Here is a 55,084-nt window from a genome sequence, read left to right as displayed (position 1 = left end):
GGGACCGGTCGCAGCAGCGTCCCTGCGAGCGTGCTATCGGACGCTGGCCGGGTCAGTCGAGCTCGTCCTCGATGGTCGCGCGGAGTGCGGTGATCTCCTCGACGTCGTAGGAGAGGTCCGTCCAGGAGACCGAGAGGTCGAGGCGCGGGTCGCGTTGGCCCTCGCCGACGCGAACGACCGGTGCGACGCCGCTGAACGCCTCGCGGACGCGCTCCGGGTCGGTCGTCTGCACGAGCGCGCGCCCGGTGGCCTCGTTGAACAGCCACCCGACCTGCTCGCCGACCTCCGAGAGCCCGCCCTGTTCGGGGACATGCGCGGAGATACCGGCGTCCTCCGTCACCATCTCGGCGAGCGCGACCGCGATCCCGCCGTCGCTCACGTCGTGGGTCGCCTGCACGTGGTCCTCGCGCGCGACCGCCGCGAGGAGTTGAACGAACGCGCTCGCGTCCGCCGGCACGCTCGGGAAGCGGTCGCTCCCGCCCTGCTGGCGGCAGTACTCGCTCCCGCCGAGTCGCGCCTCGACGTCCGGGTCAGCGAGGACGCGGTCGCCGACGAGCAGGAGGTCGCCGTCGGCGCTCGCGCCCATCGACGGCGCGTCGTAGGACGGCGTCGACCCGATCATCGCGAGCGTCGGGGTCGGCGGGATGGGACCCGTCGGCGAGTCGTTGTACAGCGAGACGTTCCCGCCGACGACCGGCACGTCCAGGTCCGCGCACATGTCCGCGAGCCCGTCGACGATACCCTTGAAGCCGCCGTAGACCTCGGGCTTCTCGGGGTTCCCGCCGTTCAGGCAGTCGACCGCGGCGAGCGGCGTCGCGCCCTTCGCCGCGAGGTTCGTCGCGTTCTCCAACGCGACCGCCCTCGCGCCCTCGTACGGCGCCGCGCTCGTCCAGTTCGGTGCCGCGCCCGACGAGATGGCGACGCCGACGCCGGCCTCGCGGACCGCGACGACGCCCGCGTCGTCACCGGGGCGGACGCTCGTCCGCACGCCGACCTCGTGGTCGTACTGGCGGTACACCCACCGCTTGCTCGCGGTGTTCGGCGACGAAATCACGGCTTCCATCGCCGCCGGCAGGTCGACCGTCGGCAGGTCCCGCTCCGGCTCCGCGGGCTCCTCCCAGTCGAGGTCGTTCATCGGCGCGCCCTCGCCGAGGAAGTGCGCGTCCACGTCCACGACCGTCTCGCGGGACGCCTCGTCGCCGTCGGGAGCGAACGTCGCGACGTAGTTCCCCTCGGTCACCTCGCCGATGACCGAACAGCCGACGTCGAAGCGCTCGCAGACCTCGCGCACGCGGTCGACGTTCCCCGGCGCGACCTCGTAGCACATCCGCTCCTGGCTCTCCGCGAGCAGTATCTCGAGCGCGTTCATGTTCGGCTCGCGCTGATGGACGTCCTCCAGGCGGATGTCCGCGCCCAGGCCGCCCTTCGCGACGAGTTCGCTCGACGCCCCGCCGAGGCCGGCCGCGCCCAGGTCGCGCGCGGACTCGACGAGCCCCTCCTCGACGAGCACCTCGTTCGTCTCGATGAGGAGCTTCTCCGAGTACGGGTCGCCGACCTGGACCGCGGGCCGGTCCTCGGTCTCCGCGTCCTCGCTCAGGTCCTCGCTCGCGAACGACGCCCCGCCGAGACCGTCGCGGCCGGTGGCGTTCCCGACGAGCACGAGCTTGTTCCCCGGTTCCTGCGCGACCGCCGTGATCAGGCGGTCCTCGTCCGTGAGGCCGACGCACGCGACGTTCACGAGCGGGTTCCCCTCGTAGTCAGCGTGGAAGTCCACGCTCCCCGCGACCGTCGGGACGCCGATGCAGTTCCCGTAGTGACTGATGCCCTCGACGACGCCCTCGAACAGGTACTTCGAGTGCTCGCGCTCGAAGTCCCCGAAGTACAGGGAGTCAGCGAGCGCGATCGGGTACGCGCCCATCGACATCGTGTCGCGGACGATGCCGCCGACGCCCGTCGCCGCGCCGTCGAACGGGTCGACGTAGCTCGGGTGGTTGTGGCTCTCGATACCGAGCGTGACGTACGTGTCCCCGTACCCGTCGGTGTCGGGGTCCGGGAGCGCGACGACGGCGGCGTCGTCGCCGGGGCCGACGACGACCTGTTCGCCCTCGCTGTCGAACGCCGACAGCAGGGGTCGCGAGGAACGGTACGCGCAGTGCTCGCTCCAGAGGTTCTCGAACAGCGCCGCCTCCGCGGGCGTCGCCTCCCGACCGAGCTCCTCCTCGACGAGTTCGCGGTCCGAATCGGCGAGACTCATTCACTTCGCTGTACATCGACCCCCAGTAAAGGCGTTTCCATGTCCACGAACGTGCGTATCGGGGCCGGGGTCGCCGGAGCGCACGACGTCGACGACCCGGGCGTCCGGCGGTCGCGGCCGTGGCCGGTAACCGAGTCGTTTTTTACCGGGCCCGAGAGATGAGCAGGCGTGCTCTCGGTCGAGCTCCACTGTCATTCGGAACTGAGTTACGACGGGCGAGACCCCGTCGAACTCCTCTTAGAGCAAGCCGCCGCCGTGGGGCTCGACGCGATCGCCGTCACGGACCACGACGAGATAGACGCGAGTCTCGACGCCGCCGCGAAGGCCGGCGAGTACGGCCTCCTGGGTATCCCGGGGATGGAGGTGACGTCGGCCGCCGGGCACGTGCTCGCGCTCGGCGTCGACGAGAAGGTCCCGAAGGGGATGGGGTTCGCGGAGACGCTGACGTACATCCGCGAGCTCGGCGGTATCGCGGTCGTCCCGCATCCGTTCCAAGAGTCGCGGTCGGGCGTGATGGCGAACATCGACCGCGAGACGCTCGCGACCGCGGACGCCATCGAGGTGTACAACTCGCGGCTCCTCACCGGGCGTGCGAACCGGCAGGCCGAGCGGTTCGCGACCGACTACAACCTGCCGCGGACCGCTGGCAGCGACGCGCACATCTCGGAGATGGTCGGGCAGGCGGTGACGAAGGTCGAGACCGGCGGCGAGGAGACCGTGGACGCGATACTCGACGCCGTCCGTCGCGGCGACACGACTGTCGAGGGGAAGCGAACGCCGTGGCACATCAGCTTCCGGCAGGCGGCCGGTGGCGCGAAGCGCCGCGTCAAGAACCGGTTCGCGGAGTTCCTGTGACGACCGACGGCGACGGGGACGCGGTCGAGGACGGGAGGAGTGCAGTGGTCGATGCGGACGTCCGGAGCGACGCGGAGGATGGCGACGGGGTCCTGCCGGCGGTGGCGGCCGTCGAGCGTGCACTCGCTCGACCCGTCCCGGCGACCGCGTCGAGCCGCGAGACCGCCGTCGACGGCGTCCGCGAGGCGATTCGTGCCGCCGGCGACGTGGACGCGGACGCGTCGGCCGACGACGTGGCGGTCGCGTTCTCGGGGGGTGTCGACAGCGCGCTCGTCGCCGCGCTCGTCGACGCACCGTGCTACGTCGTCGGGTTCCCGGAGAGTCACGACGTCGCCGCCGCGCGGTCGGCGGCGCGCGCGATGGACGTCGACCTGAACGTCGTCGAACTCGACCTCGACGCGCTCGCCGCGGCCGTCCCGCGGGTCGCTCGCGCGATCGGCCGGACCGACGCGATGAGCGTCCAGATCGCGCTCCCGCTCTTCCTCGTCGCCGAGCGCGTCGCCACGGACGGCTACGGGCACCTCGCGGTCGGTCAGGGCGCCGACGAGCTGTTCGGCGGGTACGCGAAGGTCGCGAAGGCCCCGACCGACCCGCGGGTGGACGCGGACACCGTCGTCGGCGCGCGCGACGAGATGTTGCGGACGCTCCCCGACCAGCTCGACCGGGACGTCCGCGCGCTCGCCGCCGCCGGCGTCGACCCGGTCGCGCCGCTGCTCGACGGGCACGTCGTGGACGCCGCCCGCGCACTGCCCGCGCACTGCCTCGTGAGCGACCGCGGGGAACGCAAGTTCGCGCTCCGGCTCGCGGCCCGCGAGTGGGTGCCGGACTCGGTCGCGTTCCGCGAGAAGAAGGCGGTCCAGTACGGGAGTCTCGTGGGCCGTGAACTCGACCGGCTCGCGCGCCGGGCCGGCTTCAAGCGCCGCCAGGACGACCACGTCACGCGGTACGTCGAGTCGCGCCTCGCCGAGTAGGCGGCGCACGCGGCGGCGTTCAGCCAGCTAGCGACTGCTCTTGGCGGCTCTTCGCCAGCCAGCGTCCGCTCGCGACGTCCCTTCGCCAGCTAGCGTCCGCTCGCGGCGGTCCGGGCCGCTGACGAAACGCAAATGTGGCTCCCGCCCCCGGTTCCGGTCGTGAATCGACTCTCCGCCGCCGCCGGCGTCCTCCTCGTCGGCGTCCTCCTGCTCGGTGCCGGCCTCGCCCCGTCGTTCGGTTGCGACCGCACGTCCGCCCTCGAGACGACGGCCGCGCCGGACGGCGACGCGCCGGTCGCGAACGCGAGCGTCCTCCCCGACGACGTCCGCGAGACGTTCGTCGACGCGGTCGAGAGCGACGGACAGGTGAACGTCACGCGGGCGGTGTACCAGACGCATCTCGAGGACCGTCGCGTCCGCTACGACGGGTCGACGTACGCGACGAGCCTCCGTACGGTCGAGACCTGCGGCGGCGTCCTCGAGGACGCGTTCGTCGTCCTCGGCAGTGCGCTCTCCGCACTCGGCGGCGTCGCCCTCGTCCTGTTCGCGCTCTACCGCGACGACCTCGGCCCGCCACTCGGCGTCCTGCACGTGAGCGCCGCGGCCGCGCTCGTCCTCGGCGTCGCGCTCTTCGCGGGCGGGGTCGCCGCCCCCGCCGGCTGCGTCGACAACTACGCGCTCGACACCACCGAGATCCCGGGCGGCGAGAACGCGACCGACGAGCGCGTCGTCGACGCGAGCACGCTCCCGCTCGACCTCGTGAACGCCACCGAGCGGTCCGTCACGTCGAACCAGACCGCGTTCGTCGACCGCGGGGCGTTCCGCGAGCACCTGGAGAACCGGAGCGTGCGCTTCGGCGGGGCGGTCTACGACGCCGACGTCGTGCTCGTCCAGGACTGCGGCGGCGGCCTCGACGACGCGCTGCTCGTCGTCGGCCTCGCGTTCGCGACGCTGGGCGCGGTCGCGCTGTCGCTCCTGGTGACGTTCGACCACGGCGAGAAGGTGCTCTGAACGGTCGACGCCCGCCCCCGGATGCCGACCAGCGCGCGCTCAGACGGGCTGAGCGGCTTCGAGGAGTTCGTGGTAGCGGTTGCGGATGGTGACCTCGCTGATGTTCGCGACGGAACTGACCTCCTTCTGCGTGACCTTCTCGTTCGCGAGGAGGCTCGCGGCGTAGACGGCGGCGGCGGCGAGCCCGACGGGGGACTTCCCGGAGTGGATGCCCTTCTCCTTCGCGGCGTCCAGCAGCTCGCGGGCGCGGCGCTCCCCTTCGTCGCTCATCTCCAGTTCGCTCGCGAACCGCGGGACGTACTGGACGGGGTCGGCGGGCTCGATTTCGAGGTTTAGCTCGCGGACGACGTACCGGTACGTGCGAGCGATCTCGTCCTTCTCGACGCGCGAGACGTTCGTCACCTCGTCGAGACTGCGGGGGGTGTTCGCCTGCCGTGCGGCGGCGTACAGCGAGGACGTCGCGACGCCCTCGATGCTGCGGCCGGGGAGGAGGTCCTCGGCGAGCGCGCGGCGATAGATGACGCTCGCGGTCTCGCGGACGTTCTTCGGCAGCCCGAGGGCGCTGGCCATGCGGTCGATCTCGCCGAGGGCCTGCTTGAGGTTGCGCTCCTTCGAGTCGCGGGTGCGGAAGCGCTCGTTCCAGGTCCGCAGGCGCTGCATCTTCTGGCGCTGGTTCGAGGACAGGCTGTTGCCGTAGGCGTCCTTGTTCTGCCAGCCGATATTCGTCGACAGCCCCTGGTCGTGCATCATGTTCGTCGTCGGGGCGCCGACGCGGGACTTCTGGTCCTTCTCCTTGGAGTTGAACGCGCGCCACTCGGGGCCGCGGTCGACCTCGTCCTCGTCGACGACGAGTCCGCAGTCGGTGCAGACGGTCTCGCCCTGCGACTCGTCGCTGACGACCTGGCCGTCGCACTCCGGACAGGACAGCGTCTCCGCGCCCGCGTCGGTCTTCGTCTCCGTTCTCGCTGTGTCCGTCTCTCGTCGCCGGATGCTGGTGTCTGTCATCGTGATGGGGGGAGGGTGAGCCGCGTGGAAAAAGTCGGGCTCTCCCTATCTCGTTGCATCCACGCCGACTTAAACGCATTGGCAAGATACGTCGGTTCCTTCATTAATCTTCGATAAGAACTCGGGTTCGCCAAGGAATCGTCAGACGACCGGCTATCCAGGTGACGGGACGACGACGGCCGACCCCTTCGCTCGCGGCCGTTCTCCCCCGACGGCCGCCGCCCCGACCGCGCCGTCCAAGCGGCGGGGACGGGCCCCGTATCGAAACCCTTACTCATGCCAGTGGAGTGCTTTCGACCATGAGCGACGACGCCGCCACCGCCGAGGACGTCCGGCACGTCGCGGACCTGGCTCGCGTCGACCTCGACGACGACGAGGTCGACGACTTCGCCGAGCAGTTCGCGGACATCCTCGAGTACTTCGACGCGCTCGACGACGTTCCGACCGTCGACACCGACGCCGACCTCGTGAACGTCATGCGTCCGGACGAGGAACACGACTGTCTCGACCGCGAGGACGCCCTCGCGAACGCCGACGGCACGGAGGACGGCTACTTCAAGGGGCCGAACGTCTCATGAGCGAGAACATCTTCATCACGCGCGAGACCGTCGAGGGCGCCGACGACGGCCCGCTCGCTGACACGACGGTCGCGGTGAAGGACAACATCTCCACCGAGGGCGTGCGGACGACCTGTGGCTCGGCGATGCTCGACGACTACGTCCCGCCGTACGACGCCACCGTCGTCTCCCGGTTGAAAGAGGCAGGGGCGACCATCGTCGGGAAGACGAACATGGACGAGTTCGGGATGGGGACGACGACCGAGACGAGCGCGTTCGGCGCGACCGAGAACCCGGCCGCGCCCGGGCACGTCCCCGGCGGGTCATCCGGTGGGTCCGCGGCCGCGGTTGCCGCAGGCGAGGCGGACGTGGCACTCGGCAGCGACACCGGCGGGTCCATCCGCTGTCCCGCGGCGTTCTGTGGCGTCGCCGGCATCAAGCCGACGTACGGCGTCGTCTCCCGGTACGGCCTCGTCGCGTACGCGAACTCGCTCGAACAGATCGGGCCGCTCGCGCCGACGGTCGAGGAGGCCGCGGCGCTCCTGGACGTCGTCGCGGGCCCGGACGAGAAGGACGCGACGACGCGCGACCCCGAACGCGACGCGCCGTACGCGGCCGCGGCCGACGGCGACGTGGACGGGATGACCGTCGGCGTCCCGACGGAACTCGTCGACGGCGCCGACGAGGGCGTCCTAGAGACGTTCGAGGCGGCGCTCGACGACCTCCGCGCGCAGGGCGTCGAGGTCGTCGACGTGAGCCTGGAGTCCGTCGAGTACGCGGTCCAGGCGTACTACGTCATCGCGATGAGCGAGGCGTCCTCGAACCTGGCGCGGTTCGACGGCGTCCGGTACGGGAACTCCGGCGGGTACGACGGGAACTGGAACGAGGTCTTCGGCGAGGCGCGCGATGAGGGGTTCGGTGCGGAGGTCAAGCGCCGCGTGCTCTTGGGGACGTACGCACTCTCGGCGGGCTACCACGACAAGTACTACAAGCAGGCCCAGAACGCTCGGGCGTGGGTGAAGCGGGACTTCGACGAGGCGTTCGCGGACGTCGACGTGCTCGCCAGTCCGACGATGCCGGTGCCGCCGATGGAGCTCGGAGAGAGCCTCTCGGACCCGCTCACGATGTACCTCGCGGACGCGAACACGGTCCCGGTGAACCTCGCGGACCTCCCCGCGGTGTCGGTGCCGGCGGGTGAGACCGAGGGGCTCCCCGTCGGGATGCAGTTCGTCGCGCCCGCGTTCGACGAGGCGACGGCGATCCGCGCGGCGAGCGCACTCGAGTAACCGTCCACGAGGTCCACCCCGAATCATCGAGGCCACCGACGGCGACGTCTCGTCCGACAACCGCGACCGCGACCCGTTCGTGCTCGTCGAACGCACCACGCCCGCCGGCTGACACCCCACACCACCACGCCGTGTCCGGCTTGCGAACCCGCCGTCGAGTGCGGCCACGGTCCCGGAGCGAGACGCGCCCGCCGGTTCTCGAACAGTTAACACGCCACCAGCCCTGGGTCCTCCCATGGCAGCCGCTGGCGTCCTCGACAGGGTCCGTCCGACGAAACCCGAACTCGCGGTGTTCGTCTCCGGCGTCGCGAGCATGGGCCTCGAGATCCTCGCCGGCCGGATGATCGCGCCCCAGTTCGGGAGCAGTATCTACACGTGGGGGAGCATCATCGGCGTGTTCCTCGCCGCGCTCAGCTACGGCTACTGGCGTGGCGGGAGGCAGGCCGCGCGCCGCGCGACGAACGGCCGGATGGCGCGCGTGTTCCTCCTCACCGCCGCGTACGTCGTGGTCCTCATCGTCCTCGGCGACCTCCTCGTTCGCGGACTCGCGACCGTCCCGCTCCCGAGCCGGTTCGCGTCCCTGCCGGCGATAACGCTCCTGTTCGGGCCGCCGACGTACCTGCTCGGGTACGTCAGCCCGTACGCCGCCGAACTCTCCGGGAAGGAGGGCCTGGGTGAGGCGTCCGGGCACGTGTACGCGCTCGGGACCATCGGGAGCATCGTCGGCGCGTTCGCGACGACGTTCGTCCTCATCCCGTCGCTGGGCGTCGAGGAGATCGCGTTCGCCTTCGGCGTCCTCTCGGTCGGGACCGCCGTCGTGCTCCTGCGACCGGGGTGGACGCGAGAGAACGCCGCCGTCACCGCGTTCCTCCTCGTCGTCCTCGTCGCCGCGCTCGCCGGACCCGCGCTCGGGCTCTCCGTGGAAGGCCAGGTGGTCTACGAGACCCAGACGCCGTACCAGGAGCTCCAGGTCGTCGACCGCGGCGACACGCGCGTCCTCTTCCTCGACGGCCAGAAGCACAGCGCGATGGACCTCGACGACCCGAACCGGCACGTGTTCGACTACACGCGGTACTTCCACCTCCCCTTGCTCCTGACGGACGACGAGGACGTCGACAGCGTCCTGTTCGTCGGCGGTGGCGGCTTCACCGGCCCGAAGCGGTTCGCGAACGAGTACGACGCGCGAGTGGACGCCGTCGAGATAGACCCCGACGTCATCCGCGTCGCGAAGGAGTACTTCCGGCTGGAGGAGTCCGACCAGTTGAACGTGTACAACGCCGACGGCCGCGAGTTCCTCAGGGAGACGAACCGGACGTACGACGTCATCGTCCTCGACGCGTACAAGAAGGACAAGGTCCCCTTCCAGTTGACGACCCAGGAGTTCATGGAACTCGCGAAGGAGCGACTGGACGACGACGGCGTCCTCCTCACGAACCTCATCAGCGCGCCGAGCGGGCCGGCGTCGCAGTTCTACCGCGCCGAGTACAGGACCATCGACAGCACGTTCGGCGCGGTGTACACGTTCCCGACCGTCGGCGGTGCGGTCGTCCAGAACGTCGAGGTCGTCGCGACCAAGAATGACACGCGCGTCAGCGAGGCGACGCTGCTCGCGCGCAACGACCGCCGCGACATCGGTATCGACCTCGACCGCGAGATACGGAACTACCGCGAGCCGCCGGAGACGACCGACGTTCCCGTCCTCACCGACGATTACGCGCCCGTCGACAGCCTGCTCGACCCGATGGTCGGCCAGCAGTACGTCGTCCAGGAGACGAACGAGACCGACGACGGGAACGCGTCGACGGAGAACGCGACGACCGAGAACGCGACGACCGAGAACGCGACGACCGAGAACGCGACGACTGGCAACGAGTCGGTCGCGACGGTTGCGAGCGACTACTCCTCGTACGCGAGGTTCATGATCCACTGCGAGAAGGCGTCGGAGTTCCCGTTGACCTCCTCCTCGCCGATGAACGGCGAGAGCATGTCGCCGGCCATCAGCAGCGAGAACTCGAGGTCGCGGGCGGTCGGCGAGATGTAGTACGTGTTGTGTCCGTTGTAGATGGTGTCGTCGCGGTCGACGAGTCCCTTCTCGACGAGGCTCTCGACGATACGCGAGCCTTTCCGCGAGGAGACGCCGAGTTCCTTCCAGAAGTCGCTCTGGTGGATGCCGCCGGTCTCGCGGACGAGTTCGAGCCCCGCGTGCTCGTCTTCTGTGAGTTCCTCCTCTGCGGCGACGCTCACGCGGACCACCTCGGCGACGATTGTCCGGACATGGGTTCGTTGGAACGAAATACCGGCGACGGCTTAAATGTCACCTTCGACGCGTCCCGTGACGGATGGCTTCAAGCGCTCGTGGTCAGGCGTCGAAGGTCGCGTCGACGCGTTCGTACTCGGTCTCGCAGGGGGCGCCGTCGGCGTGCCAGTACCCGAACTCGCGGCCGGTCTGGATGAGCGACGACGAGCGCGTGCCGTAGCCGTCGCCGTGGATGCAGACGCCGTAGTCGTGGTCGCCGAGGACCGCGGCGGCGCGCTCGCGCCACGTTCCGGGCGTGTCGTCGTCGCGGAGCTGGAGGGCGTCGCGGACGGCGCGCGCGTTCTCTGCCTGTTGCTCGCCGTACTCGCGCCTGCTCTCCGGTATCTCGAAGTCGTCGACGGCGCCGACGTTCACGACGACGTGCACGCCGGGGTCGAGCGCGTCGACGGCGAGGTCGCCGTCCCATTCGAGGTAGTTGCAGTCCTCGGCGTCAGCGACGACGAGGTTGAAGCCGTCGTACTCGTGCGCGGCGACGGCCGTCTCGACGGTGGCGGTGGCGGCCGCCGCGGACCGCTCGGCGAGTGCGTCCCGGACGAGCAGGCCCCTGGAGCGTTCGCTCGCCAGGTCCGCGTCCGTCCAGCGGTTCGTGATGCCGACGAACACGCCGTGCTCGTTCGTCCCGATCCACGTCCCGCCCGCTCGTTCGTCGCGCGGCGCAATCACGACCGGGTCGTCCCCGCTCCCGTCGATGCGGGCGGGGCCGACCGCCGATCTGTCGAGCGCCTCGTCGCGGTTCGCCGCGACCACGACCGGTGCGTCCTCGAACGCGCGCCACGCGAACGTCAACGTGCACACGCCGACGAGTAGGCCCGGTGGTAACTTAAGTAGTGGTTCGACGGTATCGCGCTCTGGCGTGTGCTCGCAGGCGGCGACTCGGCCGTCAGCGAGTCGGTCGTCGGCGACTCAGCGGTCTGCGAGTCGGTCGCGAACGCCTGGTCGGTCGACGGTCCCCGACGCGGTGCGTGGGACCGCGTCCGCGAACTCGACCGTCTTCGGGACCTCGTGCGCGGCGAGTCGGTCGCGGATGGCCTCGCGGACCGCATCCGCGTCGTTCGCTCCGGGGGCGTGGTCGTCGGCGGGCACGACGAGCGCGGCGACGCGCTCGCCCCACTCGGGGTCGGGGAGGCCGACGACGGCGGCGTCCTCGACGGCATCTAGGGTTCTGAGGGCGTCCTCGACGACGACCGGTTGGACGTTCTCGCCGCCCGTGACGATCATGTCGTCGACGCGCCCGGTCACGTACAGCAGTCCGTCGTCGTCGCGGTACCCGCGGTCGCCGGTGCGGAACCCGCGCTCCGAGAACGCTCCGTCCCGAACCGGTTCGGGGTCACCGGCGTCGAGGTATCCCGGCGTGACGGTCGGGCCGGAGACGACGAGTTCGCCTTCCTCGCCGGGCGGGCACGTCGACCCGTCGGGCGCGACGACGGCGACGGTCGTGTTCACGAGCGGCTGCCCGACGGTGTCGGGGTCCGCGAACGCCTGCTCGGGGGTCGCGGTCGCGATCTGGGACGCGGTCTCGGTCATCCCGTACGTCGGGTAGACGGGGACGTCGTTGCTCTCGCAGCGCGCGAGGAGGTCGCGGTCGGCGGCGGCGCCGCCGAGGAGCACGAACCGCAGCGACCCCGGGGGCGTCCAGTCGGCGTCCACGAGTCGACGGAGGGCGGTCGGGACGAGCGACACGCCGGTCGCGTCGGACTCGGCGAGCGCGCTCGCGGTCGCGTCGACGTCGAACTCGCGCTGGAGGACGACCGTCGACCCGTACAGCGCACAGCGGACGATCGGCGCGAGCCCACCCATGTGGTACGTCGGGAGCGGCGACAGCCAGCGGTCGCCGCGCGCGACGCCGAGCCGGAACGCGCTCGCGGTCGCCGACGAGAGCAGGTTCCCGACCGTCAACCGGACCGCCTTCGGGTCGCCCGTCGACCCGGACGTGAACAGCGTCACCGGGACGTCCTCGCGCGAGACCGCGTGGTCGACCGGCTGGGGCGACTCGGCCCCGGCCGGCTCGCGAGCGACCGTCTCGAGCGCGCGCACCGCCGGTGGCTCCGGGACGTCCAGGGCGTTCGTGGCGTCGGCGGCGAGGTCGGTCGCGGCGTCGTCCGCGAGGACGACGTCGACGTCGGCGCGGTCGAGCTGCGCGGCGAGCGCTCGGGGTGCGAGGCGCGTGGAGAGCGGGACGAGTTCGCGCCCGGTCCGCCACGCCGCGTGCAGGAGCGCGACCACCTCGGGGCGCGGCCTCGACAGGACGCCGATCCGCGCCGGCGGCGAGTCGGCCTCGGGGAGCCGGTCCGCCGTCGCCGCGACCCACGTGTCGAGGTCGCGGTACGTCCACTCGTCGCCGGACGGCGCGTCGACGACGGCCTCGCGGTCCGGCGTCGACGCGGCGCGCGCCGCGACGAGGTCCGTCGACGGCCAGTCGCCAGTGCCGTGCTCCGCGATATTGGTCGAGTGGTCGCCGTCGCCGGCCGCGCGGTCAGGCATCGTCGGCCTCCCAGACGCCGTGGACGCCCAGTCCGGGGTCCTGCGGGACCCGTACCGCGCCGTCGTCGACGAAGCACGGGTCCGGGCCGAGGTCGGTCGACAGCCAGTCGCCGGTCGCGAGCCCGCACGACAGGACGCCCGGGAGGGACGCGGCGACGTGCACGGCGCCGGCGCGCGCGACGACCGCGTCGATGGTCGTCGTCACCACGCTCGCCACCCCCTCCCCTTGGGCTTGCACGGCCGCGCGGCGCGCGCGCTCGACGCCACCGAGCGCCATCGGTTTCAGGACGAGGACGTCCGCGGCGTCGGCGTCCAGCACGCCCTCAACGGAGTGCGTCGCGAGCGTCTCGTCGACCGCGACGCCGACGCGGCCGCCGCGGAGGTCGGCGAGCCCCGCGAGGTCGTCCGCGGGCAGCGGTTGCTCGACGTACCGGACGCGGGCGTCCGCGAACCCGTCGAACGCCGTCGCCGCCTGCTCGCGGGACCACGCGCCGTTCGCGTCCGCGCGGAGCGCGACGTCCTCGCCGACCGCGTCGCGGACCGCGCGCATGCGCTCGACGTCCCGTTCGACGTCGCCCGCGCCGACCTTCACCTTCACCGTCTCGTAGCCCTCCGCGACCGCGCGTTCGGCCGCCGCGGCGGTCTCGTCGGGCGCGGCGTCGCCGACGGTCGCGTTCACCGGCACCCGCCGCCGCTCGCTCCGTCGACCCAGCAGCCGGTAGAGCGGCCGGTCGTGCTGTTTCGCGCGGAGGTCGGCGAGCGCGAGCGCGACGCCGTGGCGTGCCGCCGGGTTGCGGTCCAGGTCCGCGCGCAGCGCCGCCTCGTCGTCGCGGAGCCGCGACACCGCGTCCGCGAGCGCCCCCCGGCACTCGGCGGTCGACTCCGTCCACGGCGCGAGCGGCGTCGCCTCCCCGAACCCCTCGTGCTCGCCGTCGCTCACGCGGACGAGGAACCCCTCGCGGTCGGTGACCTCGCCCTTCGCGGTGGCGAGCGGCCGCGAGAGCGACACCGTGAACTCGCGGCTGTCGGCGTCCATCTACGCCACCCCCGCGGCGGCGAGCGCTCCGACACTCAGGACGCCCTGGCTCGCCGCGCCGAGCCCGACAGCGAACAGGACGGCGTACAGCGCGAGCAGCTGCCCGACCCGTTCGAGCGCCGGGTTCAGCGCCGCACCGTCGGTCTCCGTCAGGACGGTGCGTGCGACCGAGACCGCGAGCGGGAGCGACAGCAGCGGCGCGAGCACGACCGGCGACAGTCCGTCCACGAGCCAGAGGTACAGCGGCGTGGCGTACGCGAGCGCGAGCAGGGCGACGAACTCGGCGCGCGCGAACCCGTACCCGAACGCGACCGCGAGCGTCGTCTTCCCCGTCTGGGCGTCCTCCTCGCGGTCGCGGACGTTGTTCACGACGAGGATGTTCGTCGATATCGCCGCGATCGGGAGGCTCGCGAGGACCGCGAGCCCGAGCGCGTCCATCGGCGCGAGCCCGACCGCGAGCGGCCCGTACCCGACGGCGTCGGCCGCCGCGGCCGCGGCCTGCACGTAGTACGTCCCCGTCACCGCGACGAGCCCGAAGAACACGAACACGAACACGTCACCGAGCCCGTGGTAGCCGAGCGGGTACGGACCACCGGTGTACGCGACGCCGCAGACGACGCTCACGAGTCCGACGACGAGGATGGGGACGCCGCCGACGTACACGAGGTACGTCCCGGAGAGTATCGCGAGCGCGAACGTCGCGACCATCGCGCGTTTGACCTCCGCGGGCTCGATGAGGCCGCCGGCGGTGACGCGCGTGAACCCCTCGCGGTCGGCGGTGTCCGCGCCCTGCACGGCGTCGTAGTAGTCGTTCGCGAAGTTCGTCCCCACCTGGATGAGCGCCGCGCCGACGAACGCCGCGACCGCGGGGAGCGCCTGGAACACGCCCGCCCAGAGCGCGACCGCCGACCCCACCAGGACGGGCGCGGCGGCCGCCGGGAGCGTCTGCGGTCGCGCCGCCATCACCCACGCCTTCCGTCGCGAGACCGCTTCCGTACTCATTACCCCGACGTCCGGCCCGCTCGTACCAAAACGTTCGGCTTCGAGCCCGGACGACGGGCGCTCCCGCGCGCAGGGACCGCGAGAACCGGGTCGTCAGTCGTCTTCGTCCCAGTCCACCCACAGCCAGCCGGTCCACTGGATGCCGGCGTCGGCGTTCTCGCTCGCGCACGGCCGGTCCGTTCCGGGGTCGTACTCGCCGTTCCCGTTCACGTCGAGCATCATGACGACCGCGTACCGCCCGGTACCGTCGTCGTCGACGGGGACGCCCGCGCCGTCTGCGGTCACCGACTGCTCGTACTCGACGTGGTCGTAGCCGACCGCGGTCGCGTTCTCGAACCCGACGAACAGCGTCGACTGGTTCCCCGGCACCGTCCAGCCGACTCGGAGGTCGCCGTCGTCGCGCCAGAGCATCCCCGCGTTCCCGGTCCCCCAGTAGCTCACCCAGCCGCCGTCGCACGCGACCGGTTCGGCGAGCGACTCCGCGAGGTTCGGCGCGTCACCGGGGTCGGCGTCCCAGACGCGGATGTCGTTCGCCTCGGTCGTTCCAGCCGTCGACCCGGTGTGGCTCGACTCGCTGGACTCGGCGGCTTGGCCGTCGGTCGTCGTGCGTTCGGTGTCGACGGTCGTCGCGCCGGTCGCGCTCGTCTCGTCGGCGTCGCCGATGGGGTCGGCGAGGCAGCCGGCGGTCGCGACGAGCGCGACCACGGCGAGCGCCACGAGGAGCCGCTTGGAGGACCTCATACCACGACGTTCCGTCGATTCCGATAAGTGCCTTCGGCAAGCTGAAACGACGATATCAGCGACGACTGAGTTTACGCGAGACGTAAACCTCAAGATGTGGGCCGCCGTCGAAGGGGTATGCCCACGGTCACGCTCGACGCCCCGATTCCCGCAGCGACCGTCGAAGCCGTCGCCCGTCGAGGCGACGCGGACGAGCGAGCGCTCGCGAGGGCGGTCGACGAACTCCACGCGTCGCTCGTCGACGGGAGCGACGCCATCGTCGACCACGCCGAGACGAGGGACGCCCCCGCGCCGGTCGTGGTCGCCGACGGCCTCGCGACCGTCGTCCTCGTCGACGACGCGACGTGGACGCAGACGCTCCGCACGCACGGCGTCCCCGACGACCTCGGCCCCACCGTGCGCGCCGTCCACGCCGCGTTCGCCGCCGACGCGGCCGCGAGTGCCCCCGACGCGTCGCGCCGCGAACCGCTCGTGCTCCCCTCGCGCACCGTGTCCGAACTCGTCCGCGTCGGCCTCTCCACCCGTCAAGCCGAGGTCCAGGTCCTCCACGACACCGGCCTCGACTACGCCACCATCGCCGACCGCCTCCGCATCGCCGAGAGCACCGTCAAGGTCCACCGCCACCGCATCCAGGAAAAGGTCGAACAGGCCAACCGACTACTCGACGCCGTCGAGGACTGACGCCAGCGACGCGGTTGTGGTTGCGGACGCTGTTGCGGTTGCTGTGTCGTCCAGCGCACTCACCGCGAGCGCCGACGGCGCTCGCGGCCTTTTTTCATCAACGTTTTTTCGAGGAGTGGTCGCCGAAGGCGACCCGACGACGAAAAAAGGTTGTTAGTAGTGGTAGTCGTAGTCGTCGAAGTCGGGGTCGCGGTTCTCGTTGAAGGCGTCGCGGCCTTCTTGAGCTTCGTCGGTCTGGTAGGCGAGGCGGGTGGCTTCGCCGGCGAACACTTGTTGGCCGACCATGCCGTCGTCGGTGGCGTTGAACGCGTACTTGAGCATCCGCATCGCGGTGGGTGATTTGCCGAGCATCTCCTCGGCCCAGTCGAGCGCGACGTCTTCGAGGTCGTCGTGCGGGACGGCTTCGTTCACCATCCCCATGTCCGCGGCTTCTTCGGCGTCGTAGGTCTTCCCGAGGAAGAATATCTCGCGGGCCTTCTTCTGGCCGACTTGCTTCGCGAGGTACGCGCTCCCGAAGCCGCCGTCGAAGCTCGCGACGTCCGGGTCGGTCTGCTTGAACTTCGCGTGCTCCTTGGAGGCGAGGGTCATGTCGCAGACGACGTGGAGGCTGTGCCCGCCGCCGACCGCCCAGCCGGGTGCGACGCAGACGACGGGCTTCGGGATGTGTCGGATGAGGCGCTGTACTTCGAGGATGTGGAGGCGGCCGGCGTCGCTCGCGTCGTCGCGGTCGGCGTCGTCACCCTGGTACTCGTAGCCGTCGCCGCCGCGGACGCGCTGGTCGCCGCCCGAGCAGAACGCCCACCCGCCGTCCTTCGGGCTGGGCCCGTTCCCGGTGAGGAGCACGCACCCGATGTCCGTCTGTCGTTTCGCGTGGTCGAGCGCGCGGTAGAGTTCGTCCACCGTCCCGGGCCGGAACGCGTTCCGGACCTCGGGACGGTCGAACGCGATCCGGACCGCGCCGACGTCCGTGCCGCGATGGTACGTGACGTCGCGGAAGTCGTCGTTCAACTCGGTCGCCTCCCATCGGTCTGGGTCGAAGAGCTCGCTGACCATACCGGGACTCGCCGCGGCGCGCACTTGGAGGTTCGCGTCTCGGCGCCCCGGCCACGAATCGGGTTCCAGGCCGGGAGCGAGTCCGGGTCTGCGGCGACCGGGTCCGGACCGGTTCGGTGCCGGGAACGTTTTCTCCACGCGGTCACAATCACCGACGAGGCATGGGTGAGACGTTCTACGACGTCCTCGGGGTGGACGCGGACGCGAGCCAGGACGACATCGAGGCCGCGTACCGCCAACGCGTCAAGGAGACCCATCCCGACCTGAACGACGCGCCCGACGCGAGCGACGCGTTCCAGCGCGTGCAGACCGCCGAGGACGTGCTCGGCGACCCCGACGAGCGCGCTCGCTACGACCGCCTCGGGCACGCGTCGTACACGAGTCACTTCGGTGCGGGAACCGGGGACGCCGGCGGTCGCTGGGACGTCGGCGCGGACCCGACCGGGGACGCCGACCGCGACGACGGCGAGCGCCGTGGGAGCGCCGGTGGAACGGCGAGCGACGGCGGCGTCGGCGCGGATAGCGGGTTCGGGTTCGACCCGGGCGCGTACGACCGGACGCGACGGTCGGGCGAGTCGAACCCGAGCGAACGAAGCTACGACGTCGGCGGCGGGAACGACGACGCGACCGACGGACGCGACGCCGCCGAGTCGGCGTCCGCGAGCGCGACCGGCGCGACCGCGAACGCCACCGGCACCGGCGCAGGCGGGAGTGGTGGCGCGAACACGGCCACCGGCGGCGGTGGTGCGACCGCCGGCGACCCGACCGACCGCCGGCACTGGCGCGACCGCGAACGCTCGAAGCACGCGCAACGCGAGGGCCGCGGCACCGCGAACGACGACACCGGCGGCGGGTACTCGGTGCACGACTGGAACGACGACGACCTCGACACCGCGCGGACGCCGTACCGCCTCCAGGGGAGCGAGGCCGTCGCCGTCGGCATCATGTTCGTCCTCTACCCGTTCATTGCGTACTCGGCGATAACGCCCCAGTTCTCCCTCGTCGTGAACGTCGTCGTCGCCGCGTGCGCGCTCCTCCTCACCGGCTACCTCCTGACGATGCCCCGCATCGCCGTCTACGTCTTCGGTTCGTGGAGCGTAATCGCCCCGCTCGCATTCCTCGCTTTCCCCGCGCTCGACCCGGTCTCGCTGCTCGGCGTCGTCGTCCTCGGCAGCACGTGGATTCCCTTCGGGTACAGCGTGCTGTTCATGCGGGTACTCCGGTGACGCACGCGGCGACGACCGCCTACCGTAATCGCCTTCTCTCCGCCACGTCCTTCCTGCCGTCTACTCGTCGGTGTCCGCCGAGCGAGCGCGGTCGCGAGCGCGCGCCGTGACCGCGTCGCGAGCGTCGTGGCTCGCGGCCGGGTCGAACCCGACCTCGATGACGTGCGAGCCGGCTGCGGCAACGGCGTCGCGGTACGCGTCCGCGAAGTCATCGACGACGACGCGCTCGAACGCGACGTCGTAGAGGTCGCCCGTCGCCTCGAAGTCCAGGCCGTGCGGCGTCCGGAACTGCTCGGTGAACGGCGGGTCGAACTCGGCGATGGGGAGCTCCTGGAAGATACCGCCGCCGTCGTTGTTCACGACGACGACCGTCGCCTCGACGTCGCAGCGCGAGAGCGACAGGAGGCCGTTCATGTCGTGGTAGAACCCGAGGTCGCCAGTGACGTACACGAGGTCGTCGTCCGTGGCGCTCCCGGCACCGAGCGCGGTCGACGTGACGCCGTCGATACCGCTCGCCCCGCGGTTCGCGAGCACCGTGACGTCGCGCTCCGCGACGCCGGCGAACCGGTCGGCGTCCCGGACCGGCATCGAGTTCCCGACGACGACCGTCGACGGCGCCGGCGCGTGCGCCACCGCGTCCGCGAGCACCGCGCCCTCGAACGCGCCGACGGAATCGTCGTCGCGAGCGGCCGCGACGCCAGCCCGGAACGCGTCGTCCATCACGAGCGCTCGCGAGACGACGTCGCCCCGAGCCTCCCGCGTCGTGCCCTCGCGGTCGTCGAGGCGCGCCGCGACGCCGCGCGCGACGAGCGTCGGGTCCGCGGCGAGGAGCGCGTCGGCGACGAACTCCGCGTCGCGCCACTCGCCGGCCGGGTCGACGAGCACCTGCCTGACCTCCCGCGCCGCGAGCGCCTTCCGGAGCGGTTTCGACGTCGGCGACGCACCGAACCGCAGGACGACCTCCGGCTCGACCGCGTCGAGGAGAGCGTCGACGTACCCGTCGTACGACCCGATGACCGGTGCCTCGGCGACGTGCTCGCCGTACCGCACCGTCGAGAGCGCGTCCGCGAGCACCGGGAACCCCGCCGCGGCGCCGAGGTCCGCGAGCACCGGCGCGTACCCCTCGCGGGCGACGTCCACGGGGTCGGCAGGCCCGGCGACGACGAGCCCCGACGCCGCCGTCGCGACCGACTCCGCGAGCGCGTCGAGACGCGCGTCGTCGAGCGTCGCCCGCCCCCGCGTCGTCTCCACGTACGCCCGGCCCGAACGGCCGTCGCTCGCTCGCGCGTCCCCCTCGTCCCACTCTTCGGGCACGTCCCCCTCGACGTCGAGGGGCTCCAGCGGCTTCCGGAACGGACAGTTCACGTGCACCGGACCCGCGGGCGTCCCAGTCGTCTCGGCGAGCGCGCGCGCCGCGTCCGTCCGCAACCGGCGGAGCTTCCGCGGCGTCGCCTCCGGCTCCGGCAGGTCCCGATACCAGCGGACCGCCGACCCGTACAGCTTCTCCTGGTCGACAGTCTGGTTCGCGCCCGAATCCCGCAGCTCGGGAGGCCGGTCCGCCGTCAACGTCAGCAGCGGCACGCGCGCCTGACTCGCCTCGACGATGGCGGGATGGTAGTTCGCGGCGGCAGTCCCCGACGTACAGACGAGCGCCGTCGGCTCGCCGGTGCGGCGAGCACGACCGAGCGCGAAGTACGCCGCCGACCGCTCGTCCAGGATCGAGAACACGGTGACGTCCTCGTGGCCCGCGAACGCCATCGTGAGCGGCGTCGACCGACTCCCCGGCGACACGCAGACCGCGTCCAGACCGCCCGCCGCCAGCTCGTCCACGAGCGTCTCCGCCCACAGGACGTTCCGGTTCGGATACCCGTCGTCGCCCGCGGCGGCGTCGCGAGCACGGTCGTCGTCGTCGCCCGTCATCTGAACTCTTCGAGCAGCGGCCGGTACTTCAGCTGTATCTCGTCCCACTCCTCCTGGGGGTCCGAGTCCCGGACGATGCCGTTCCCCGCGAACAGCGTCGCGCCGTCCCCGCCCGCGACCCCCGACCGGATCGCGACGAGGAACTCCCCGTCACCGGTCGCGTCGAACCACCCGATAGGGGCCGCGTACCACCCGCGCTCGAACGTCTCCACGTCGCGGATCGTCTCCGCGGCCACCGCCGGCGGCAGCCCGCCGACCGCGGGCGTCGGATGCAGCGCCTCGACGATGTCGAGCACGTGCACGTCCGACGCGAGCTCGGTCGTGATGGGCGTCTGGAGGTGCTGGATGTTGTCGAGCTTCCGCACGCGCTGCTCGCCCTCCGTCACCTCGCCGAACCCCGCGAGCTGCTCGCAGATGGTGTCGACGACGAGCCGCTGCTCGTGCTGTATCTTCTCCGAATCGACGAGCGACTCCGCGAGCTCCGCGTCCGCCTCCGGCGTCCCGCCGCGCCCGACCGACCCGGCGAGCGCCTCCGTCTCCACGCGCCGGCCGTCGCGCTTCGCGAGCCGCTCCGGCGGCGCACCCAGGAACCCGGCGTCCGCCGTCGGCTGCACGAGGAACCGGTAACAGTTCGGGTACGTCCGCCGCAACCGCTCCAGGACGTCCGGCAGGTCCGCGGGCCCGTCGAGGTCCACCTCCAGCGCGCACGCCAGCACGACCTTCTCCAGGTCGCCGGCGCGGATGCGCTCTGTCGCGTCCGCGACCTGCGTCGTCCACTCGTCCTTCGGCGTCGTCCGCCGCGTCGCCCGCACGCCCGGTGGCGTCCCCACCGGCCGCATCTTCGGCAGGTCCTGCACGGCGTCGACCGCGTCGTCGAGCGCACGCTCGACGCCCTCCGGGCCCGCGTCCGGCCCGTACGCGTTCACCGTCACCCACGTCCCGTCGTCCGTCCGCGTCAACTGCACCTCCGGGAGGACGAACGACGCCGCCGGGAACCCGCTCCACGACCCCGCGGGGTCGTGGTCGTCGCGGAACGCGAACCCGCCGACGAACCGCGGCCGCGGCGCCTTCCCGCTCGCACCGTTCGCGTCCACGTCCGCGAACGCCGCCGCCGCGGCCGACCGCACCGCCTCGAACCGGTCGGGGCCGTCCGCGGTCACCTCGGCGGCGACCCCGGCGCCCGCCAGTTCCAGGCCGCCGGGGCTCGCCCACTGGAGCCGCGGCGGTTCTCGCGACGCCAGGAACGCCTGGAAGGACACGTCGCCGACCTCGCGGCTACGACTCACCAGGCGTCCCGCGTCGAGCACGACGTCTCCCGACGCCCCGCCGCTCTCCGCTCGTTCCATCGCACGGAACTCAGGGACGGGCCGTATAAAGGGTGTTCATATCCGAGAACATAAGGAGAAAGCACTTCGCGAACCCATCTATCACGCCACGTATGCGATGCCGTCGGACCTTCCGCTCCCTCGCCGCACTCGCCCCCCCGCGTCGCTCGCCGGCTGCCTCGCGAGCGACGTCACCGACGGATCGACGACGGACGCGGCGGCGCGGACCACTGGCGCGACGATGACGCCACCCGTCTATCTTCATCTATACTACCTCGAACACGACGGCGTGACCCACCAGGTCGAACTCGTCGTCGACGGCGAAGTTGCGCTCCGGTGACCGCGGCCTATCGAACCGCGTCTCAGGCGTAGCGCTCTTCGTCCCAGGGGTTCGCGGTGTTCGAGTACCCGCGTTTCTCCCAGTAGCCGCGCTCGGGTTCGGTGAGGAACTCGACGCCGTCCACCCACTTCGCGCCCTTGTACGCGTACCGGTGCGGCGTGACGACGCGGAGCGGGCCGCCGTGCTCGCGCGGCAGGGCGTCGCCGTCGAACGCCCACGCGAGCATGACCTCCTCGCGCATGCACTCCTCCAGCGGGAGGTTCGTCGTGTAGCCGTCGAGCGCGTGGAACATGACGTGGACGGCGTCGTCGTGGACGCCCACGAGGTCGGCGAGCGTCGGGAAGGTGACGCCGGTGAACTCGCAGTCGAGCTTCGACCAGCCCGTCACGCAGTGGAAGTCCTGCCGCTGGGTCTCGCTCTCGACCTCGGTCTCGAACTCGTCGAGCGAGAACGAGCGTTCGTCGTCGACGGCGCCCCAGACGTCGAGCGAGAACGACTCGGGGTCGTAGTCTGGCGTGCCGCTCTTCGAGAGCACGGGGAACTTCGACGTCTCGCGCTGGCCGGGTGGTACGCGCTCGCCGTCGAACTCCTCGTGGAGGTCCGTGACGTCCCTGACTGTCATCGCAGGAAGGTAGCGCGCCGAGGACCGTAGGCGTGACGGACCCGCGGCCGCTGCGTCGTCGCCGCGCCGCCCTCGCCCAGTGGGCCTCGTCCGTCCGGGGTCGCGCGGAGTGAACGAACCCGTTCATCGTCGGACACGAACGACGTCGAAAACGCGCCGAGTGGCCCTGAGGCGGCCTCCCACGGCGGATTCCCGTCCCCAACAGGCTTAAATACCCCCTTACCGATAGCCCCAATTACTGATGCCCAAGGTCGAGATAAACATCCCCGAGCATCTCGAGATGCAGATCACGCAGATGGTGGAGCAGGGCGAGTTCGTCAACCGCGACGAAGCCATCGAGGACCTCCTGGCGGCCGGACTGAAGGCGTACAAGACCAGCGGCCCGATGGACGACGAGGACGAGCGCCTCGAATCCGGCTTCGAGGACGACGGCATGATGGGTCACGACGACGAGTACGTCTTCTAACGCGCTTCTCACCGTCTCTCCGCACCGGCCTCGCCGACACCGGAGTACGGTGGCGGCAGCAACACCGCCGTCGGATGACGCGCGAGCAACGGACTCCAGTAGCTCCCGCACTCCGCGTCGACCACCCGCTCGCGAGGGACCCGTCGGGTTTTAGGCCCGCGCAACCGGACTCGTGCTCGATGCTCGACGACCACCCGCTCGCGACCGTGGAGACGTACGCGCTCGTCGCGCTCGGCGGGTTCGGCGGCGCGAACGCCCGATACGTCGTCGACGGTGCGTTCGGCGCGCTCTCCGCGACGCTCGCCGTGAACGTCCTCGGGAGCGCGCTCCTGGGGTTCCTGCTCTACGAGGAGGCGTACCTCGGCGTGTTCTCCGGGCCGATGCGGACCGCGGTCGGCACCGGGTTCCTCTCCTCGCTCACGACGTACTCGACGTTCGCCGTCCAGACCTATCGGGCCGCGCCGCTCGTCGCCGCGGGGAACGTCGCCGGGAACTACGCGCTCGGAGTCGCCGGCGTCCTCGTCGGCCGCCACGCCGCGCTCGTACTGGCACGGAGGACCGAGTCGTGAACGCAACACGGTCCGAGCCGGCTCGGAGGGCCGACGCGTGAACCCCGCGTCCCTCGTCGGACTCGGCGGCGCGCTCGGTGCGGTCGCGCGCCACGCCGTCTACGAGCGCGTCGACAACACCGCCGCGATTCCGCACGCGACGCTCACCGTGAACGTCCTCGGCAGCCTCGTCCTCGGATTCGTGACGGGCCTCGGCGCCGCGGGCGTCCTCGGCGGCGACGCGCTCCTGTTCGTCGGCACCGGCGCCTGCGGCGCGTTCACCACGTTCTCGACGTTCGCGTTCGAGACCGTCGACCGCCGGCAGCGCGGGACCCACGTCGCCGCCGCGAACGCCCTCGGGACCCTCGCGCTCGCGCTCGCCGCCGCCGCCCTCGGCCACTGGCTCGCGACCCTCGCGTGACACGGCCGCCGCTATCGGGCGTCGAGACCGCGAGAAGCCGACCGTGAACGGGTCCTGCCGGAACCCGGTTCGACCGGTTCAGAGGAGGAAGCCGACGCCGAACGTGAGCAGGAGTCCGACCGCGAGCACGACGGCACCGCGTGCGACCTGTCCGGTCGTGTACTCCTGCATCGGCGAGGTGACGCGCCCCTCGCTCGCCGCGTGATCGTGGTCGTCCTCGTGGTGAGAGTCGTCGCTCATACGTCGTGCTCCACACTGCCGGCACTTGACGATTGCCATCCGGCGCGACCGAGCGCGGGCATCGGTGCGTCGAGGTCTCCCCGGCGAGTCAGGCACTCGTCGGGACCGGGATGGGAGAGACGTCGAAGATGCCGAGGACGAGCCACGCGACGAACACCGCGTACGCTCCCAGGAGGAAGTACGCCTCCCTGTTCGACAGGTGGAGGTCGGTGCGGAGGAGCGTGAACAGGAACACCGTCGCGACGGTGAGCGCGGTCATCATCGGGACCGCGACGGCGAAGTCGATGACCACGGCGTCCCCGACCACCGCCGCAACGAGGATACCTGCCGGGACGGCGACGAGGAGGTCGAAGACGTTGCTCCCGAGGACGTTCGCGAGACTCGTCGCGGATTCCCCGGCCTTCGCCGCGCGGATTGACACGAGCGCGTCCGGGAGGCTCGTCCCCGCCGCGATGACCGTCATCCCCCACACCCAGAGGAGGTCCGGCGAGAACCGCGCCGCCGTGTACGTGATCCCGGAGACGAGCGCCTCCACCGAGAGCCCGATCGCCAGCAAGCTCACCGCGAGGAACGCCCACTGCTTCGCGACGTTCAGCTCCGCGGGCGGTGCCTCGGCGTCGTAGTCGCTCGTGTCCTGGTACTGGATGAAGAGGTAGAGCCCGTAGAGCGCGATGGGGAGGGCCGCGAGCGTCGGCGTCACCACCCCGCGGAACTCGCCGGGCGCGCCGTTGTAGATGACCGCGAGCGAGAACGTGATGAGGACGACCGCGACCGCCAGCATGTAGAACTGCGCCTCCTTGAAGACGATGTCGCGGTTCGCCTCCACGCGGTGGTCGACCGCGAGCGAGGAGAGCGCCGGGATGACGAGGATGTTGAAGATCGCGGAGCCGACGATGGCGCCGACACCGAGGCCGAACTCGCCGTGCAGCCACGTCGCGACGACGGCCGACGACAGCTCGGGGAACGACGACCCGACCGCGACGACGATGGCGCCGTGGACGACGGGCGGGAGCCCGTAGTACAGCGACAGGTTCGCCGCGGAGTGCTCCAGCCACTCGCTGGCCTTCCAGATGACCGCGAGCGACGCGATTACGAACACCGCGGCGACGGGAAGCGAGTTCACGAACGGACTCAGCAGCGACATCGTCGAACCCGAGGGGCGACCGTCGCAAGAACCTTGCCGTTCGACTCGGAGCGACCGCGGCGTCGCCAGCGGATTCATCGTCGTCGACGCGTCTCGCTCGGTGCCGGCTACGTCTCTCGGAGCAGTTCGCTCGCGCGTTCCGCGACCGCGTCCCGGAACGAGCCGAGGGCGAACCCACGGCCCGTGGCGGTCCCACCGCCCGACGGCTCGTCCAGCAGCCAGTCGTGCTCCTCGCGGTAGATTGCGGCGAGCAAGCGGTCGTAGACGGTGTCGAAGGACAGCGGGCGGTCGCGCTCGCGGACGGTGCGGGCGACGCGCTCGAACCGCTCCGCGGTCACGGTTCGGGCCGCGGCCTCGGATGCGTCCGCGACCTCGCGGTCGCGTTCGCGAGCCGACTCGGGCGCGTCGCCGCGGATGGCGAGCCGTTCGCCCGTCTTCTTCCGGACGACGACGCCCGCGGCCGCACCGTCGTACCACTCTGAGGGCGGCAGCGACTCGTCCGCGAACCCGTAGTCGCGGACGTGGACCTCCTTCCGGAGGACGTTCACCGGGTCGAGGCCGAACGCGTCGAACGCGCGCTCGGCCGCCTCGACGCGCAGGAGCGCCTCGCGGTCCGCGTCCCAGACGTCGACGCCGAGCACCGACGGCGTCCGCCCCCACTCGTAGGGATAGCCCGCGTGGTGGGTGGCGACGCCGAAGAACGTCACCGACTCGACGTCCTCGACCGCGGCCCGGAGCGCGCTCGCGTCCAGCGACTCGCGGACGTACTTGACTGCGTGCCGGAACCGAAGCGGCGCCTCGTCGGGCGCGAACTCGCGTCGGCGCGTCCCCACGCGGAGCGCGCCCGACGCCCGTAACTGGAAGCGGAAGAGCTCTCCCGCGACCAACTCCTGCACCCAGAGGTGCCCGCCGTCGTCAGCGAACCCTGGCAGGACCTCGGTCGCCGCCGGAACCCCGGGATAGCGCTCCATCGAACTGCGCGGACCGACGCACCCCGGGTACTTGTATAGTAGCGTTTGCAGCCCTTTTCGGGCATGACTCTCGGTATTAGACGTGGCAGCCCAACGGGTCCATCTGTACGAAACGAGCGGGAAGAGGATCGCAAACGCAACTATAGGTTCCACGCTCCCCGGGACAGGACCTGCCGCGGTCCGCCCCGGGCCGTCGCGATGGGCTGTCGCGAGCGGACGCCTTTTGTCCGACGCCCTCCGACGTGGAGGTAGTAACCGTGACTCTCACGAAGCGCGTCATCCCCTGCATCGACGTCGACCTCGACGAGAACGGCGACCCCGCGGTGTACACGGGCGTGAACTTCGAGGACCTCGAGTACACCGGCGACCCCGTCGAGATGGCCAAGCGGTACAACGAAGCCGGCGCGGACGAGTTCGTGTTCCTCGACATCACCGCGAGCGCCGACGGCCGCGAGACGATGCTCGACACCGTCTCCGCGGTCGCCGACGAGGTGTTCATCCCGCTCACCGTCGGCGGCGGCATCCGCACCAAGGACGACATCAAAGAGACGCTGCGCGCCGGCGCGGACAAGGTCTCCATCAACTCCGGCGCCATCGCGAACCCCGACCTCATCGACGCGGGCGCCAGAGCGTTCGGCAACCAGTGCATCGTCATCAGCGTCGACGCACGCCGCCGGTTCGACGACGAGGGCGAGCACTACGTCGACGTCGACGGCGAATCCTGCTGGTTCGAGTGCACTGTCAAAGGCGGGCGCGAAGGCACCGGGCTCGACGTCGTCGAATGGGCGCGCGAAGCCGAATCCCGCGGCGCCGGCGAGCTGTTCGTGAACTCCATCGACGCCGACGGCACCAAGGACGGCTACGACATCCCGCTCACGAAAGCCGTCTGCGACAACGTCACCACGCCCGTCATCGCGTCCTCGGGCTGCGGGAGTCCCGACGACATGTACGACGTGTTCACCGACGCCGACGCCGACGCCGCGCTCGCCGCGAGCATCTTCCACTTCGACGAGTACAGCGTCGAGGAGTGCAAGGCGCGCCTCGACGAACGCGGTATCCCGATGCGTCGCTGACGACCGAGGGACCGTAGAAGCCGTCTCCGAGGTATCGACCTCGCGCGTCGCGACGAGAACGCCGCCGGCTCAGGCTGCCGCGTCGTCGAACGCGGCCGTCAGCGCCGCCGTCTTCCCCTGGATGTCCGCCGCGGCCGCCTCCAGTTCCTCGAGCGGGTCCGCGCCGTTCTCGGTCTTGATGGTCAGGATCGGCTCGGTCTGGCCACCGGACTGCTCGGGGTTCATGTCGTACGTCGCCGCGCCGACGTTCTCCGCCTCCAGGAGCGCCCCCTTCAGGACGTTCATGAACGTGTGGTCCTCGCCCGCGATCTCGATGGAGAGTTCGTCCTCCGTGTTCTCGATGACCCGCAGTTCCATACTCCCCAGTACCCGGGACGTGCGTTTACAGGTTTCGGAACGGGCCGCCGCCCTCGACGTCGATATCGCTCTCGTCGCGAGTTCGTTCCGTCGTCGAGGCAGTGACGTACGGCGTCTTTCGCAAGCCGACGATATTCTGTCGGCGTCGACCGAACGCTTTTCTTCCGCGGCGTCGGTACCTTTGACGATGACCAACGACGCGCTCACCTTTCTCGCGGACTCACCGGTCCGCTCGCGCGTGCTGGGGGCACTGCAGTCGCTCGGTCCGTCCCGTCCGAGTGAACTACGCGACGAACTCGACGTCTCCCGGGCGACCGTCCACCGGAACCTCTCCGCACTCACCGACCGCGGCTGGGTGCGACAGGACGACGACGGCTACCACGTCACGACCGCCGGCGTCCTCGTCCACGGTCACTTCGAGCACTTCCAGGCCGGTATCGAGACCGTCGACAGATTCCAGGCGCTACTCGAAGCGGTCCCTCCCGAAGGCGTCCCGCCGCTCGACGTTCTGGCGAACGCCGAACTCGTCACGACCACCCAGGACAAACCACACGCGCCGGTCATGCGCTACGTCGAGGAGCTCACCGCCAGCGACACCGGCCACGTCCACGGCCTCACGCCGGTCCGCAGCGACATGTTCGACCTCGGGCACGACCAGCTCCTCCAGGCGGGCGTCGAGACCGAACTCGTCCTCCCCAGGGACGTGCTCGAAGCGGAGCGACGAGACGCTGGTGACGAGTTCGGGGAGACGCTCACCACAGACGGGTTCTCGCTGTTCGTCCTCGAAGACGACCCCGGGTTCGGACTGACGGTACTGGACGATAGCGCGTTCGTCGGCGGGTACGGACCGGACAATCAGTTGGTAGCACTCGCGTACGCCACTGACGACTCGTTCGTGTCGTGGGCAGCCGACACGTTCGAGTCGACGCGGTCGAGGGCTGCTCGCGTCCCGGGCGAGCAGGCCGAGGTGGACGAATCCACTCGGCCCGATTGAGACGACAATCAGGGCAGATTCCAGCGTGGGGACCCCGGCCACGGGGCGGGGGCAATGCACCGCGGCCGGAGGCGTCTACACATACGGGGTACTACTGGAAGTATGTACGCCACGAAACGTGTCGCAACCCCTGAAACACCGTCGTCGGGGCGGACGGTTCCACCGCAACCACCAGGAGATATATTTCGGTGGTTGGTCGCGGTTACCAGGTGCCGTGGAACGTGTCGAAGGAGAGGTCCTCGAGCGGCTTGTTCCCGACCGCGATCTCGTACTCGCCGGGGGTCAGCATCGGCTTGTGGAACTGCGGGCCGTCGTCGGTCGTGATACGCGGACAGCCCGTGTTCACGAACGCGTCCATGTCGAAGTTCCGGAGTCGGTCCGGCGTCACCTCGTCCATCGTGATGAGGTACGCGTCGTCGTTGTCCTCCAGGATGGCCTCGGCCTGGTCGAAGCGACCCTGCCCGATCTTCGTGCAGAAGATGACGCCCCACTTCTCCGCGTCCATCGCGCGATGGACGGCGCCGTAGCGCTGCTTCATGAACTTCTCCGTGTCCGCGATCGTCACCACGTTGTTCACGGGGTCCGCGATGACGACCTTCTTGTCGGGGTGCTCCATCGCGAGCCCGAGCGGGTGGAACTTCCCACCGCCGACGTAGAGGATGGTGTCGGCGTCGACGTCAGCGCTCGCGTAGTTGCACCCGAGCACCTGCCCTTCGTGGGTCAGGCGGTCGTCGCCGCGGCGCGTATGGACCTCGTACCCGCGGTCCTCGAGCCACTCGCTCATGTCGCCGAACAGGTTCATGTGCTGGGCGGTCGTCACGAGCCCGACCTCGTCGTCGACGTCGGGGTCCGGGAGTTCTTCGAGGGACTCCTCCATGATGGGTTCGACGTCCACGTTCGAGAACAGCGGCACGTAGATGATCTTGTCCGATTCCTTCATCGGCGAGTGCCCGAAGTGCACGAACACGTCGGTCCGCCGCATCAGGAACGTGTCCAGGTCGCACGCGCCGTAGCACGGCTGGCCGGACAGCATGATGGTGACGTCGTCGGGAACGAGCTCGCGGAGGTCGTCGGCGACGGCCGGGCCTCGTCGCTTCAGGCCCTCGGGGAACTGGAGGCCGACCTTCTTCGCGTCCCGGTCGTGGACCGCGTCGACGATGCGGTCCAGCTCGTAGTCCCACTCGCGGTCGTGCTTCAGGGACATCCCGGTATTCCGGAGGTCGCCTTCGGAGTACGACTCTTGACTCATTGACCCGTCGTAGCCGGCACGGACGGTTAACTCGTACGGTTCCCGGACTTCGAGGCGGGACGCGGAGCGTCCGGTCGGGTGACGGAGCGGAACGCGGCGGTCCAGTCCGTGGGGGAGAAGTCGGTCTGGACGGCGCGCGCGTCACGGGCGAGCCCGGCGACCCGCCGAGCGAGTGCGTGCGAGGAATCGCCGTTCGTCGCGGCTTCGGCGGCGGCCTCGGAGAACGCGGCGACGCGACGCGTGTAGTCGGCTCGGCTCACGGCACCCTCGACCGCGTCGGCAACCGCGGGCGCGGTCGCGGAGGTCGACAGTCGCTCGTCCGGGACGGCTTCGAGCGCGTCCGTGTCGTCCGCGAGCAGGACGTTTGGTCGGACGACACCGGGTGGCGTGGTCGCGGCCAGGACGACGTCGACGACCCGCGTCGGGTAGTCACCGACGAGCACGACGTCGGCGTGTCGGATGCGGTCGACGGCCCGGACGCCGTCGTCGGCCGTCCGAACGTCGTGACCGTGTGCCGATACGGCCTCCACGATCAGCTGGCGACGCTCTGACGGCGGCATCGCCACCAGAACCGTCGCGTCTTTCTCGCCCATCTCGACTGGTACTCGCCCCCCGACGGTATTGAAGGGGGTTCTCCGTTCAGTCGGTTCATTCACCGTTCAAACCGTTCAAACCTTCGTTCAACCGGGTCGAACCGCCGAAACTGGGTCCCGTCCCGGCAATCGACGTCGTTCGCCGCATGTGAACTTGTGGCGGGGGTTCGGCGCGAGAGCGGCTCGCGGCTTCCGGCAAGTTGAAACGCGTCCGGTCCAAGTCTCGACCATGAGCGTTGAGACCGACCGCGATTCGACGACGACGGAGAGCGTGGAGGCGCTCGGGCGGGAACTCGGTGCCGCCATCACGGAACTGAACGAGTACCAGCGGTTCGAGGACGCGAAGGCGGCGGTCGAGGCCAGCGAGGACGCGCAGTCGAAGATCGACGAGTTCGAACAGATCCGCCAGGAGTTCATGCTCGCGCGCCAGACGGGCGAGGCGACGCAGGCGGACCTCCAGAAGGTTCAGGACGCGCAGGCGGAGCTCCACGAGATGCCGGTGATGGCGGAGTATCTGAACGCGCAGAACGAACTGGACGCGCGTCTGGAGGCCGTGAACGAGGCGATCAGCGACCAGCTCATCGTCGACTTCGGCGAGGAAGCGGGCGGCTGCTGTCAGGACTGACCGCGAACGCCACCCGACGCCAGGGGGACGACTCTCGGCGTCGAGCAGGTGAATCTCGGCAACGGGCAGGTGATTCTCGGCGTCGAGTAGGCGACCCTCGACGTGCGGCGATGGCTGGGATGGTGGGTTCGCGCGAGCGTTCGCCGGACTCCAAAGGTACTTTTCGCTCGCCACCGCCGGTTCTCGTATGTTCGTTCTCGTGAACCTGAAGGCGTACCCGTGCGATCACCTCGAAGTAGCGCGTGCTGCGGCGGACGTCGCGGACGATACGGGCGTCCGCGTCGGCGTCGCGCCGCAGGCCGCGCACCTGTCCGCGGTCGCGGAGACGGGCGTCGAGACGTGGGCGCAGCACGTGTCGCCGAACGACTACGGGAGTCACACCGGGAGTACGCTCGCGGAAGCGGCGGCTGACGCCGGGGCGACCGGGACGCTCCTGAATCACTCGGAGAACCGCCTGAAGCTCGCGGACGTCGACGGGTCGCTTCGCGCGGCCGACCGCGCCGGGCTGGAGACGTGCGTCTGCGCGAACAATCCCGCGCAGATCGGTGCGGCGGCGGCGCTCGGCCCGGACGCGGTCGCGGTCGAACCACCCGAACTCATCGGGACCGGGACGCCGGTCAGTCAGGCGGACCCGGACGTCGTGACGGGTGCGGTGGACGCGGCGGCCGCGGTCGACGAGTCCGTGGACGTGTTCTGCGGCGCCGGTATCTCGACAGGTGACGACGTGACGTCGGCGGCCGACCTCGGCGCGACGGGCGTCCTCCTGGCGAGCGGTGTCGCGAAGGCCGACGACCCGGAGGCGGCGCTGAGAGACCTCGTCTCGGGCGCACACTGACTTAATTTCATAACTTAGATAAAGCAATAATTAAGGTGGTCGGGGTCGTTCGTCCGGCCGATGCAGACTCAGGACGTCCTCGCTCGACTGAAGCGAGCGACCACCGACCGCGTCTCCAGGACCCGCGACGACCGGAGCGTCGGTGCCGCCCCCGAGTTCGTCCTCGGCGACACCTGCCAGAACTGCGCGCGCGACAACCTCGCCGCCGCCGTCGAGGACCGCGCACTCGTCCCCGACGAACCGGTCGACGAACGGAATCAGGTGACGCTCTGCGACGACTGTCACGCGGACGCCCCGAGCGAAGCCGCCGCGACCGCCGACGCCACCACCGGCTCCGGGCGGTCGTTCGAACCCTGCGCGAACCGCGCTCACGCCGTGGATACTGACGCCATCCGTGCCCGCGACGACCATCGGTGTCGCGGCTGCGGCGTCCGCGAGCACATCGTCGTCGGCGACGACCTCCACGTCCACCCCGTCGTCCCCATCGACGCCGCCGGCTACCGGCACGCGTACAACTACGTCAGCCTCTGCCCGACGTGCCACAGTCGACTGCACGACTGACCACCGGCCAGCGGGACCGGCGTCCCCACGACTGACCATCAGCCAGTGCCAGCACGCGAGAACAGACATATTAGGGACCGCCACGATTCGGACAGCATGATAGACGAGACGGTCTACGTGACCCACGGGCCTGCGGACCTCTCGCTCGCTCAGGACCTCTTCTCGACCATCCGGAACTTCCCGTTCACCGTCCACGTCGCGATGGAGGAACTCGAATCCGGGCGCTCCCGGAGCGAACTCGGCGGCCGCATCGCGAACGCGGACGTCGTCGTCGCGCTGTTCACCGAGGACGGCGCCACCGACGCGTGGCTCAACCAGGAGGTCGGGTACGCGGTCGCGAAGGGCGTCCCGGTCCTGCCCGTCTACGAGTCGCCGGCGGCCCGCGGCGGGTACGTCGCGGACACCGAGGGCGTCGAACTGGAGCGCGACGCCCTCCCCGTCACCGTCTTCAACCTCGTCTGTCGTCTCCGCGCGGCACTCGCCCCGCTCGGCGCGCTCTCGGTCCCGAACTGGTTCCTCCGGTTCCCCTGCAGCCTCGACGGCTGCGACGGCACCGTCACCATCGAGGTCGAACGCAGCCAGAAGGAGCTCTGGCGGATGCACGAACACAACCAGCCCGTCCGCCAGGACTGCACGACGTGTAACTCCTCGTACTTCTTCGACGCCGGCACGTTCGGGTTCCTGCACCGCGAAGACGGTGCACTCCCCGCCGACGAGTGACCGCACGACCATCGAGCGTCAGTCAGTGAGGACCGCACGACCGTCGGGCGTCAGTCCGTGAGTCGTTCGTACGCGCGTTGGACGCGCCGGAACGCCTCCCGACTCCCGTCCTCGCGGTCCGGATGCACGTCCTTGATGCGCGAGAGGTACGCGTCCCGGACCACGGCCTCGGCGCGACCCGGGTCGACGTCCAGAATCGCGTACGCCTCCGCCCGCCGCATCCGTACCTCGCGGACGACGCCGTTCCGGCGAGCACGGTCCTTGCACGGCGGACAGAACTCCTCGACGCGGTCGGTGGCCGTCACCACCTCGAACAGTTCGACGTCTACCCAGTCACCGCACTGGTCGCATATCGACGGCGTCTCCGCGAGCGCCGTCTCCTCGACGTCGGCCGCGTCGACCGCCTCGACTGCCTCTTCATCGCTGTCCGCGTCGGGCACGCCCGCTTCGCCCGCGCCGTCCGCGTCGGAGTCCGCGCGCTCGGTGTCGGCGTCTGCGCGCTCGGCGTCGCGCGCGTTGTCGTCCGCGTTCTCTCCGAACGCGTCGGCGTCACTCGTCGTGCGAGCGGCGGCACGGGCGTACGACGCGCACTCCTCGCAGCACGCGACGGTCGTCCCGTCGTCCAACTCCACCGCCGTCATGTCGTTCACGTCGAAGCGCTCCCCACACCCCGAGCAGTCCCCGCGGTGGCCGTCGACGCTCGTCCGCCGCGACATCGACTCAGCGTGCTCGCGGCAGTCCTCGCAGACCGCGACCGTCCCGTCGTCCGGGAGCGCCACCGTCTCGAACTCGTCGACCGGACGCGTCGTCCCGCATCCCTCGCACTCGCCGCGCTGGCGCGCGACCGCTGTCGGGTCGTCGTCGGCGACCGACTCCGCGTGCTCGCGGCACTCCGGACAGCACACGGCGTGCTCGTCGCCGGGGAGCGATACCGCGACGAGCTCCTCGACGGGGAGTGAACGCCCACAGCCGTCACAGCCGCGTCGGTCGACGACAGCCATCACCTACACGTTACGGTTCGACCCATATTAGTTTTCAGTATCCCCCCGCGAGGATTAAGTCGCGAGAAGCGGCCAGGGGCACTCGCGCCCGACGGTGACGGCGCACGGTCCCTATAGCCAGCCTTCGCGCCGGAAGTACGCGACGAGCACGACCGACACGCCCGCCATCCCGAGGAGGACCGCGGGATAGCCGTACGTCCACGCGAGCTCCGGCATGTTGTACGGCGACTCCGAGAAGTTCATGCCGTACACGCCGACGACGAACGTCAGCGGGAGGATGATGGTCGCGACGACCGTGAGCCGCTTCATGACCTCGTTCGTCGACATCGACAGCGAGTTCAGGTAGATGTCGCGCGCACCGGTGACGAGGTCGCGGTACGTCTCCACGAGCTCGACGAGCTGGACGACGTGGTCCTGGACGTCGCGGTAGTACTTCTCGGTGTCGTCGGCGACGACGTCGACGTCGCCGCGCGCGAACGTCGACAGCGCGTCTCGCGTCGGCCACAGCAAGCGGCGGGTGGCGAGCAACTCGCGGCGGAGGCTGTTGATGCGTTCGAGCGTGTCGATACCGGTCGCTCCGACGACGGCGTCCTCGACGGCCTCGATGTCGCTCTCTATCTCGTCGAGGACGTCGAAGTACTCGTCGACGAGCGCGTCCAGGACACGGTACGCGAGGAAGTCCGCGCCGCGCGAGAGGAGGCGCTTCTCCTCGCGCGTCGCCGCCTCCCAGACGCGGCCGACCGCCGGGAGCGTCCCGGTCGAGAGCGTCACGAGCCAGTCGTCGCCGAGGAACACGCCGACGGGCTGGTCCGATAGCTCCTCCTCGAACGTGGTGTCGCCGCCGCGGAGGCGCGCGCTCTTGACGAGCACGAACACGTGCTCGTCGAACTCCTCGACCTTCGGTCGGACGCCTCGCTGGACGTCCTCCAGTTCCAGCTCGTGGATGCCGAACGCCTCGCAGACGCCGCGCATCTCGTCGGCGGTGCCCTCGGAGACGCGAACCCACGTCGTGCCGGTCGCGTCCTTCGCCTCGCCGACGTCCTCGTGCGGTTCGACGCCGTCGGGCGACAGGACGTGCGTCTGGATCACGACCCGTCACCCGCGGAGACGGCCGCGACCGTGATACCGATCATGAGTCCGGTGAGCGCGAACGCGCGCCCCGGATATGACGCGAGCACGCCGGCGGCGTACCCGAGGACGCTGGCGACGGTGAGTCCGACCCCGGTGGCGAACGTGCGATTCATGCACTCGCCGTCGACTCCCTGCGGGAAAAGCGTTCGCGCGCCCAGCCGGGGCGGGTGGTCGCGCCGTCCGCGTCAGTCGTCGCGGCCGGCGGCGTAGTCCGGGAGGGCGTCGTCCTGCATGACGGCGCCGCGGCCGCCGTCGACGAGGAGGCTCGCACCGGTGACGAAGCCGGCGTCGTCGCTCGCGAGGAAGGCGACGGCCGCGGCGACGTCCGCCGGCGAACCGAGTCGCCCGACGGGGTGGGTCCCTTCGACGTCGCGTCGCCGGTCGTCGGGGAGTTCGGCCGCGGTTCGCTCGACGAGCACCCACCCGGGGTTGACGGTGTTCACGCGGACGTCCGGCCCGAGGTCGAGCGCCATCGCGCGCGTCATCCCGTCGATACCGGCCTTGACGGCGTTGTACGGGAAGTGCTCGGGCATCGTCGACGTCGCGTGGTTCGAGGAGACGTTCACGACCGCGCCCGAGTCCATGTGCGGGAGCGCGTGCTTGACGGCGAGCCAGTACGCGCGGAAGTCCGTCTCGACGACGTACTCCCAGTCCTCCATCGTCGCCTCGGCGGTGCTCGTCTCGGTCTGCACGCCGGCGTTGTTCACGAGGACGTCGATGCCGCCGAAGTGTTCCGCGGTCGCGTCCATCAGCGCCGCTATCGCGTCCGGGTCGCGGACGTCGGCTTCGACGAACGCCGCGTCCCCGACGCCGTCGTCGTCGATGGCGTCGACGGCGTCGACGACCGACTCGCCCTCGTCGGCGTCGAGGCCGTGCACGACGACGTCCGCGCCTTCGCGAGCGAGCCGGTGAGCGATGCCCTCGCCGATACCGCGCGTCGACCCCGTCACGACCGCGGTATCGCCCGCGAACCGCCGGGCGTCCCCGTCGAGCCCCGCGGTCTCGGTCACCATTCCGCCACGCTCCCGTCGTCGTGCCGCCACACGGGGTTTTGCCAGTCGACGCTCCCGGCGCGCGCCTCGACGACGTCGCGGTCGATCTCCACGCCGAGTCCCGGCCCCTCCGGTAGCGGGAGGAAGCCGTCCTCGAACGCGAAGACGCTCGGGTCCGCGAGGTAGTCGAGCACGTCCGCGGACTCGTTGTAGTGGATGTCGAGGCTCTGCTCCTGGATGAGCGCGTTCCCCGCGACGGCGTCGACCTGCACGCACGACGCGAGCGCGAGCGGTCCGAGCGGACAGTGCGGTGCGAGCGCGACGTCGTACGTCTCCGCCATCGCCGCGATCTTCGCGACCTCCGTGATGCCGCCGGCGTGACTCAGGTCCGGTTGGACGACGTCCACGGCCCCGGATTCGAGGACGTCCCGGAAGTCCCCGCGGGTGTAGAGTCGCTCGCCGGTCGCGATGGGCGTCGACGTCTGGGCCTGGATAGCGGGGAGCGCATCGAGGTGCTCGGGGAGCACCGGTTCCTCGACGAAGAACGGGTCGTGCGGTTCGAGCGCGGTCACGAGGCGCTTCGCCATCGGTTTCGAGACGCGGCCGTGGAAGTCGACGGCGACGTCGACGTCCCGTCCGACGGCGTCGCGGACCGTCCGGAGCCGGTCGACCGCGGCGTCGACCGCGCTCGGCGAGTCGACGCGCCGCAGCTCCGCGGTCGCGTTCATCTTCAGCGCGTCGTAGCCCGCGTCGACCTTCTCGCGTGCGGCGTCCGCGACGTCGTTCGGGCGGTCCCCGCCGACCCACTGGTACACCTGGACGCGCTCGCGGACCGGGCCGCCGAGCAGCTCGTACGCCGGCGCGTCGAAGTGCTTCCCCCGGAGGTCCCAGAGCGCCTGGTCGATGCCCGCGATTGCGCTCATCAGGACCGGGCCGCCGCGGTAGAACCCGCCGCGGTACATCGTCTGCCAGTGGTCCTCGACCGGGAGCGGGTCCTCGCCGACGAGGTAGCCGTCCATGAGCTCCTCGACGGCCGCACGGACGGTGTGTGCGCGCCCCTCGACGACGGGTTCGCCCCAGCCGACGAGCCCGGTGGCGGTCTCGATGCGGAGGAACAGCCACCGCGGCGGGACCTCGTACAGGTCGTAGTCGACGATCTTCATACCGCCGCGTTCGCCGACGCCGCACTTGGCACTGCCGACGCCGGCACGGCACTCGCGGTCCGTGACCGATGCCCCCGCGACCCGCCGGGCATCGGGTCGTCAGCTTGAAGCGCCAGAGCGCGCGAGTGTCGTCCGTGACCGACCCCGACGCTGACGCGGACGCCGACGCTGACGCGGACGCCGACGCGGACCTCGACGGTGCGGAGGACGCGGACGCAGATGCTGGCTTGAACGCGGAGTCCGGGCGAGCGCTCGCGGTCCGCGACCGGGTCCGCGACGAGCACGGGGACTTCGTTGACGCGGTCGCGGCCGCGGGTCGCGTCACCGCCGAATCCTGGGCCGACTCGCACGCCCCGTCGCGGCGCGCGCTCGTCGACCGCTTCGAGCGCGTGCTCCGGGAGACCGGGACGCTCGACGCCGCGCCCGCCGCGCTCTCGACCGCGGTCGACGCCGCCGGGGGGAGCCTCCAGGCCGACCCCGTGCCGTCGCCGCCGTACGTCGCCGTCACCGCCGAAGGCGTCGTCCTGCGCGCGACCACGGACGTCGGGCGCGTCGTCGTCACCGTCGCACCGTTCGCGGTCGACCGCGACCCCGTCCGGTACGTCCACCGCGGCCTCGACGCCGACGCCCCCGAACTGGTCGCGGTCAGCGTCCACGACTGACAGCCCTCCAGCAGCGCGCACGCCACTCGCGTCGGTGTGGCGAGACCCGGCAGCAACCGCGGCGACGCCCACGTTTATGCGCCGACGCGTGCTCCCGGGTCTCATGCACGAGCGCGCCGCCGACTTCACGAAACGAGCTCGCGAGGAGCACGGTCTCGACCTGGAGACGACGGAGTTCCCGGAGGGCACGAAGACCGCCGCGGACGCCGCCGACGCCATCGGGTGCGACGTCGCGCAGATCGCGAGCAGTATCGTCCTCGTCGCCGGCGACGACCCGGTCGTCGTCGTTACGAGCGGCGCGAACCGCGTTTCGATGGCGAAACTCGCCGCCGAGTGCGGCGTCGACGAGGGCGACGTGAGGATGGCCGACGCCGACGAGGTCCGCGAGGCGACCGGGTACGCCATCGGCGGCGTCCCGCCGTTCTGTCACCACGGCGACCGCGGGCCGGTGCCGACGTACCTCGACGACACCCTCACCGACTACGAGGTCGTCTGGGCCGCCGCCGGCACCCCGGAAGCGGTCTTCCCGGTGCCCCCGGAGACCATCGAGGCGACCGCCGGCGCGACCGCCCTCGACGTCGCGGAGTGAGGGCGGGCCGAAGCCGCGGAGCCGGGCTGATCGTCGCCGCGAGATTCTCACGCGATGGCACCGACGCCCACCTTTATCCCGCCGCCGGCCGTCGGTTCGACTGATGGGACGCTTATCAGCTGTGTTCGCGCCGGACCGCGTTGCCGTGGTCGGGGCGACGGACCGCGAGGGGTCCGTGGGTCGCGCCATCCTCGAGAACCTCGATTCGGGGTTCGTCGGGGACGTCATCGCGGTGAACCCGAACCGCGAGGCGGTGCTCGGGCACGAGTGCTACGACGCGCTCACCGACGCGCCCGCGACGGACCTCGCCGTGGTCGTCGTGCCACCGCAGGTGGCGGTGCCGGTGGTGCGCGACGCGGGCGAGGCCGGCGTCGAGGCGGCGGTCGTCATCACGGCCGGGTTCGGCGAAGCCGGCGGCGAGGGCGCGACGAGGGAGCGCGAGCTCGCCGACGTCGCGGCCGAGTACGACCTGGACCTCGTCGGCCCGAACTGTCTCGGCGTGATGAACACCGGCGTCGACATGAACGCGACGTTCGGCCCCGAGATGGCTCAGGCCGGGAACATCTCGTTCATGAGTCAGTCCGGGGCGTTCATCACGGCCGTCCTGGACTGGGCGAACGACGAGGGCATCGGGTTCCGCGACGTCGTGTCGCTGGGGAACAAGGCGGTCCTGGACGAGACCGACTTCGTCGACCACTGGGGCGAGGACGCGGACACGGACGTCGTCATCGGGTACCTCGAATCGATCAAGCGCGGTCGCGAGTTCGTCGACACCGCTCGCGAGGTCACCGAGGACACACCCGTGGTGCTCGTGAAGTCCGGGCGGACGGACGCCGGCGCGCACGCCGCGTCCAGTCACACGGGCGCTATCGCCGGGAGCGAGGCGGCGTACGAGGCCGGACTGGAGCAGGCGGGCGTGCTCCGCGCCGATTCCGTCGAGGAGCTGTTCGACTGGTCGCGCGTCCTCGCGGACCAGCCGCTGCCGGACACCGACGGCGTCGCCGTCGTCACGAACGCGGGCGGTCCGGGCGTGATGGCGACCGACGCCATCGGCGACGCGGACCTCGACCTCGCGTCGTTCACCGACGACACGCACGCGACGCTCAAGGCGTCGCTCCCGGACAACGCGAACGTCTACAACCCGGTCGACGTCATCGGTGACGCGGACGTCGAACGGTTCGCGACCGCGCTCGACGCGGTCCTCGGCGACCCGAACGTCGGGAGCGCCGTCGTCGTGTCCGCGCCCACCGCAGTCCTCGAGTTCGAGGACCTCGCCGCGGAGATCGTCGCCGCACAGGAACGCCACGACCTCCCGGTCGTCGCGTGCCTCATGGGCGGTGAACGCTCCGAGGCGCCCGCGGCGACGATGAGCGAGCGCGGCATCCCGAACTACTTCGACCCGGCGCGCGCCGTGTCGGGACTGGACGCGCTCAGCGACTACCGCGAGATCCGCGACCGCGAGTACGACGAGCCGGCGTCGTTCGACGTCGACCGCGAGCGCGTTCGCGAGATCCTCGACGAGGCCGCGGACCGCGGCGAGAACCGCATCGGCGTCGAGGGGATGGAGATACTGGACGCGTACGGTATCGACACGCCCACGGGCGAGGTCGCGACGTCGCCGCACGAGGCGCTGGACGTCGCCCGGGGCATCGACGGCCCGGTCGCGATGAAGATCGTGAGCCCGGACATCCTCCACAAGTCCGACATCGGCGGCGTGAAGGTCGGCGTGGCGTTCAACGACGTCTACGACGCCTACGAGGACCTCGTCACGCGAGCGCGGAACTACCAGCCGGACGCGGACGTCCTCGGCGTGCAGGTCCAGGAGCTCCTTGACCTCGACGACGCCGTCGAGACCATCGTCGGCGTGAACCGCGACCCGCAGTTCGGCCCGCTCGTCCTGTTCGGTCTCGGCGGAATCTTCGTCGAGGTCATGGAGGACACGAGCCTGCGCGTCGCGCCCGTCGGCGAGAGCGAGGCCCGGGAGATGACCGAGGAGATACAGTCCGCGCCGCTCCTGCGGGGCGCGCGCGGCCGCGAGCCCGTTGACGTCGACGCGGTCGTCGACACCGTGCAGCGGCTCAGCCAGCTCGCGACGGACTTCCCCGCGATACTCGAACTGGACGTCAACCCGCTCGTCGTGAAGCCCGACGGTGCGACCGCCGTCGACCTGCGACTCACCACCGACCTGGAGGAACTATGACCGACTCGTTACTCGTCACCGGCACGGAGGATAGCATCGGGAAGACCGGCATCGCGCTCGCGCTTGCGAGGCTCGCTCGCGACGACGGCGCGACGGTCGGCTACATGAAACCGAAGGGGACGCGCCTGGAGTCGAACGTCGGGAAGACCCTCGACGCGGACCCCATGCTCGCACGGGAGCTCCTCGACCTCGACGAGGAGATGCACGAACTGGAGCCCGTCGTGTACTCGCCGACGTTCGTCCAGCAGGCGATCCGCGGCCGCGAGAACGGCGACGACGTCGCCGACCGCGTCGCGGAGGCGTACGCGGACATCGCCGACGACAGGGACCTCGTCGTCCTCGAGGGCGGCGGCGGGCCCGCGACCGGGAGCGTCATCTCGCTCACGGACCGCGACGTCGCCGACCTCGTGGACGCCCGCGTGCTCGTCGTCGCGAGCTACGAGGAGCCGTGGGACGTCGACTCGGCGCTCGCGTACGCCGAGAGCTTCGGCGACCGGCTCGCCGGCGTCGTGTTCAACGGCGTCCCCGACCAGGCGTACGACGAACTGGAGACGGACGTCCTGCCGTTCCTCGAAGGCCGCGGCGTCCCCGTGCACGGCGCCGTGCCGCGCGTCCAGGACCTCGCGGGCGTCACCGTCGGCGACCTCGCGGACGAACTCGGGGCGACGACGCTCACGGACGTGCCGACGGACGCGTACGTCGAGCGGTTCTCCGTCGGCGCGATGAGCGGCGACGAGGCACTCCGCCAGTTCCGCCGGACGAAGGACGCCGCGGTCATCACGGGCGGTGACCGCAGCGAGATCCATACCGCTGCACTCGAGGCACCCGGCGTCAAGTGCCTCATCCTCACCGGCGGCCATCGCCCGCCGGGCGCGGTCCTCGGGAAGGCGACGGAGAAGGGCGTCCCCGTCCTCTCCGTGCAGTCGGACACGCTCACGACCGTCGAGCGCGCCGACGCCGTCGTCCGCTCCGGTCGGGCGCGCGACGAACGCACCGTCGACCGCGTACAGGAGCTCGTCACGGGGCACGTCGACGTGGACGCCATCCTCTCGTAAACCCCGGACGCTCGTCGACTGATGGCTGACGGCGGCCGCGGACGCCGTCTCTCAACCAGCTGAGGAATTGTCCACGCCCAAAGAGTTTTCCACGGGCACGTCTACGTTCCGCCAGTGACAGCGACGACTGGCGGGGGCGGGTGCTAGTGGCGGAGTTCCCGGACGCCTACTGGCTGCTCGTCCAGTTACTCGCCCTCCTGAACGTCGTCGTGCAGGCGGTCGCCATCGTTCTCTCGGTCGTCGCCGTCAGGGGATTCCGGGGTGCACCGATAAATCGCGTCCTGAAACCCATCCCGGTCGCGTTGACCTGCATGCTCGTCGTGAACATGCCGTGGGCGTCGTTCTACCTGTTCGAGATACCGTACGCCAGCGTCGTGTACGCGGTCGTGTTCAGCGTCGGCGTGCTCGCGGCGGTCGTCGCGGCGTTCCAGGCGACGATGCTGCTCACCGAACGGAGGGACCTCTGATGGGGGTCGTCGACACCCTCCTCGCGAACCCCTACCAGGTCCTCGCGGCGGTCCAGATCGCGGCGTTGCTCGCCGCGAGCGCGCTCCTGGCGTATCCGACGGTCGCGTACGCGCAGAACGTCGCGTACACGGAGGGACTCGTCGGGCTCGCGACGGGGTTCTTCCTCCTGACCATCTCGAACACGGTCGGCGTCCTCATCGACGCCGACCTGCTCGCGCCCGCTGTCGACCACACCGCTGGCATCACGAGCATCATCAATCTCGGGGCGTCGGTCGCGGCGACCATCGGTATCTACTACTTCGCGCGTCAGTTCATCCAGACTGACTCGACGGGGTTCGAGACGACCGACCCGGAGGGGTCGGGGGGGTTCGACGATGCCGACGACTAGCGGCCCGTCGCGACGCGAGTCCGACGACGACCTCGACGTGCCGTCGGGAACGCAAGCGCTCGTGTTGACGCCATCGCTCCGGTCGCCGCTCTCGGCCGTGCCGCCCGCGGCGTTCGAGAACACGCTCGTCGTCTCCAACACGCGGCCGCCGCGGAAGGTCGAACAGCTCGTCCGGGACCGCGGCGGCGACCCGAACGCGGTCGGGCTCGTCCCCGTCTCGGGGTCGCCCGTCGACTACGACGGGCCGCTGTGGACGACGAGCGTCGTCCACCCGAACGACCTCTCGGGCATCTACGAGCGCTTCGACCGCGGCATGAACCACGTCAAGCCGGGCGAGGGCTGGGTCGTGTTCGACAACGTGAACGTCCTCCTGATGTACGCCGAGCGGTCCGGTGTCGAGAACCTCCTGGAGAGCGTCGCGTCGAACGTCCGCAGACGGAACGCCGCGGGTGCGTACGCCCTCGTCCGCGACGCGGTCACCGACGAGACGTACGCCGATATCGCGAGCGTGTTCGACGTGGAACGAGACTTCTCGGACGACGGCCACTGACGGGGCGTCGTCGACCGGACGGACGTGCTTCTCGCGACGGAGAGGGCCACGAGAGCCGTCGCCGTGGGTCGTGACGTGGTGGCGTCGCTGTTCGACGGTCGTCGCGGGGCCACCGCCGCGTGCTCTGACGGTGCGCCTCGGATACTTGGACCCCCGACTTGCGTCGGCCGTTCGTCAGCTGTCGCGGACGGTGACCACCGAAACGGCAGACCGGGGCAGAAGACTCCAAGTGGTTAATTAATCTGTGTTTGTTCTTGCGCGAACCTTCAGTACATTTCAACAAACCGCCGCAAACCGGAAAATATTATAGTACGAAGTTCGGTAGTTGGACCCATGGTAGACAGGTCCAGGCGAGACGTGCTGAAGTTCAGCGGAGCACTACTCGGGGGCATCGCGGTGGGGTCGACTGTCACGGCGGCCGAATCCAGCGATCGCTTCCTGCTCGAGGCGAAGAAACGGAGCGTCAGCGACGTCGAAGCGGACGGCCTCGACGTCGTCTTCGACCTCTCGGAGACCGGGTACTTCCTCGTGGAGGGCGCCGAGAAGGACCTCCAGCGGACCAAGGGCAAGTACGCGCCGGACATCGAGCTGTCGTTCGACGGCGGCGTCAAGCGCGTCGACGCCGACGTCGACGCGCCATCCGCGACCGACGAACCCCTCTACGGCTACCAGTGGGACAAGCAAGCACAGCGCATCCCGGAAGCGCACGAGACGACGCGCGGCGAGGGCGCTCGGGTCGCCATCATCGACAGCGGCGTCGACGCCGCCCACCCCGACCTCGGGCACGCCGTCGACGAGGAGCTATCGCGGAACTTCACGGGCGACGGCCAGGGCGCCGCCAACGCCGCGGGCGGCTACCACGGCTCGCACGTCGGCGGCATCGTCGCCGCGAACGACCAGAACGAGAAGGGCGTCGTCGGGACCGCACCCGGCGCCGACCTCGTCGACTGTCGGGTGTTCACCGAGAGCGGCGGCGGGTCGTTCGGCATCGTCCTCGCGGCCGTCGCCTACAGCGCGCAGATCGACGCGGACGTCGCGAACCTCTCGCTGGGCGCGTACCCGGTCCCGCGCCAGGAACTCGGGTCGTTCTACGGGAAGGCCCTGAACAGCGTGATGACGCACGCGAACAGCCAGGGGACCCTGCTGACGATCTCCACGGGGAACGACGCCGCCGACCTCCAGCACGACAAGAACTTCATCAGCATCCCCAACGAGGGCGCGCAGGCGGTCGGCGTGTCCGCGACCGGCCCGGTCGGGTTCGGATGGGGTGGAGACGGACTGGAAGCACCGTTCGACTCGCCCGCGAACTACACGAACTACGGGACGAACGCGGTCACGCTGTCCGCACCCGGCGGCGACTACGACCCCGCCTTCCCAACGGGCTGGTACTACGACATGGTGCTGAACACCATCTCCGAACCCGAGTTCGACGAGAACGGCGACTACATGGGTTCCGCACCTGATTACTCGTGGATCGCGGGGACGTCGATGGCCGCGCCGCAGGTCGCCGGCGCCGCCGCCCTCGTCAAGTCCGCGGCGCCCGAGATGAGCGCGAACCAGGTCGAGAGCCTCCTCAAGCGCACCGCCACCGACGGTACCGGCGGGAAGGAGTACCACGGCAGCGGCTTCGTGGACCCGGTTGGCGCGCTCAAGGAACTGTAACGCGACGCCGTCCACCGCCTCGTTCGTCCGACATCCGTTCTCCTCGCGCGGTCACAGCGTCCACTCACAGCGCTCGCTCGACCGTTCCGCGTCGACGCCGCGGTCGCCCGTCGCTCCGCCGCCGCCAAGAGGAGTGACGAGAGACGCGTCGCTCGCGACGTGAACCAGTCGAAAAGCGGGATATCCCGCGCGACGCCAGGCTCGGGCAAAGCCCCGCGTCGAAGTGCCGGCTTGTCAGAGGCACCCGGCACTCGAACGATACGAGCGGGGGTGCTTAACCCTACGGGCTCCCTCACACATCGCCGACCGGTACACGTACTTGAACGTGATGGCCATTTAAGTTATGTCGAGCGCGGGGCGAGTGCAACCAGCGGTCGAGGGATGGATTCATGCACCGGCGGCGCGCACGGTCGAGCGTGTTCCCGGCAATCGAGTACCTGTCGTGGATCGACGGCCGCCCGGACGAGGTCGCGTACGACCTGGCGTCCAGCGACCTGCGCCCGGCGACCCAGGCCGACGGCCCGATACCCGACCGGCTCACCGACCGTGCGGACCCACCGGGCGACCCGCGACTGGACGCGCTCGTCGCCGACCAGTACGGCGTCTCGCCCGACGAGGTCCTCGTCACCGCGGGCGCGACGAACGCGAACGCGCTCGCGTTCGCCGTCGCCGCACAGCGCCTCGCCCGCGACCCCGAACGCACGACCGCCACGAGCGACATCGGCCCGGACGACGACGCCTCGACGTCGCGCATCCTCGTCGAGAAACCCGGCTACGAGCCCCTGACCGCGACCCCGAAAGGGTTCGGTGCGCGCGTCGACCGGTTCATGCGGCCGCAGGGCGTCCTCGACCCCGCGCGGGTCGACGGCGCACTCACCGACGCCACCGACCTCGTCGCCGTCACCGACCGCCACAATCCGACCGGGCGACGGGCCGACCGCGACGCGCTCGCAGCCACGGCCGACCTCGTCGCAGACGCGGACGCTCGACTGCTCGTCGACGAGGTGTACGCACCGTTCACCACCTCACCGACCGACGACCCGTTCGGCGCTCCCTCGATGGCCGGGACGGACGGCGTCGTCGCGACCGGGTCACTCACCAAGTTCCTCGGGTTCGGCGGCCTCCGCATCGGCTGGCTCGTCGCCGACCCCCAGTTCGTCGCCGCCGCCGAACGCGTCCGTCACCACCTCCCGAGCGTCGCCAGCCCGTCCGTCGCACTCGCCCGCCGCACCTTCCACCACCTCGACGACCTCGCCGCCGACAGGCGCCGACGCATCCAGCGCAACCACGACCTGCTCGCCGACTTCGCCGCCGACCACCACGACCTCGCCGGCCACGTCCACGACGGCGCCACCTACGCCCTCCTCGAACACGATGCCGTCGACGGCGACACCCTCACCGACCGCGCGCTCGACGCCGACGTCCTCGTCGTCCCCGGCCGCTTCTTCGACCGCCCGGACGCGGTCCGCGTCAGCCTCGGCCGACCCACCCAGCAGGGCAGCGCCGCACTCGACGCGCTCGCCGACGTCCTCGACGACCTCCCGTAACCACCTTCGCGCAGACCAGGCGATGCGACGTGGGCTCGCAACCCCCGACGACCAACTTATAAGACCCGCCATCCCGACGGACGACGTATGGACGGCACCCCACAGGAGATCACGTCGGTCGTCGGACGGGAGGTGTACTCGAACAACGGCGTCTACGTCGGCGAGATCGAGGACGTCAGGCTCGATATCGAACGCGAGACCGTCACCGGAATCGCACTCTCGACGCTCAACTCGGACATCTTCGGGAACGCGATGCAGGAGTCGCGCGGCATCATCATCCCCTACCGCTGGGTTCGCGCGGTCGGCGACATCGTCCTCGTGAACGACATCGTCGAACGGTACCGCGGCGCCGGCGAGGAAGAGGAAGCCGCCGCCTGACCGGTCCACGCCTCACTTCTCGCAGTCCCTGCATCGCGACGCACGGCTCCCCGTAACCCGGAACGCGGCGACGAACGAACCCGTCGGTCGACTAGGAGCCGTTACCGGATTCACCGCTCTCGACGCCCATCGCCTCGAAGAGCTTGCGCTTCACCGCCTCCTCCGTGAGCTGGAGGAGCGTATCCCGGTTGTCGTCGTTCGTCTCGATGCCCGTGAAGATACCGAGGGGGATCTCGGCGCTCGCCTGCGTCGAGTGCCCGGCGGCCTCGCCGATGTCGCCGTACGCGTCGCTCAGCATCTTCCCGATGTTCATCCGGATGTCCTTCGAGCGCGCGGCGAGATAGATGCGGTCCTCGCCGATACCGAACACCGCCGTGGTCGTGATGCCTTCGAGGTTCAGGAGGTGCTGGGCGGCCTGCGCCAGCGCGTCGCGGTCACGGACGAACCCCGCGTTCGACACGAGATGACTCCCCTGGACCTCGCGACTCTGGATGGCCTCCGCGAGCACGTCGAGCGTCTCCGGACTCATGCTCGGCGACTCGACCTGCTCGAGGAGGTCGTGGTTCGCGAACGGATAGAGGTACGCGGCCGCCGTCAGGTCCGCGGGCGTCGTATCCCGCTTGAAGTCGAGGGTCTCCTCTCGAATCCCGTACAGCAGGGCGGTCGCGACCGCCTCGTCGACGTTCATGTCGAACTCCTGGATGTACTTCGTGAGGATGGTCGACGTGGAACTCATCGCCGGCCGGATGTCGACGAACGTCGCGTCGTACTCCTCCTCGGGCTCGTAGTGGTCGATGAGGACGTCCACGTCCAGGTCGACGGTCTCGCCGGACTTCGCGTGGTCGACGAGCGCGATGGTGTCGTACTCGTCGTGGTCCTCGACGTCCGTCCAGTTCAGGAGCTCTATCCCGAGGAGGTTCACGAACGCGCGGTTCTCCTGATGACCGATATCGCCGAGATAACAGATGTCGGCGTCGACGCCGACCGTCTCCGCGATCGCCTGGAGCGCGGCAGCGCTCGCGATGGCGTCCGGGTCGGGGCTGTCGTGGGTCAGGATGGCGACGCGTTCCTTGGTCGCCGACAGCACCTCGCCGAGCTTCGACGCCTTGAACTCGAGTTCGCCGGATTCGAGGCTCCGCATCGCGGCGTCCGCGATGACCGAAGAGGGATTGATGACGACGTCCGCGCCGAGCGCCGTCAACTCGTCGCCGCTCACGGGGTCGCTCGCGCGCACGACCACGAACTGCTCCTGGTCGCGTTCGCGGATGTGTTCGACCGCGCGCTTGTTCGCCTCCACGTCCGAGGACATGATGAGGACGACGTCCTGGTCGCTCACCTCCTCGACGACGTGCTCGTCGCTGATGTCCGCGACCTGCGCGTTCAGGTCCTGATCGCGGAGCGCTTCGACACGTCCCTCGTCCTTGTCGACGATGAGGACGTCCTTCCCCTGCTCGACGAGCTCCTCGGCGACCGCGTGGCCGACGCTCCCACACCCCAGGATAGCGTACTTCGACATCGAGGAGATCGTGACCCCGGTACTCATATATGGCTCAACTAACTCTCACGTCACTTAACGCTCCCGAACGCTCGCGCACCACCGGACGACCCCCCAGACCGCCGGGCGGCGAGCGTGCGACCACACCACGAACCCTCCCCGAATGAAAACCCTTTTTAACACGACCCCGTAACGAACGAGTGCACTCAGGGCCGGTAGCTCAGTTAGGCAGAGCGTCTGACTCTTAATCAGACGGTCAGGGGTTCAATTCCCTTCCGGCCCGCTTCTCTCGCGGTCATTTCTGATTGTCCAGACAGCGTCGGGTTCCTTTTAAACTCATTGCTCCTGAGCGATGTGAGTTCGACCCGTCGTGGGTTGCGGGTGTCCGCCGTCCTGCGACGAGTTGAGTGTGGAATCTCCAGTAATAAAAAAGCCGGCCGGCAGATACTGCGAATTTACGTCGACTTGCTCGCGCGCGCACCACCCTCCAAAGCAACGTCCGTAATCTGATAGATGTCTGTCGGCGAGCACGCGACTTGCAGCGGCGTGCCATCGTACCTCGCCGCGCGCGGATTCGACCTCTGGTGTACGAGTGCGACAGCCTCTCTCGTCTCGTCACTGTAACCAGCCAACGCGTTCTCTATCAGGCCGTCTTCATCCTCGATGACGAGGTGGTCTGCCCTACACCTCTCGACGCCGTACTCGGCCACCAGCTCGCGAAGTCGCCCCCGCAGACTCGACTGTAGGTCGTCGACAGCGGGATAGAGGAGGTACTCGTCGACCCCCGAAACGCGTGCGGTGCTGTCGAGGATTGACTTCGGTAAGAGATCGACAATCTCGGGCGCGCTCATTTCCTCGCGCGGAGCCGTATCGTCACCGTCCATCTCCATTCGGTCTCGCCGGACGCGTTTTGGTACCGCCTCGCGTCCGAACGCGATGACATCCGTGGGCCATTCCAAGGCGCCACGAAGGATTTCGGGAACGCGTCCCCGGTAGACCGCCATCCGGTCACTATCCTCGATGACTGCGAGGCGCGACTCAGATCGAACGTGTCCGTTTCGAATCTCTTCGACCTTGCGGACGCGGTATCGATCGAGTTCCCCAAGGTATTCGTCGCGCTCTTGGTAGAACCTTTCCTCTGTCCCCGACGGACTCAGCGGCCGATAGATCGGTTCGGTGCGGACGGGTTCGGCTAGCTTGCGAACCTGTGCCGGTTTCTCTTGCCTCCATCGAGCGAGGATTGTCTCATGCGCTGTTACGAGCGTCTTGGCTGCCAGATTTGTCATCCACCCCGCCCTGAGGTCGTCGATTGTTTAACTGCACTGTCTCGGCGGGTAATTTGGAATGGCAATAGTCGTGGCAATTTTCAATTTACACCACCCCCGGGCTATTGAGGTTTCAACGGGGGCACTGGACTCTCAAAATGCTTCAGTCGGCGAGGTCGACCGGCCGAAGCAGTTGGAGGACTTTGAAATGGTAGTCCGGGAAACTTCGTGCTCACAGTACAGCCTCTAGCAGGCCTGAATTCCGGCGTCTAAACAAGCCAGAAGTACTCTGGTTCTCACTATGGTTGTCCATTCAGTCCAGTCACACGTCGAGGCAGTTCAAGTTATAAGGGTGTTGTCCAAAGGGTGAGTCCTCTCCCTCACAGCCGTCTTGTCGAGCTCTTCAGATGAAGAAACAGCCAAAAAGTCGACTCAGAGGCCATCTTATGTTCCTCTGGCTTGAGCAGGCCTCCGGGTCTGCCTTCTTAAGTATTCTATCGTAGCATAGTGTGCGATGTCAACTGAAAGGGCTGTGTTGAATCGCCATACTGCAGTGGAATTCACTGTTTCACAGCCCGCTTGATGTTATAGACGACACACATCAGCGCGATTTCTCGGAACTCCCGGAACCAGGAACGCGCTCGCACGGCGAAGCCGAGCGAGCGCTTGACAGTCGAGTTCACGGTCTCGGACATAGAGCGCTGATTGTAGCGGTGTTCGTCGATTCTGGCGTTGTGTGCGTGATCATAGGGTGCGAAGATACGATGTTTGATGAGCGGGCGAATCCCGAGGTCACGAAGGGATTCGCGGAGCGATTTCTTGTCGTATCCCTTGTCGGCAGCAAGAGACCGCAGATCGCCCGCATTTCGGCGGGCGATCTGCTCGGCGAGATCCGCATCACTCCCTTCACGGTTCGTTGAGCAGTGAACGTCAAGGATGGCTTGAGAGTCTGTATCGACGAGTTTCGTGACCTTGAGCTTCTGCACGCGGTAACTCGTCCGCTGGCAGTAGTGGCGGCTCGCAGCTGAGCGTTCGTAGAATGTAGCGTCGATTGCACCGTGTTTCGAGGGGTCGTGCAGCTGCGCCGACTGGCGCAGCAGCACTCGGCAGACGCTCATACTGATCCGGTCGAACGCTTTACACAACGTGGATGGAGAGGGGAGATCGGCCGTGTCGAGGCCGATCTCCCCGGTTATTTGTGGCATCTCCTTCAGCAGATCAATCGTCATTCGGTAGGACGTATCGAGGTAAATCCGCAGACAATGGAGGGAAACGAGGGCATAGTCGGCGAATCCGCCGCCACCTTGCGGGGCGGCGGATTCGTCTCCATCACCGGTAACAACTTGGGCTATCGGCACAATCTCACCAGTGAAGCGGGAGATTTGTGTCATGGACAACCGAATCTCTCCGCTTCAACTCCTTTGATTTAGCGACCCATCCCGGCGCCGCCTAGTGATTCAACACAGCCACTGAAAGCGACTCCGTCGACGCTGACCGACTGAATAGTATCGAACGCCGCCTCGAAGAGATGGTCGAAAGAAAGTGGACGCCGCTGGTTGAGGAGCACGACTACGAGCAGATGGAAGTGAAGCGACAGGAAGACGGCGTCCTCGTCGGTTCCCTCGACAAATATGGCGTCAAACTTCTGAGGGACGATGTCATTCGACAGTTCAACAGCGGCTACTATGACATCGACATCTGGTTTACTGACCGAGGGCGGGGTGTTATGGTGCGTCCGATCAGTAAGTTGGAGTTCTTTTCCGTGCCTGACGGGATGGACGTTCACAAGGCAGCTGCCATCAAGGGTATCTCGGATGCTAACGTCGACGTTCCGCAAGTTGTCGGTTCTAGCCGTGCGGCATGGCTGAAACATTTTGAGACCGAAGCAGAAGCCGAGGAAGCGGCCGAGGTGCTGAAGACTCCCATCGAAACTGCGTATAAGGGAATGTGGGGAGATGGAGTTGACGAACTCGAAGTCCGAGAGTTTGAGGAGACCCGTGAGTGGTTGACTCCGGACTCGTGGTATGCGATTATCGTCCACTACAAGTGATGGGGTCTTGCGAAACTTAGAGCGGTAGCGTCAGGCAATAGTTCTCGACTTCGGGAGCAAGGGAGATGATCTGTTCTCAACGCCGGAGTTCTTCGCGACGCGTTTGGATTCTGTCTTCGAGCTGTTCGAGACGCTCTCGTTGTCCCCGGATTGCGATGTCCATATCGGAGCCAGCGTCGGTCTTCTGCCAGAAATTAACTGATTCCTCTATAACTCTTATAGAAAACCCGTCTTCCGGGTAGAGCATGAAGTCGTCCTCGTCGAGGTCGTCGTGGTACAGTAGCCCAGCGTGTCCACGACCGCTTCCGCCCGCGTCTCGGGTTCGACCTCGGCCATACTCGCCGCTGGGTACTCCAGCGATATAACACACAGCACCCCACGAGCAATGCCTCTACGGGCTTATATTAGGTGTTGTCTACAGATCACGCTGATTCCGATATATTAGACCCCATCACGTTGAAACGTTTGAAAGCTACCGCGAACGCCTTTAGGCGTCGGACGCGTCAAGCGGTCTGCGAACGACCTCGACATCCATCTTCAGTTCTCCCATCGAATGGAGCCATTCGACGAACTTGCAGACGCTCCGCATCTGTTCTGTCGCGTACTCGCCGTACCGATCCCGGCACTCTCGCTGATAGGCCCTGACGTGATTCGACTGGATGTCGCCGGCCTCGTGGACGTCGTGGTCGGCCAACCAGTTCAGCCAGTCTTCGAGATTGCGTCGGTGATTGAAGACCACATCCTCGATGGCGACTTCTCGATGTTCGTCGAGGAACTCACGGAGGTGGCGGTGAACCGGACGCCGTTCTCGGGCCTTCTCGACATCTCTGATGCGGTAGACGACATCATCACCATCTTCAAAGACGACCCGGGAACGGCCCTCAAGGTCGTTAAACTCGGTGACGATGCTCTTGGGGTCGCCGAGGTATTGCATCTGCTCCGGGATGTCTGTGTGACAGTCGTCGAGTCGCAGACGACGGCCGCCCGTCTCTCGGATGACCTGTGTGACGGTTCCGGTGACGTAGGAACCCGTCTCTGTTCTGACGGTGACGCGGGCGGCCACGTTGAGGTCTGCGAGCCGCCGAGCCACCTCCTCGTCGGGCTGGTCGTCACGCATTCTTACCACCTTCCTCACTAGCGTCTTGTCTCTTCTTCGCGTCGTTATTGCCGTTGACCACCTCGAACTCCTCCATATCGATGATCTCCGCATCCTCGGGATTCTTTTGCACCGTGTCGAGGCCCTCGGGGTACAGTTCGAGGGCCACCCTGCGCTCACTGTTGCGGACGTAAATTGTGATCCGTCCGATTGCGTCCAGATCCTCGTGACGCTTCCCCAGTCCGGAGTCCCACTCCACGTGGCGCAGGTACTCTTCGTCACCCTTCTCGAACGGCCCATCGACGACGAGGCCCCGGTACGTCTGGCCTTCATCGTCGCGGGCGACGAACCAATCTCCGTACCCGATTGCGGGGGCGTCACTCATCGCTAATCACCTTAATCGACTCGACTTCCTCTGCTTCGCGAAAATCGCCGCTCATCGTGTCAAGACGGATGCTGTCCACGGCTTCGTGCCACCGCAGATTTGCAACGTCCCACGGAGCCTCATCTCCCTTGACCTCAACGGTGACGCTGAGAGTCCGGTTTTCCATATTTTCCTCCTTGATTTCGCCGCCCAAGAAGGCGACCGTCAAATCGTAGCTCTCGGTCTTGACTCCGATTTGGTCGCCGTATTCCGCCTCCTGAAGGGCCTCGACGATTTCTTCCTCTCCCGTTTTCGTCGCCGTTGATGCGTCCACCCACTTCCCGAGAGATTGGTTGTCGTGGCAGTAGTATTCGAGCCAGTCCTCACCGTCCTCCTCGGTCTCCAGAACCAGTTTGGCGAACCACTTCGGCGCGAAATGTTCAACGCTGTCCCTGCTGAGTTCCGGCCCCAGCGCACAGTCGCAGTGCGCGTAAAACCCTGCATTCCGAGCGGCGTACTCCTCTTGCGGTCGGTAGTGGACAGCGACGAATTCGCCACAATCGGGACATCGAAGCGGTTCGCCCTCGGAGTCTGTGTACGTCTCTGCGCCTTCGTCGTCGGCTTCCGCGCTGTTCTCCGCGTCGTCGGTGTGCAGAGTATCACTCATCTGCACTTGACATGGAAAGGAGGGGTCTCCAATAAACAGTCACGTCAGAACCCACTCAGCAGCCTTCTATATATACTAAATGTTATAATTGGGGAATTCTTCCAGGAGCAATATCAGCCTCCGTTTGTACGGGACGCGTGCCTACTCCAGAGGCTCAAAGTTGAACCGTCCACGGACAGCGTTCACCACTTCGATGTCCACCTCGCCCGCATACTGCTCGGCGAGGAGCTGGGTAAGGTGGTACACGTCGCCCTCCTCTTTGTGATTGCCCGATTCCAGCGACTCCAAGTACTCCAGCGCGTCGGACGCTGAGAAGAAGGCCATCTGGTCATCGCCAGGATTCCGAATGATCAACTCGTCCTTCACCTGTTCGATGTACTCGTCCCGCTTATAGTCGTCATCCTTGTCAATTTCACCGAGGACGGATTCGGCGGCCCTCGTAACACTGTCCCGGCGCACAACCGTGTGGTACCGCCGATCTTCATCGCGGTTCCATTCGTGGTGATAGCGAAGGACACCGAGAATCACCTCCCGTTTCACGTCTCGGTATTGCGGCAGCCTTCCGTCAGTCACGTCTTCGGGGTCAATCTCAAGAGTCCCAGCGTACGAGGGGAGAGCCTTGGCGGCCTCGTAACCGAGTGGTTGGTCATCGCTGCCGTCGTAGTCGTCTAGGGAGGTGGCTGGCTCGCCGTTGCTGGCGAATAGTTCTGCGATGGTGTCGTCCTCTCGGATGTACTCAACCGTCAGACCTTCGAGAGTCGCCTCGGAGTCGTCGCCTTTGCCAGCCTCTCTACTCTCAATAGTGGGGCGTGTTTAGACGCTAGTAAGAGCGGCTAAATGTCTAACTTACTAGGAAGTGAAGCGGGAAGACGGGTTTGTGT

At 68.8% G+C, this 55,084-nt stretch carries 59 protein-coding genes, 1 tRNA gene and 1 pseudogene; 30 read left to right on the top strand and 31 right to left on the bottom strand.

Features of this window, described 5'->3' with window-relative positions; genetic code table 11:
* Positions 1-52: 52 nt before the first annotated feature.
* Positions 53-2,254 carry a phosphoribosylformylglycinamidine synthase subunit PurL gene (gene purL / locus SM754_RS11450; protein WP_323676369.1) on the bottom strand — a complete coding sequence of 734 codons (2,202 nt, stop codon included), beginning with the start codon at positions 2,252-2,254 and terminating at the stop codon, positions 53-55.
* Positions 2,255-2,422: 168 nt separating this feature from the next.
* Here purL and SM754_RS11445 point away from each other — a divergent pair, with 168 nt between their 5' ends.
* From SM754_RS11445 to SM754_RS11435, 3 genes are all read left to right on the top strand, one after another.
* Positions 2,423-3,109 carry a PHP domain-containing protein gene (locus SM754_RS11445; protein ID WP_323676368.1) on the top strand — a complete coding sequence of 229 codons (687 nt, stop codon included), beginning with the start codon at positions 2,423-2,425 and terminating at the stop codon, positions 3,107-3,109.
* Positions 3,034-4,080 (top strand): asparagine synthase C-terminal domain-containing protein, encoded by a 1,047-nt coding sequence (locus SM754_RS11440; RefSeq protein ID WP_501993779.1) that lies wholly within the window; start codon positions 3,034-3,036, stop codon positions 4,078-4,080. Before SM754_RS11445 ends, SM754_RS11440 begins: the two co-directional genes overlap by 76 nt.
* Positions 4,081-4,239: 159 nt before the next feature.
* Positions 4,240-5,091, top strand: coding sequence for a hypothetical protein (locus SM754_RS11435; RefSeq protein ID WP_323676366.1), 852 nt, complete (start codon positions 4,240-4,242; stop codon positions 5,089-5,091).
* A 39-nt stretch (positions 5,092-5,130) separates the two neighbouring features.
* On the opposite strand, the gene SM754_RS11430 is transcribed toward SM754_RS11435, so the two are convergent.
* A complete protein-coding gene (locus SM754_RS11430) occupies positions 5,131-6,096 on the bottom strand; it encodes a transcription initiation factor IIB (protein WP_323676365.1) in 966 nt (321 codons plus the stop codon).
* 299 nt (positions 6,097-6,395) lie between these two features.
* On the opposite strand from SM754_RS11430, the gene gatC reads away from it, so the two are divergent.
* The 3 genes and pseudogenes from gatC to SM754_RS11415 all read left to right on the top strand — a co-directional run.
* A complete protein-coding gene (gene gatC / locus SM754_RS11425) occupies positions 6,396-6,674 on the top strand; it encodes an Asp-tRNA(Asn)/Glu-tRNA(Gln) amidotransferase subunit GatC (RefSeq protein ID WP_323676364.1) in 279 nt (92 codons plus the stop codon).
* Positions 6,671-7,939, top strand: coding sequence for an Asp-tRNA(Asn)/Glu-tRNA(Gln) amidotransferase subunit GatA (gene gatA, locus SM754_RS11420; protein ID WP_323676363.1), 1,269 nt, complete (start codon positions 6,671-6,673; stop codon positions 7,937-7,939). The genes gatC and gatA overlap by 4 nt, the downstream gene beginning before the upstream one ends.
* A gap of 235 nt (positions 7,940-8,174) precedes the next feature.
* Positions 8,175-9,782: pseudogene (locus SM754_RS11415) on the top strand (spermidine synthase); the annotation flags it as partial.
* Positions 9,783-9,835: 53 nt separating this feature from the next.
* Here SM754_RS11415 and SM754_RS11410 read toward each other — a convergent pair.
* The 6 genes from SM754_RS11410 to SM754_RS11385 all read right to left on the bottom strand — a co-directional run bounded on the left by SM754_RS11410 (position 9,836) and on the right by SM754_RS11385 (position 15,516).
* Positions 9,836-10,183, bottom strand: a complete 348-nt coding sequence (locus SM754_RS11410; RefSeq protein WP_323676362.1) for a helix-turn-helix transcriptional regulator — start codon at positions 10,181-10,183, stop codon at positions 9,836-9,838.
* Between the two features lie 115 nt (positions 10,184-10,298).
* Positions 10,299-11,051, bottom strand: coding sequence for an NRDE family protein (locus SM754_RS11405; protein ID WP_323676361.1), 753 nt, complete (start codon positions 11,049-11,051; stop codon positions 10,299-10,301).
* A gap of 108 nt (positions 11,052-11,159) precedes the next feature.
* On the bottom strand, positions 11,160-12,737 hold the full coding sequence (locus SM754_RS11400) for a class I adenylate-forming enzyme family protein (RefSeq protein ID WP_323676360.1): 1,578 nt from the start codon (positions 12,735-12,737) through the stop codon (positions 11,160-11,162).
* Positions 12,730-13,773, bottom strand: a complete 1,044-nt coding sequence (locus SM754_RS11395; RefSeq protein ID WP_323676359.1) for a mandelate racemase/muconate lactonizing enzyme family protein — start codon at positions 13,771-13,773, stop codon at positions 12,730-12,732. The genes SM754_RS11400 and SM754_RS11395 overlap by 8 nt, the downstream gene beginning before the upstream one ends.
* Entirely contained in the window at positions 13,774-14,775 is a 1,002-nt protein-coding gene (locus SM754_RS11390) for a 1,4-dihydroxy-2-naphthoate polyprenyltransferase (RefSeq protein WP_323676358.1), read from the bottom strand.
* Between the two features lie 93 nt (positions 14,776-14,868).
* Complete coding sequence (locus SM754_RS11385; protein WP_323676357.1) at positions 14,869-15,516, bottom strand: hypothetical protein; 648 nt, start codon at positions 15,514-15,516, stop codon at positions 14,869-14,871.
* A gap of 117 nt (positions 15,517-15,633) precedes the next feature.
* Between SM754_RS11385 and SM754_RS11380 the strand changes: the two genes are divergently transcribed.
* A complete protein-coding gene (locus SM754_RS11380) occupies positions 15,634-16,197 on the top strand; it encodes a helix-turn-helix transcriptional regulator (RefSeq protein WP_323676356.1) in 564 nt (187 codons plus the stop codon).
* A gap of 153 nt (positions 16,198-16,350) precedes the next feature.
* On the opposite strand, the gene SM754_RS11375 is transcribed toward SM754_RS11380, so the two are convergent.
* Entirely contained in the window at positions 16,351-17,250 is a 900-nt protein-coding gene (locus SM754_RS11375) for a 1,4-dihydroxy-2-naphthoyl-CoA synthase (protein ID WP_323676355.1), read from the bottom strand.
* Between the two features lie 161 nt (positions 17,251-17,411).
* Between SM754_RS11375 and SM754_RS11370 the strand changes: the two genes are divergently transcribed.
* Entirely contained in the window at positions 17,412-18,476 is a 1,065-nt protein-coding gene (locus SM754_RS11370) for a DnaJ domain-containing protein (RefSeq protein WP_323676354.1), read from the top strand.
* Between the two features lie 60 nt (positions 18,477-18,536).
* On the opposite strand, the gene menD is transcribed toward SM754_RS11370, so the two are convergent.
* Complete coding sequence (gene menD, locus SM754_RS11365; protein WP_323676353.1) at positions 18,537-20,396, bottom strand: 2-succinyl-5-enolpyruvyl-6-hydroxy-3-cyclohexene-1-carboxylic-acid synthase; 1,860 nt, start codon at positions 20,394-20,396, stop codon at positions 18,537-18,539.
* Positions 20,393-21,742 carry an isochorismate synthase gene (locus SM754_RS11360; RefSeq protein WP_323676352.1) on the bottom strand — a complete coding sequence of 450 codons (1,350 nt, stop codon included), beginning with the start codon at positions 21,740-21,742 and terminating at the stop codon, positions 20,393-20,395. The genes menD and SM754_RS11360 overlap by 4 nt, the downstream gene beginning before the upstream one ends.
* Before the next feature lie 97 nt (positions 21,743-21,839).
* On the opposite strand from SM754_RS11360, the gene SM754_RS11355 reads away from it, so the two are divergent.
* Entirely contained in the window at positions 21,840-22,061 is a 222-nt protein-coding gene (locus SM754_RS11355; RefSeq protein WP_323676351.1) for a hypothetical protein, read from the top strand.
* 22 nt (positions 22,062-22,083) lie between these two features.
* Here the strand turns inward: SM754_RS11355 and SM754_RS11350 are convergent, their stop codons facing one another.
* The gene (locus SM754_RS11350) at positions 22,084-22,683 is read right to left on the bottom strand and encodes a sulfite oxidase-like oxidoreductase (RefSeq protein ID WP_323676350.1); all 600 of its coding nucleotides are present in this window, start codon (positions 22,681-22,683) and stop codon (positions 22,084-22,086) included.
* 241 nt (positions 22,684-22,924) lie between these two features.
* Here SM754_RS11350 and SM754_RS11345 point away from each other — a divergent pair, with 241 nt between their 5' ends.
* From SM754_RS11345 to crcB, 3 genes are all read left to right on the top strand, one after another.
* Complete coding sequence (locus SM754_RS11345) at positions 22,925-23,149, top strand: ribbon-helix-helix domain-containing protein (protein WP_166036525.1); 225 nt, start codon at positions 22,925-22,927, stop codon at positions 23,147-23,149.
* Between the two features lie 179 nt (positions 23,150-23,328).
* Entirely contained in the window at positions 23,329-23,718 is a 390-nt protein-coding gene (locus tag SM754_RS11340; RefSeq protein ID WP_323676349.1) for a CrcB family protein, read from the top strand.
* 37 nt (positions 23,719-23,755) lie between these two features.
* Positions 23,756-24,118 carry a fluoride efflux transporter CrcB gene (gene crcB, locus SM754_RS11335; RefSeq protein ID WP_323676348.1) on the top strand — a complete coding sequence of 121 codons (363 nt, stop codon included), beginning with the start codon at positions 23,756-23,758 and terminating at the stop codon, positions 24,116-24,118.
* A 78-nt stretch (positions 24,119-24,196) separates the two neighbouring features.
* On the opposite strand, the gene SM754_RS11330 is transcribed toward crcB, so the two are convergent.
* The 3 genes from SM754_RS11330 to SM754_RS11320 all read right to left on the bottom strand — a co-directional run bounded on the left by SM754_RS11330 (position 24,197) and on the right by SM754_RS11320 (position 26,473).
* Positions 24,197-24,358 carry a DUF7550 family protein gene (locus SM754_RS11330; protein ID WP_323676347.1) on the bottom strand — a complete coding sequence of 54 codons (162 nt, stop codon included), beginning with the start codon at positions 24,356-24,358 and terminating at the stop codon, positions 24,197-24,199.
* 88 nt (positions 24,359-24,446) lie between these two features.
* Positions 24,447-25,502, bottom strand: coding sequence for a sodium:calcium antiporter (locus SM754_RS11325; protein ID WP_323676346.1), 1,056 nt, complete (start codon positions 25,500-25,502; stop codon positions 24,447-24,449).
* Positions 25,503-25,609: 107 nt separating this feature from the next.
* Positions 25,610-26,473, bottom strand: a complete 864-nt coding sequence (locus SM754_RS11320) for a hypothetical protein (RefSeq protein ID WP_323676345.1) — start codon at positions 26,471-26,473, stop codon at positions 25,610-25,612.
* A 257-nt stretch (positions 26,474-26,730) separates the two neighbouring features.
* Between SM754_RS11320 and hisF the strand changes: the two genes are divergently transcribed.
* Positions 26,731-27,546, top strand: a complete 816-nt coding sequence (gene hisF / locus SM754_RS11315) for an imidazole glycerol phosphate synthase subunit HisF (RefSeq protein WP_323676344.1) — start codon at positions 26,731-26,733, stop codon at positions 27,544-27,546.
* Between the two features lie 69 nt (positions 27,547-27,615).
* Here the strand turns inward: hisF and SM754_RS11310 are convergent, their stop codons facing one another.
* The gene (locus SM754_RS11310; RefSeq protein ID WP_323676343.1) at positions 27,616-27,903 is read right to left on the bottom strand and encodes a DNA-directed RNA polymerase subunit L; all 288 of its coding nucleotides are present in this window, start codon (positions 27,901-27,903) and stop codon (positions 27,616-27,618) included.
* A gap of 187 nt (positions 27,904-28,090) precedes the next feature.
* Between SM754_RS11310 and SM754_RS11305 the strand changes: the two genes are divergently transcribed.
* Positions 28,091-28,897, top strand: a complete 807-nt coding sequence (locus SM754_RS11305; protein WP_323676342.1) for a helix-turn-helix transcriptional regulator — start codon at positions 28,091-28,093, stop codon at positions 28,895-28,897.
* A 202-nt stretch (positions 28,898-29,099) separates the two neighbouring features.
* On the opposite strand, the gene dph2 is transcribed toward SM754_RS11305, so the two are convergent.
* Both dph2 and SM754_RS11295 read right to left on the bottom strand, forming a co-directional pair.
* The gene (dph2, locus tag SM754_RS11300; RefSeq protein WP_323676341.1) at positions 29,100-30,146 is read right to left on the bottom strand and encodes a diphthamide biosynthesis enzyme Dph2; all 1,047 of its coding nucleotides are present in this window, start codon (positions 30,144-30,146) and stop codon (positions 29,100-29,102) included.
* Positions 30,147-30,172: 26 nt separating this feature from the next.
* Positions 30,173-30,739, bottom strand: coding sequence for an ANTAR domain-containing protein (locus SM754_RS11295; protein WP_323676340.1), 567 nt, complete (start codon positions 30,737-30,739; stop codon positions 30,173-30,175).
* 229 nt (positions 30,740-30,968) lie between these two features.
* On the opposite strand from SM754_RS11295, the gene SM754_RS11290 reads away from it, so the two are divergent.
* The 4 genes from SM754_RS11290 to SM754_RS11275 all read left to right on the top strand — a co-directional run bounded on the left by SM754_RS11290 (position 30,969) and on the right by SM754_RS11275 (position 33,480).
* The gene (locus SM754_RS11290) at positions 30,969-31,364 is read left to right on the top strand and encodes a YlbF/YmcA family competence regulator (RefSeq protein ID WP_323676339.1); all 396 of its coding nucleotides are present in this window, start codon (positions 30,969-30,971) and stop codon (positions 31,362-31,364) included.
* Positions 31,365-31,551: 187 nt separating this feature from the next.
* Positions 31,552-32,199, top strand: coding sequence for a triose-phosphate isomerase (gene tpiA, locus SM754_RS11285; RefSeq protein WP_323676338.1), 648 nt, complete (start codon positions 31,552-31,554; stop codon positions 32,197-32,199).
* A 60-nt stretch (positions 32,200-32,259) separates the two neighbouring features.
* Positions 32,260-32,760: an HNH endonuclease gene (locus tag SM754_RS11280; RefSeq protein WP_323676337.1), complete on the top strand. Its 501-nt coding sequence runs from the start codon at positions 32,260-32,262 to the stop codon at positions 32,758-32,760.
* Between the two features lie 96 nt (positions 32,761-32,856).
* The gene (locus SM754_RS11275) at positions 32,857-33,480 is read left to right on the top strand and encodes a toll/interleukin-1 receptor domain-containing protein (protein WP_323676336.1); all 624 of its coding nucleotides are present in this window, start codon (positions 32,857-32,859) and stop codon (positions 33,478-33,480) included.
* 50 nt (positions 33,481-33,530) lie between these two features.
* On the opposite strand, the gene SM754_RS11270 is transcribed toward SM754_RS11275, so the two are convergent.
* The 5 genes from SM754_RS11270 to dgoD all read right to left on the bottom strand — a co-directional run bounded on the left by SM754_RS11270 (position 33,531) and on the right by dgoD (position 37,767).
* A complete protein-coding gene (locus SM754_RS11270; RefSeq protein ID WP_323676335.1) occupies positions 33,531-34,481 on the bottom strand; it encodes a J domain-containing protein in 951 nt (316 codons plus the stop codon).
* 111 nt (positions 34,482-34,592) lie between these two features.
* Positions 34,593-35,570, bottom strand: a complete 978-nt coding sequence (gene corA, locus SM754_RS11265; protein ID WP_323676334.1) for a magnesium/cobalt transporter CorA — start codon at positions 35,568-35,570, stop codon at positions 34,593-34,595.
* Positions 35,567-35,725, bottom strand: a complete 159-nt coding sequence (locus SM754_RS11260) for a hypothetical protein (RefSeq protein ID WP_323676333.1) — start codon at positions 35,723-35,725, stop codon at positions 35,567-35,569. Before SM754_RS11260 ends, corA begins: the two co-directional genes overlap by 4 nt.
* 72 nt (positions 35,726-35,797) lie before the next feature.
* Positions 35,798-36,622, bottom strand: a complete 825-nt coding sequence (locus tag SM754_RS11255) for an SDR family NAD(P)-dependent oxidoreductase (protein ID WP_501993778.1) — start codon at positions 36,620-36,622, stop codon at positions 35,798-35,800.
* A complete protein-coding gene (gene dgoD, locus SM754_RS11250; protein WP_323676331.1) occupies positions 36,619-37,767 on the bottom strand; it encodes a galactonate dehydratase in 1,149 nt (382 codons plus the stop codon). The genes SM754_RS11255 and dgoD overlap by 4 nt, the downstream gene beginning before the upstream one ends.
* 134 nt (positions 37,768-37,901) lie before the next feature.
* Between dgoD and SM754_RS11245 the strand changes: the two genes are divergently transcribed.
* The 10 genes from SM754_RS11245 (at position 37,902) to SM754_RS11200 (ending at position 47,266) form a co-directional block, all read left to right on the top strand.
* Positions 37,902-38,429, top strand: a complete 528-nt coding sequence (locus SM754_RS11245) for a DUF7988 family protein (RefSeq protein WP_323676330.1) — start codon at positions 37,902-37,904, stop codon at positions 38,427-38,429.
* 103 nt (positions 38,430-38,532) lie between these two features.
* On the top strand, positions 38,533-39,018 hold the full coding sequence (locus SM754_RS11240; protein WP_323676329.1) for a YbaK/EbsC family protein: 486 nt from the start codon (positions 38,533-38,535) through the stop codon (positions 39,016-39,018).
* A gap of 103 nt (positions 39,019-39,121) precedes the next feature.
* Complete coding sequence (locus tag SM754_RS11235; RefSeq protein ID WP_323676328.1) at positions 39,122-41,218, top strand: acetate--CoA ligase family protein; 2,097 nt, start codon at positions 39,122-39,124, stop codon at positions 41,216-41,218.
* Positions 41,215-42,273, top strand: coding sequence for a phosphotransacetylase family protein (locus SM754_RS11230; RefSeq protein ID WP_323676327.1), 1,059 nt, complete (start codon positions 41,215-41,217; stop codon positions 42,271-42,273). The genes SM754_RS11235 and SM754_RS11230 overlap by 4 nt, the downstream gene beginning before the upstream one ends.
* 146 nt (positions 42,274-42,419) lie before the next feature.
* Positions 42,420-42,740, top strand: a complete 321-nt coding sequence (locus tag SM754_RS11225) for a hypothetical protein (protein WP_323676326.1) — start codon at positions 42,420-42,422, stop codon at positions 42,738-42,740.
* Positions 42,740-43,129 carry a hypothetical protein gene (locus SM754_RS11220; protein ID WP_323676325.1) on the top strand — a complete coding sequence of 130 codons (390 nt, stop codon included), beginning with the start codon at positions 42,740-42,742 and terminating at the stop codon, positions 43,127-43,129. Before SM754_RS11225 ends, SM754_RS11220 begins: the two co-directional genes overlap by 1 nt.
* Positions 43,116-43,679, top strand: coding sequence for a DUF7504 family protein (locus tag SM754_RS11215; RefSeq protein WP_323676324.1), 564 nt, complete (start codon positions 43,116-43,118; stop codon positions 43,677-43,679). The genes SM754_RS11220 and SM754_RS11215 overlap by 14 nt, the downstream gene beginning before the upstream one ends.
* A 333-nt stretch (positions 43,680-44,012) precedes the next feature.
* Positions 44,013-45,341: a S8 family serine peptidase gene (locus tag SM754_RS11210; RefSeq protein WP_323676323.1), complete on the top strand. Its 1,329-nt coding sequence runs from the start codon at positions 44,013-44,015 to the stop codon at positions 45,339-45,341.
* Positions 45,342-45,757: 416 nt separating this feature from the next.
* Positions 45,758-46,888: a pyridoxal phosphate-dependent aminotransferase gene (locus SM754_RS11205; RefSeq protein WP_323676322.1), complete on the top strand. Its 1,131-nt coding sequence runs from the start codon at positions 45,758-45,760 to the stop codon at positions 46,886-46,888.
* 87 nt (positions 46,889-46,975) lie between these two features.
* Positions 46,976-47,266: a PRC-barrel domain-containing protein gene (locus SM754_RS11200; protein ID WP_323676321.1), complete on the top strand. Its 291-nt coding sequence runs from the start codon at positions 46,976-46,978 to the stop codon at positions 47,264-47,266.
* Between the two features lie 91 nt (positions 47,267-47,357).
* On the opposite strand, the gene SM754_RS11195 is transcribed toward SM754_RS11200, so the two are convergent.
* Positions 47,358-48,809 (bottom strand): DHH family phosphoesterase, encoded by a 1,452-nt coding sequence (locus SM754_RS11195; RefSeq protein ID WP_323676320.1) that lies wholly within the window; start codon positions 48,807-48,809, stop codon positions 47,358-47,360.
* 161 nt (positions 48,810-48,970) lie between these two features.
* Between SM754_RS11195 and SM754_RS11190 the strand changes: the two genes are divergently transcribed.
* A tRNA-Lys gene (locus SM754_RS11190) sits at positions 48,971-49,044 on the top strand.
* 172 nt (positions 49,045-49,216) lie between these two features.
* Here the strand turns inward: SM754_RS11190 and SM754_RS11185 are convergent.
* Entirely contained in the window at positions 49,217-50,047 is an 831-nt protein-coding gene (locus SM754_RS11185) for a hypothetical protein (protein ID WP_323676319.1), read from the bottom strand.
* A gap of 539 nt (positions 50,048-50,586) precedes the next feature.
* The gene (locus SM754_RS11180; protein ID WP_323676318.1) at positions 50,587-51,417 is read right to left on the bottom strand and encodes an IS5 family transposase; all 831 of its coding nucleotides are present in this window, start codon (positions 51,415-51,417) and stop codon (positions 50,587-50,589) included.
* Between the two features lie 137 nt (positions 51,418-51,554).
* On the opposite strand from SM754_RS11180, the gene SM754_RS11175 reads away from it, so the two are divergent.
* Entirely contained in the window at positions 51,555-52,076 is a 522-nt protein-coding gene (locus SM754_RS11175; protein WP_323676317.1) for a hypothetical protein, read from the top strand.
* Positions 52,077-52,152: 76 nt separating this feature from the next.
* Here the strand turns inward: SM754_RS11175 and SM754_RS11170 are convergent, their stop codons facing one another.
* The 5 genes from SM754_RS11170 to SM754_RS11150 all read right to left on the bottom strand — a co-directional run bounded on the left by SM754_RS11170 (position 52,153) and on the right by SM754_RS11150 (position 54,743).
* A complete protein-coding gene (locus SM754_RS11170; protein WP_323676316.1) occupies positions 52,153-52,323 on the bottom strand; it encodes a hypothetical protein in 171 nt (56 codons plus the stop codon).
* 240 nt (positions 52,324-52,563) lie between these two features.
* Positions 52,564-53,193 carry a site-specific integrase gene (locus SM754_RS11165; RefSeq protein ID WP_323676315.1) on the bottom strand — a complete coding sequence of 210 codons (630 nt, stop codon included), beginning with the start codon at positions 53,191-53,193 and terminating at the stop codon, positions 52,564-52,566.
* Complete coding sequence (locus tag SM754_RS11160; protein WP_323676314.1) at positions 53,186-53,557, bottom strand: hypothetical protein; 372 nt, start codon at positions 53,555-53,557, stop codon at positions 53,186-53,188. Before SM754_RS11160 ends, SM754_RS11165 begins: the two co-directional genes overlap by 8 nt.
* Positions 53,550-54,209, bottom strand: coding sequence for a hypothetical protein (locus SM754_RS11155; protein WP_323676313.1), 660 nt, complete (start codon positions 54,207-54,209; stop codon positions 53,550-53,552). The genes SM754_RS11160 and SM754_RS11155 overlap by 8 nt, the downstream gene beginning before the upstream one ends.
* Before the next feature lie 135 nt (positions 54,210-54,344).
* On the bottom strand, positions 54,345-54,743 hold the full coding sequence (locus SM754_RS11150) for a hypothetical protein (RefSeq protein WP_323676312.1): 399 nt from the start codon (positions 54,741-54,743) through the stop codon (positions 54,345-54,347).
* Positions 54,744-55,084 lie beyond the last annotated feature (341 nt).

The sequence above is a fragment of the Halorubellus amylolyticus genome, from assembly GCF_034808145.1.
GTDB lineage: Archaea > Halobacteriota > Halobacteria > Halobacteriales > Natrialbaceae > Halorubellus.
Note: the sequence above shows the minus strand (reverse complement) of the source record. Positions and strands in the feature narration are given on the sequence as shown.

Bases quoted from the DNA above. Each gene is read 5' to 3' on its own strand.
- purL (WP_323676369.1), bottom strand. From the start codon at position 2,254: ATGAGTCTCGCCGATTCGGACCGCGAACTCGTCGAGGAGGAGCTCGGT.
- SM754_RS11290 (WP_323676339.1), top strand. From the start codon at position 30,969: ATGAGCGTTGAGACCGACCGCGATTCGACGACGACGGAGAGCGTGGAG.
- SM754_RS11220 (WP_323676325.1), top strand. From the start codon at position 42,740: ATGGGGGTCGTCGACACCCTCCTCGCGAACCCCTACCAGGTCCTCGCG.
- SM754_RS11210 (WP_323676323.1), top strand. From the start codon at position 44,013: ATGGTAGACAGGTCCAGGCGAGACGTGCTGAAGTTCAGCGGAGCACTA.
- SM754_RS11215 (WP_323676324.1), top strand. From the start codon at position 43,116: ATGCCGACGACTAGCGGCCCGTCGCGACGCGAGTCCGACGACGACCTC.
- SM754_RS11185 (WP_323676319.1), bottom strand. From the start codon at position 50,047: ATGACAAATCTGGCAGCCAAGACGCTCGTAACAGCGCATGAGACAATC.
- dph2 (WP_323676341.1), bottom strand. From the start codon at position 30,146: ATGAGTCAAGAGTCGTACTCCGAAGGCGACCTCCGGAATACCGGGATG.
- SM754_RS11320 (WP_323676345.1), bottom strand. From the start codon at position 26,473: ATGGAGCGCTATCCCGGGGTTCCGGCGGCGACCGAGGTCCTGCCAGGG.
- SM754_RS11360 (WP_323676352.1), bottom strand. From the start codon at position 21,742: ATGGAACGAGCGGAGAGCGGCGGGGCGTCGGGAGACGTCGTGCTCGAC.
- dgoD (WP_323676331.1), bottom strand. From the start codon at position 37,767: ATGAAGATCGTCGACTACGACCTGTACGAGGTCCCGCCGCGGTGGCTG.
- SM754_RS11180 (WP_323676318.1), bottom strand. From the start codon at position 51,417: ATGACACAAATCTCCCGCTTCACTGGTGAGATTGTGCCGATAGCCCAA.
- SM754_RS11375 (WP_323676355.1), bottom strand. From the start codon at position 17,250: ATGGTCAGCGAGCTCTTCGACCCAGACCGATGGGAGGCGACCGAGTTG.
- SM754_RS11175 (WP_323676317.1), top strand. From the start codon at position 51,555: ATGGTCGAAAGAAAGTGGACGCCGCTGGTTGAGGAGCACGACTACGAG.
- SM754_RS11170 (WP_323676316.1), bottom strand. From the start codon at position 52,323: ATGCTCTACCCGGAAGACGGGTTTTCTATAAGAGTTATAGAGGAATCA.
- SM754_RS11260 (WP_323676333.1), bottom strand. From the start codon at position 35,725: ATGAATCGCACGTTCGCCACCGGGGTCGGACTCACCGTCGCCAGCGTC.
- SM754_RS11355 (WP_323676351.1), top strand. From the start codon at position 21,840: ATGCCGTCGGACCTTCCGCTCCCTCGCCGCACTCGCCCCCCCGCGTCG.
- gatC (WP_323676364.1), top strand. From the start codon at position 6,396: ATGAGCGACGACGCCGCCACCGCCGAGGACGTCCGGCACGTCGCGGAC.
- SM754_RS11310 (WP_323676343.1), bottom strand. From the start codon at position 27,903: ATGGAACTGCGGGTCATCGAGAACACGGAGGACGAACTCTCCATCGAG.
- SM754_RS11385 (WP_323676357.1), bottom strand. From the start codon at position 15,516: ATGAGGTCCTCCAAGCGGCTCCTCGTGGCGCTCGCCGTGGTCGCGCTC.
- SM754_RS11330 (WP_323676347.1), bottom strand. From the start codon at position 24,358: ATGAGCGACGACTCTCACCACGAGGACGACCACGATCACGCGGCGAGC.
- menD (WP_323676353.1), bottom strand. From the start codon at position 20,396: ATGACGGGCGACGACGACGACCGTGCTCGCGACGCCGCCGCGGGCGAC.
- SM754_RS11230 (WP_323676327.1), top strand. From the start codon at position 41,215: ATGACCGACTCGTTACTCGTCACCGGCACGGAGGATAGCATCGGGAAG.
- SM754_RS11200 (WP_323676321.1), top strand. From the start codon at position 46,976: ATGGACGGCACCCCACAGGAGATCACGTCGGTCGTCGGACGGGAGGTG.
- tpiA (WP_323676338.1), top strand. From the start codon at position 31,552: ATGTTCGTTCTCGTGAACCTGAAGGCGTACCCGTGCGATCACCTCGAA.
- SM754_RS11280 (WP_323676337.1), top strand. From the start codon at position 32,260: ATGCAGACTCAGGACGTCCTCGCTCGACTGAAGCGAGCGACCACCGAC.
- SM754_RS11395 (WP_323676359.1), bottom strand. From the start codon at position 13,773: ATGGACGCCGACAGCCGCGAGTTCACGGTGTCGCTCTCGCGGCCGCTC.
- SM754_RS11160 (WP_323676314.1), bottom strand. From the start codon at position 53,557: ATGAGTGACGCCCCCGCAATCGGGTACGGAGATTGGTTCGTCGCCCGC.
- SM754_RS11350 (WP_323676350.1), bottom strand. From the start codon at position 22,683: ATGACAGTCAGGGACGTCACGGACCTCCACGAGGAGTTCGACGGCGAG.
- SM754_RS11370 (WP_323676354.1), top strand. From the start codon at position 17,412: ATGGGTGAGACGTTCTACGACGTCCTCGGGGTGGACGCGGACGCGAGC.
- SM754_RS11400 (WP_323676360.1), bottom strand. From the start codon at position 12,737: ATGCCTGACCGCGCGGCCGGCGACGGCGACCACTCGACCAATATCGCG.
- SM754_RS11340 (WP_323676349.1), top strand. From the start codon at position 23,329: ATGCTCGACGACCACCCGCTCGCGACCGTGGAGACGTACGCGCTCGTC.
- SM754_RS11325 (WP_323676346.1), bottom strand. From the start codon at position 25,502: ATGTCGCTGCTGAGTCCGTTCGTGAACTCGCTTCCCGTCGCCGCGGTG.
- SM754_RS11380 (WP_323676356.1), top strand. From the start codon at position 15,634: ATGCCCACGGTCACGCTCGACGCCCCGATTCCCGCAGCGACCGTCGAA.
- SM754_RS11305 (WP_323676342.1), top strand. From the start codon at position 28,091: ATGACCAACGACGCGCTCACCTTTCTCGCGGACTCACCGGTCCGCTCG.
- SM754_RS11275 (WP_323676336.1), top strand. From the start codon at position 32,857: ATGATAGACGAGACGGTCTACGTGACCCACGGGCCTGCGGACCTCTCG.
- SM754_RS11390 (WP_323676358.1), bottom strand. From the start codon at position 14,775: ATGAGTACGGAAGCGGTCTCGCGACGGAAGGCGTGGGTGATGGCGGCG.
- SM754_RS11345 (WP_166036525.1), top strand. From the start codon at position 22,925: ATGCCCAAGGTCGAGATAAACATCCCCGAGCATCTCGAGATGCAGATC.
- SM754_RS11195 (WP_323676320.1), bottom strand. From the start codon at position 48,809: ATGAGTACCGGGGTCACGATCTCCTCGATGTCGAAGTACGCTATCCTG.
- SM754_RS11430 (WP_323676365.1), bottom strand. From the start codon at position 6,096: ATGACAGACACCAGCATCCGGCGACGAGAGACGGACACAGCGAGAACG.
- SM754_RS11270 (WP_323676335.1), bottom strand. From the start codon at position 34,481: ATGGCTGTCGTCGACCGACGCGGCTGTGACGGCTGTGGGCGTTCACTC.
- SM754_RS11295 (WP_323676340.1), bottom strand. From the start codon at position 30,739: ATGGGCGAGAAAGACGCGACGGTTCTGGTGGCGATGCCGCCGTCAGAG.
- SM754_RS11165 (WP_323676315.1), bottom strand. From the start codon at position 53,193: ATGCGTGACGACCAGCCCGACGAGGAGGTGGCTCGGCGGCTCGCAGAC.
- SM754_RS11235 (WP_323676328.1), top strand. From the start codon at position 39,122: ATGGGACGCTTATCAGCTGTGTTCGCGCCGGACCGCGTTGCCGTGGTC.
- SM754_RS11240 (WP_323676329.1), top strand. From the start codon at position 38,533: ATGCACGAGCGCGCCGCCGACTTCACGAAACGAGCTCGCGAGGAGCAC.
- gatA (WP_323676363.1), top strand. From the start codon at position 6,671: ATGAGCGAGAACATCTTCATCACGCGCGAGACCGTCGAGGGCGCCGAC.